This window comes from Streptomyces sp. NPDC030798, assembly GCF_055572275.1.
Genome location: NZ_JBVIDR010000016.1, coordinates 113322 through 169782, shown reverse-complemented (window position 1 = coordinate 169782; position 56461 = coordinate 113322). Strand labels below are relative to the sequence as shown.

Sequence of the window (56461 nt, the reverse complement as noted above, 5' to 3'; positions counted from 1 at the left end):
ATGAAGCAGTCGGACATCGGGCCGTTCGGGGTGCTCACCCTCGTCCTGGTGCTGCTGGCCCAGGTCGCCGCGCTGGCGCGGTGCTACGGCGACTCCTGGACGCGGGGCGCCGCGGCGGCGGTGATCTCGGCGGTCGCGGCCCGCCTCGCGCTCACACTGGCCGCGCGCTCCGGGGTGCCGGCCGCCCGGCCGGAGGGGCTGGGCGCGGCGGTCGCCGGCGTGGTGCCGCTGCCGCGAGCGGTCACGGTCGCCGGCGCCTGCACGGCCGTGGCCGCGGCGCTGGGGGCCTCCCTCGGCCCGTACGGGGCCGGGCGCGCGGCGGCAGCGGTGCTGCTCTCCCTCGCCGGCGCCGAAGTCCTGCTGCGCCGCTGCACCCGCCGCCTCGGCGGCATCACCGGGGACGTCTTCGGCGCCCTCGCGGAGACGGCCGCCACGACCGCCCTCCTCGTCCTGTCGTGCGGCCGCTAGGCTCTGCGCCCGTACCCGGACGGACGGGTTGATCGGGGGGATCTTCCGTGCTGACGCTGCGCCGTGCCGTGGCCTGGTTCATCGACTTCGCCCTGGTGGTCGTGGCGGCCTGGCTGCTCGCCGGCCTCACCTTCCACCGCATCACCGCGCTCGTCACCGACGTGCCGGACCTCGCCACCCGCAGCGGCTTCGACCTGCTGACCTCGCGCGGTGACGTCGTCGACGCCTCGGAGACGCTCGGTCTGTCGCTGTGGGACGAGGCGGTGCTGTGCGTGGAGGAGGCCTTCGGCGCGCTGGTCGTCGCCACGTTCCTCTATCAGTGGGCGACGCTCGCGCTGCTGGGCAGGACCCTCGGCAAGGGGCTGCTCGGCCTGCGGGTCGGCCCGCGCCTGTCCCGCCGCGCCCTGCGCCGGGCCGCCGTCACCACCGTCGCCGACGTCGCCGTGTACGCACTGGCCTGCGTTCTGCTGCTCGAGGGCGAGTTCCTGCTGTCGGTACTGGTGTGGGCGGGCGCGGTGCTGCTGTTCGTCGTCAACGCGCTGCCCGTCCTCCTCCCCGGCCGCCGCTCCCTCGCCGACCGGCTGGCCGGCACCTCGGTCGAGCCGGCACTGCGCCGGCCGGAGCCCGCGCCGTGGGGCGGGGCGCCCCAGGAGTGAACGCCCGTACCGGAAAAGCGGCACGGCAGCCACGAAGCATCGCCCGCGGGCATGAGCGAACGGGCGTACGCGCGTAGTCTCGTCCCGGGTGTTCGCCGACAGGGTGAAGGCCCCGGTGCCACCTACGCCCAGGCGTGGACCTAGGGTCGGCTCTCGGGCCCGGTCGACCCACCCCTCATCGGCCACAGCAACTTCACATCGGAAGCGAGATTTCACCACCGTGACTGCTCTGACTCTCAGCACCGCCGCGACGCCCGGCCTGCGGGCCGACGCGATCGTGATCGGTGTCGCCAAGGGTGCCAAGGGCCCCGTTGTCGCCCCGGGCGCCGAAGCCGTGGACAAGGCGTACGACGGCAGGCTCGCCGGCGTCCTGGAGACCCTCGGCGCCTCGGGTGCCGAGGGCGAGCTGACGAAGCTGCCCGCACCGGCCGGGTTCAAGGCGCCGCTCGTGGTGGCGGTGGGCCTGGGCGCCGAGCCGGACGGGAAGGACGCCGACGCCGGGTACGACGCCGAGGCGCTGCGCAAGGCCGCCGGCGTGGCCGCCCGGGCCCTCGCCGGGTGCCGCAAGGCCGCGTTCGCCCTGCCCGTCGACGGCCCCGGCGCTGTCGGCGCGATCGGCGAGGGCGTGCTGCTCGGCGCCTACTCCTTCGACACCTACAAGGAGTCCGGCAACGGCTCCGCCAAGAACGGCAGGGCGAAGAACGGCAAGGCGCCGCTGGCCGAGGCCGCGCTGCTCGGCGGCAAGCCGCGCGACGCCGCCCACAAGGCCGCCCTCGCCCGCGCCGTCGCCGTCAGCGAGGAGCTCAACCGCGCCCGCGACCTGATCAACACCCCGCCGAACGACCTCACCCCGCAGGCGTTCGCGGCCATCGCGCAGACCGCGGCCAAGGAGCACGGCATCAAGGTGCAGGTGCTCGACGACAAGGCCCTCGTCAAGGGCGGCTACGGCGGCATCCTGGGCGTCGGCAGCGGCTCCGCGGCCACCCCGCGCCTGGTCAAGCTGTCGTACACGCACGCCAAGGCCGACAAGCACCTCGCGCTCGTCGGCAAGGGCATCACCTACGACTCGGGCGGCATCTCCCTGAAGCCGGCCGGCCACAACGAGACGATGAAGTGCGACATGAGCGGTGCCGCCGCCGTGTTCGCCGCCGTCGTCGCCGCCGCCCGGCTGGGCCTGCAGGTCAACGTCACCGGCTGGCTGGCCCTCGCCGAGAACATGCCGTCCGGCTCGGCCGTGCGCCCGGGTGACGTGCTGCGCATGTACAGCGGCAAGACCGTGGAGGTGCTCAACACCGACGCGGAGGGGCGGCTGGTGCTCGCCGACGCGCTGTGGGCGGCCTCGCTGGAGAAGCCGGACGCGATCGTGGACGTCGCCACGCTGACCGGCGCGATGATGCTGGCGCTGGGCAGCCGGACGTTCGGCATCATGGCCAACGACGAGGCGTTCCGCTCCGCGGTGCACGAGGCGGCGGAGGAGGTCGGCGAGCCGGCCTGGCCGATGCCGCTGCCGGAGCACCTGCGCAAGGGGATGGACTCCTCCGTCGCCGACATCGCCAACATGGGTGAGCGGATGGGCGGCGGGCTGGTCGCCGGTCTGTTCCTGCGGGAGTTCGTCGGCGAGGGCATCACCTGGGCGCACCTGGACATCGCCGGCCCGGCATTCAACGAAGGGGGTCCTTTCGGGTACACGCCGAAGGGGGGCACGGGGTCGGCCGTGCGCACGCTGGTCCGCCTGGCGGAGCTGACCGCCTCCGGTGACCTGGGCTGACGTGCGCCCGAGTGCTCGGTCCGTGCCGTAGCACGGCGGCTGCAGGGGCGTGGGGTCGTTCGCGCAGTTCCCCGCGCCCCTCGGCCGGCGCACCCCCGTTCTCACGTGAACGTGGGACGTCTCACACACCGGCCCGGCGTCTCGATCTCCTCCGACAAGTGCAAAGATGGAGCCCGGCAGGACAGGGCCCCCACCGAAGGGCCGAAGCATCAAGCGGCCGGACACCAGCCGCCCGCCGGTCACTGGAGACCGGCGTTAGGCGCACATGCATGGAGGACGTGACGTGGCGAACGACGCCAGCACCGTTTTCGACCTAGTGATCCTCGGCGGTGGTAGCGGTGGTTACGCCGCGGCCCTGCGCGGGGCGCAGCTGGGCCTGGACGTCGCCCTGATCGAGAAGGACAAGGTCGGCGGCACCTGCCTGCACCGGGGTTGCATCCCCACCAAGGCCCTGCTGCACGCGGGCGAGATCGCCGACCAGGCCCGCGAGAGCGAGCAGTTCGGCGTCAAGGCCACCTTCGAGGGCATCGACGTCGCAGCCGTCCACAAGTACAAGGACGGCGTCATCTCCGGCCTGTACAAGGGTCTGCAGGGTCTCATCGCGTCCCGGAAGGTGACGTACATCGAGGGTGAGGGCCGGCTGTCCTCCCCCACCTCCGTCGACGTGAACGGCCGGCGGATCCAGGGGCGCCACGTCCTGCTGGCGACCGGCTCCGTGCCGAAGTCGCTGCCGGGCCTGGAGATCGACGGCAACCGCATCATCTCCTCCGACCACGCCCTCGTCCTGGACCGCGTGCCGCAGTCCGCGATCATCCTCGGCGGCGGCGTCATCGGTGTCGAGTTCGCCTCGGCGTGGAAGTCCTTCGGCTCGGACGTCACCGTCATCGAGGGCCTGAAGCACCTCGTGCCGGTCGAGGACGAGAACTCCTCCAAGCTTCTCGAGCGCGCGTTCCGCAAGCGCGGCATCAAGTTCAACCTGGGCACCTTCTTCCAGAAGGCCGAGTACACCCAGGACGGCGTCAAGGTCACCCTCGCCGACGGCAAGGAGTTCGAGGCCGAGGTCCTGCTCGTCGCCGTCGGCCGCGGCCCGGTCTCCCAGGGCCTGGGCTACGAGGAGGCCGGGGTCGCCATGGACCGCGGCTACGTCCTCGTCGACGAGTACATGCGCACCAACGTCCCGACCATCTCCGCCGTCGGTGACCTCGTCCCGACGCTCCAGCTCGCGCACGTCGGCTTCGCCGAGGGCATCCTGGTGGCGGAGCGTCTGGCCGGTCTGAAGGTCGTTCCGATCGACTACGACGGTGTCCCGCGGGTGACCTACTGCCACCCGGAGGTCGCCTCCGTCGGCATCACCGAGGCCAAGGCCAAGGAGATCTACGGCGCGGACAAGGTCGTCGCTCTGAAGTACAACCTGGCGGGCAACGGCAGGAGCAAGATCCTGAACACCTCGGGCGAGATCAAGCTCGTCCAGGTCAAGGACGGTGCCGTGGTCGGCGTCCACATGGTCGGCGACCGCATGGGTGAGCAGGTCGGCGAGGCCCAGCTGATCTACAACTGGGAGGCGCTGCCGGCCGAGGTCGCCCAGCTCATCCACGCCCACCCGACGCAGAACGAGGCGATGGGCGAGGCGCACCTGGCGCTCGCCGGCAAGCCGCTGCACTCCCACGACTGAGCCTTCGGTCCACGGGCGCGACGACACAGACTTCCGTAATTCGTTAGGAGCAACCGAAACCATGGCGGTTTCCGTAACCCTTCCGGCGCTCGGCGAGAGCGTCACCGAGGGCACTGTCACCCGCTGGCTGAAGGCCGAGGGCGAGCGCGTCGAGGCCGACGAGCCGCTGCTGGAGGTGTCGACCGACAAGGTCGACACCGAGATCCCCTCGCCCGCCGCCGGCGTCCTTGCCTCCATCAAGGTCGCCGAGGACGAGACCGTCGAGGTCGGCGCCGAGCTGGCCGTCATCGACGACGGCTCCGGCGCCCCCGCGGCCGCCCCGGCCCCCGCCGCCGCCGAGGCCCCGGCTCCGGCTCCGGCCGCCGAGCCCGCCCCGGCCGCCCCCTCGACCGAGCAGGCCGCCCCCGCCCCGGCGCCGACCGCCGAGGCCACCGCCGGTGCCTCCGGCGCCCAGGGCACGGACGTGGTCCTGCCCGCGCTCGGTGAATCCGTCACCGAAGGCACCGTCACCCGCTGGCTGAAGTCGGTCGGCGACTCCGTCGAGGCCGACGAGCCGCTGCTCGAGGTCTCCACGGACAAGGTCGACACCGAGATCCCGGCGCCCGCCTCCGGCGTGCTGCTCGAGATCGTGGTGAACGAGGACGAGACCGCCGAGGTCGGCGCCAAGCTCGCCGTCATCGGCGCCCCGGGTGCCGCCCCGGCCGCCGCTCCGGCTCCGGCCGCCCCGGCTCCGGCGCCCGCCGCCGCTGCCCCGGCCCCGGCCGCCCCCGCGGCTCCGGCGGCTCCCGCCCCGGCCCCGCAGGCGCCGACGGCCCCGGCTCCGCAGCAGGTGACCACCCCGGCTCCCGAGCCGGTCCCGGCCGCCCCGGCGCCCGCCCCGGCCCCGGCTCCGGTCACCCCGGCGTCCGCGCCCACCTCGCCGACCGCCATCCAGGCGACCGACGAGGGCGCGTACGTCACCCCGCTGGTGCGCAAGCTCGCCGCCGAGAACGGCGTCGACCTGTCCACCGTCAAGGGCACCGGCGTCGGCGGCCGCATCCGCAAGCAGGACGTCATCGCCGCCGCCGAGGCGGCCAAGGCCGCCGCCGCTCCGGCTCCCGCCGCTGCCGCTCCGGCCGCCGCCCGGAAGGCCCCGGCGCTCGAGGTCTCCCCGCTGCGGGGCCAGACCGTCAAGATGCCGCGCATCCGCAAGGTCATCGGCGACAACATGGTCAAGGCGCTGCACGAGCAGGCGCAGCTGTCCTCGGTGGTCGAGGTCGACGTGACCCGCCTGATGAAGCTGCGCGGCCGGGCGAAGGACTCCTTCGCGGCCCGCGAGGGCGTCAAGCTCTCCCCGATGCCGTTCTTCGTCAAGGCCGCCGCGCAGGCGCTGAAGGCCCACCCGGTCATCAACGCCAAGATCAACGAGGCCGAGGGGACCATCACCTACTTCGACACCGAGAACATCGGTATCGCGGTGGACTCCGAGAAGGGCCTGATGACCCCGGTCATCAAGAACGCCGGTGACCTCAACATCGCGGGCATCGCCAAGGCCACGGCCGACCTGGCCGGCAAGGTCCGGGCCAACAAGATCACCCCGGACGAGCTGTCCGGCGCGACCTTCACCATCTCCAACACCGGGTCGCGCGGCGCGCTGTTCGACACGATCATCGTGCCGCCGGGCCAGGTCGCGATCCTCGGCATCGGTGCCACGGTCAAGCGTCCGGCCGTCATCGAGACCGAGGAGGGCACGGTCATCGGCGTCCGCGACATGACCTACCTGACCCTCTCCTACGACCACCGCCTGGTCGACGGCGCCGACGCGGCCCGCTACCTGACGGCGGTCAAGGCGATCCTGGAGGCCGGCGAGTTCGAGGTCGAGCTCGGTCTCTGACGGGTCGAGGACCCCAACGGTGCAGAGCTGGGCCTGTCATCGCCGGTCAGGCAGTACGGCACCCCGTCCGGAGCGTTTCCGGGCGGGGTGTTCGTGTTTGTCGGCACACGTAGCGTGTAAGCCTCGTCTCACCTGCGCAAAAGCGCCCCCACGCGCCCTACCCGCGGAGCGAACCCGCCGTATTGTCTAAACGTCAGCCCCTCCCGAAGGAGCCCTCAATGACCGCGCCCGTCGTCCACTCGCTGCGCGAACAGATCCGCGAGCACATCGTGGAGGGAATCGTCAGCGGGCGCTGGCAGCCGGGCGAGCGGATCGTGGAGCGGCGGATCGCCACCGAGCTGGAGGTCAGCCAGACCCCGGTCAGGGAAGCGCTGCGCGAGCTGGAGTCGCTGCGCCTGATCGAGTCGGCCCCGAACAAGGGCGTCCGGGTACGGAACCTGACCGCGGCCGATCTGGAGGAGAGCTACCCGGTGCGGGCCGGCCTGGAGGCCATCGCGGCCGAGCTGGCCGCCGACCGCCTCGCCGCCGACTTCTCGGCCCTGGAGCCGCACGTGCTCGCCCTGTACGAGGCCGACCGCAACGCCGACGGCACGGGCCAGGTCCGGCACACGGTCGGCTTCCACCGGGAACTGGTCCGCGCGGCCGACAACTCCGTGCTCCTGCACACCTGGGAGGGCCTCGGCATCGAGGTCTTCACGGCCCTGTCCATCCGCTGGCTGGGCACGGTCCAGCAGTCGTACGCGGAGGAGCACGAGGAGCTGGTGCAGGCCTTCAAGCGCCGAGACCCGCGGATCGCGGAGCTGGTGAAGGCACACGTGCTGGGCTGCGCTCCGCGCCCTTGAGTCAGTAGAGCAGACCCACGCTCACCTGCGAAGACTCCCCTCGGACGCGTCACCCGGTGCCATTGCCGAAGGCACCGCGTGCCGACTTTCTCGTAATCGAGAAGTTTTGCGCCTCAACCCTTTGATCGATCATCGATCAGGGAGTTACAGTCGCCGACGGACCTCTACCGAGATCCGCAGCCCTGTCCTGCCAAAGACCAAGGGCACCCCCGAACCCTTACCGATGAGGGAACCCCCTTCGACTGAGGAAGGCGGCGACATGACCGACCCCAACGCCATCCAGCCGAGCGCGCTCGACCAGCTCCCGGACCGCGATCCGGAGGAGACCGCCGAGTGGCAGGCCTCCCTGGACGCCGTCGCCAGGGAGGCCGGGCCGCACCGCGCCGCATACCTGATGCGCCGCACGCTGGAGCGCGCCGAGGCGGGCGGCATCGCGCTGCCGAAGCTCCTCGAGACCGACTACGTCAACACCATCCCCACCTCCGCCGAGCCGGCCCTGCCCGGCGACCCGGAGATGGAGGCCCGGATCACCGCCTGGAACCGCTGGAACGCGGCCGCGATGGTGACCCGGGGGTCGAAGCACGGCGTCGGCGGCCACATCGCCACCTTCGCCTCCGCGGCCTGGCTGTACGAGACCGGCTTCAACCACTTCTTCAAGGGCAAGGAGGGCGACGGCTCGGGCGACCAGCTCTACATCCAGGGCCACGCCTCCCCCGGCATCTACGCCCGCGCCTTCCTGGACGGCCGTCTGACCGAAGCGCACCTGGACAACTTCCGCCAGGAGGCAGGCGGCAACGGCCTGCCGTCGTACCCGCACCCGCGCCGGCTGCCCTGGCTGTGGGAGTTCCCGACGGTGTCGATGGGCCTCGGCCCGCTCTCCGCCATCTACCAGGCGCGCTTCAACCGCTACCTGACCAGCCGCGGCATCAAGGACGTCTCCGCCTCGCACGTGTGGGCGTTCCTCGGCGACGGCGAGATGGACGAGCCCGAGTCGACGGCGGCTCTCGCGCTCGCCGCGCGGGAGGAGCTGGACAACCTCACCTTCGTCATCAACTGCAACCTGCAGCGCCTCGACGGCCCGGTCCGCGCCAACTTCAAGATCGTGCAGGAGCTGGAGGCCCAGTTCCGCGGCGCCGGCTGGAACGTGATCAAGACGCTGTGGGGCTCCGCCTGGGACGAGCTGTTCGCCCTGGACACCACGGGCGCGCTGGTCCGCCGGCTGCGCGAGGTGCCGGACGCGCAGGTGCAGACGTACCAGACCCGCGACGCCGCCTACATCCGCCAGGACTTCTTCGGCAAGGACCCGGCGCTCGTCGAGATGGCGAAGCTGCTGAGCGACGACAAGATCCTCGAGTGCTTCCACCTCTCGCGCGGCGGCCACGAGGCCGGCAAGGTCTACGCCGCGTACAAGGCCGCCGTCGAGCACAAGGGCGCGCCGACCGTGATCCTGGCCCAGACGGTCAAGGGCCACACCCTCGGCGAGGGCTTCGCGTCGAAGAACGCCAACCACCAGATGAAGAAGCTGACGGTGGACGAGTTCAAGGCGATGCGCGACCTGCTCGGTCTGCCGATCAAGGACAGTGACTTCACCGACGGCGTGGTGCCCTACGGCCACCCGGGCGCCGACTCGCCCGAGGTCCGCTATCTCCAGGAGCGCCGCGCGGCCCTCGGCGGCCCGGCCCCGGCCCGCCGCGTGCACCCGGTCGCGCCGCTGCCCGCGCCCGCCGACAAGGCGTTCGCCGCCTTCGACAAGGGCTCCGGCTCGCAGAACGTGGCCACCACCATGGCCTTCGTCCGTCTGGTCAAGGACCTGGTCCGGGACAAGGAGACCGGCAGGCGCTGGGTGCCGATCGTCCCCGACGAGGCGCGCACCTTCGGCATGGAGAGCCTGTTCCCCTCCCTCGGCATCTACTCGCCCAAGGGCCAGACGTACGAGCCGGTCGACCGCGACCAGCTGATGTACTACAAGGAGGCCAAGAACGGCCAGATCCTCAACGAGGGGATCACCGAGGCCGGTTCGATGGCCGACTTCATCGCCGCGTCCACCGCGTACGCCACGCACGGCGAGGCGATGATCCCCTTCTACATCTTCTACTCGATGTTCGGCTGGCAGCGCACGGCCGACCAGATGTGGCAGCTCGGCGACCAGCTCGGCCGCGGCTTCCTCGTCGGCGCGACGGCCGGCCGCACGACGCTGACCGGCGAGGGCCTGCAGCACGCCGACGGCCACTCCCCCGTCATCGCGGCGACCAACCCGGCGGCGCTGACGTACGACCCGGCGTTCGCGTACGAGATCGCGGTCATCGTCAAGGAGGGCCTGCGCCGCATGTACGGCGAGGCGGCCGAGGGCGAGGACCAGAACGTCTTCTACTACCTCACCGTCTACAACGAGCCGCTGCCGCAGCCGGCCAAGCCGCAGGCTGCCGGCGTCGACGACGGCATCGTCAAGGGCCTCTACCGCTTCAACACGGCGGAGTCGGCGGGGGCGACGGTGCCGGCCAACGCGCCGCGCATCCAGCTGCTGGGCTCCGGTACGGCGATCCACTGGGCGCTGAAGGCGCAGGCGCTGCTCGCGGCGGACTGGGGCGTGGCGGCCGACGTCTGGTCGGCCACCTCCTGGACGGAGCTGCGCCGTGACGCACTGGAGGCCGACGCGGCCCTGCTGCGCGGCGAGGAGCGCGTGCCGTACGTACGCCAGGCGCTGCAGGGCGCCGAGGGCCCGGTGCTGGCCGTCTCCGACTACATGCGCCAGGTCCCCGACCAGATCGCGCAGTGGGTGGAGCAGGACTGGTCCTCCCTGGGCGCCGACGGCTTCGGCCTCTCCGACACCCGTGACGCGGCCCGCCGTCACTTCGGCGTGGACGCGGAGTCGATCGTCGTCGCGGCCCTGGCCCAGCTCGCCAAGCGCGGCGAGGTGAAGGCCGCGGCGGTCAAGGAGGCCCGGGAGAAGTACGGCCTGTAGGCACGCAGACGGTTCGAAGGGGCACGGCGTCCGGCCGTGCCCCTTCGTTGTCAGTGGGCCCCGGCATCATGAAGGCATGCGTGCCGCTCGGCTGATCAAGATGGTGCTTCTGCTGCAGGCCCGGCCCTCCATGACCGCTGCCGAGCTGGCGCGGGAGCTGGAGGTGTCGCAGCGGACGGTGACGCGGGACGCGCAGGCGCTGTCGGAGGCGGGGGTGCCGGTGTACGCCGACCGGGGGCGGGCCGGGGGGTACCGGCTGGTCGGCGGGTACCGGACGCGGCTGACGGGGCTGGCCAGGAGCGAGGCCGAGGCGCTGTTCCTGAGCGGGGTGCCGGGGGCGCTCAGGGAGATGGGGCTTCAGGACGCCGCCGCTGCCGCCCGGCTGAAGGTGTCCGCCGCGCTGCTGCCCTCCCTGCGGGACGCCCCCGACAGCGCCGCCCAGCGGTTCCACCTGGACGCACCGGCCTGGTTCCGGGAGCCGGAGACGCCCGTACTGCTGCCGGTGATCGCCGAGGCCGTGTGGGCCGACCGGTGCGTCACCGCCCGGTACCGGCGCGAGGGCGGGGAGGTCGAGCGGACGCTGGCGCCGTACGGGCTCGTGCTGAAGGCGGGTGTCTGGTACCTGTGCGCGCGGGTGGCGGGCGGCTCCTTCCGGACGTACCGGATCGACCGGTTCACGGCGGTCGAGGCCCTGGAGGACCGCTTCTGCCGGGATGCGGACTTCGACCTGCCCGGCCACTGGGCCGAGCAGGCCGAGCGGTTCGCCCGGTCGATCCTGCGCACCGATGTCGTCGTACGGCTGTCCCCGGACGGCGCGCGCAGGCTGCCGTACGCCGTCGATCCGCTCGCCGCCCGTGAGGCGCTGCACGGCGCGGGCGAGCCGGATGCCGAGGGTTGGGTGACGATGACGCTGCCGGTGGAGTCGGAGGAGGTCGCGCACGCCCAGCTCACGGCGCTCGGCCCGGAGGCCGAGGTGCTGGCGCCGGCGGGACTGCGCACGCGGTTCGCGGCGGACGCCGCCCGCCTGGCCGCGCGCTACGCCTGATAACGATCCGCCGTACTCCGGCGCACTCCGCGTGCGCCCCACCGGCTCAGGCCCGATGCTGGTGCCGTGATGGACGAGACGGAGTTCTGGGAGCTGATCGACGCCACCCGCGAGGCCGCCGGCGGCGACCCGGAGGAGCAGGCCGATCTGCTCGTGGACCGCCTCCTCGCGATGGACCCGGAGCTGGTCCTGGACTTCGCCCGTCACTTCGAGGCCCGCTACAACCGCGCCTACACCTGGGACCTCTGGGGCGCCGCCTGGGTGCTGCTGGACGGCGCGAGCGACGACGCCTTCGACTTCTTCCGCTGCTGGCTGATCGGCCAGGGCCGCGAGGTCTACGAGGGCGCCGTGCACGACCCTGACTCCCTGGCCGACCTCCTCCTGGACTTCGACGAGGAGATCGACGGAGACGGCGAGGAGCTGGGCTACGCGGCCGACGAGGCGTACGAGCAGCTCACCGGCACGGTGGCCCCCGACCTGGGCATCGCCCCGGCCCCCGCCGAGCCGGAGGGCACCCCGGTCGACTTCGAGAACGAGGCCGCGCTGGCCGCGCGGTATCCCCTGCTCTGGGCCCGCTTCAAGGAGTAGGGCAGCAGGGCACGAGCGGGACGGCGGGCCTCAGGCGGCGGTGGTGCGCCGCTGCGGTGTGCGCTCCGCCGGGATGTACGCCTGCGTCTGCTCCGCCGTCACCGCGTGGTGCAGCGGCGCCCTGTTGGCCTGGTCCAGCGCGGACGCGGTGACGGCGGCCGGGCCGAGGACGACCGTGGCGAGGGCGCACACGACCGTCCAGGGGCCGCGCACGGCATCGGCCCAGCCGCCCGTCTTCTTCTTCTTCGTCTCGGTGCTCATCCCGGTTCCCCGCCCTTCCGTCGGTGCCTGCCCCCGACGTTAGGGGGCCCGGCTCGGGAAGCCCGGTGAGCCGGCTACGAGGAACCTGTGAGCCCGGACGGCATGATCGCGGTCAGGAAAATCCCGGCTGGAATTGGCCGACCACGTTCGCGGATTCGGTTCGCTGCTGCGGGAAAACGGTGGTGTGCCGCCCCTGTGAAAGCCGTTCCTCCTCTTCCGCGGCCGCCTTGTCGGCGAGTGCGTCGACCGCCGCGTTGAACCGCTCCATGGACGTGGGGTGATCGGGTCCCAGCACATATTCCTTGAGCGTCCGCCGGTCCGCGGCCATCGGGTCGTGGAACGGCTCGCGCACCGAACTCAATATCTGCGTCAGGCGGGTGCATTCGCGGTCGAGCAGATAGGCGCCGCCCGCCGTGGTGTAGGCGGCGCGGAACTCGTCGTCGGGCAGGTTCTGGGCGTTGGTGAGGACGTACGGCTTGAGGCTGGCCACGAAGTCGGCGACCACGGAGGAGACGTCGCTGATGAGGATGTCCGCCTGGTTGAAGCACTCGTAGAGGGTGGGCAGCCGCTTGAGGATGACGTTGTGCCGGACCGGACCCCGGGTCTCCCAGAAGATCCGGTGCCACTCGGCGTGCAGGTCCTCCCACTCGGCGCTGTCGTCGTGGCCGGGAAGGCGGGCGTCCCGGGTCTGCTGGGTGTAGTCGCCCTCGCCCCGCCCGGACAGTTCGTCGAGGCGGGCCTGGATCTCCTGCAGGCGCGGCCGGGAGGCGGCGACCGCGGCCTCCGCCTCCGCCGCCTGCCGGTGCTCGTTGTCCGCGCGCAGCAGGTCCCGGATGGCCCGGTCGGCGGCGGCCGCCTCCGCCGAGCGCTTGCCGGTGAGGGGGTGCGGCTTGTAGATCACGCGCACGTTCTCGGCGAGCAGCCTCTCGATCAGGGGCACGCCCATCGGGATCAGGGACGTGTGGCAGTCGTCGTCGCTCCAGCCCTCCCAGGTGGGGGCGTACAGGACGACGGGCAGCGGGCCGGGGGTGTGGTCGGCGTGCCGGCGGATCGGGGCGAGCTGCGGGCGGCCCACCTCGACGATGGCGTCGTCGCTGATCGCGTGGCGCACCCGCTGGTAGCGGTCGCGGCCGGCCCGGCCGGCCACCCAGATCTCGTCGTAGACCTTGCTGACGCGGTTGCTGCTGGCGAGCTTGTCGCTGTCGCCGTGGCCGATGAAGACGTGCTTGGCCTCGGCGACGCGCAGCATGTGCACGTTCTTGCCGGCGTTGCCCGGGTAGAGGACGACGCGGACGCCGGACAGGTCGAGTTCGGCCAGGTCGTCGGCCTTGGGGACGCAGACGACGGGGAGCCGGGTGCGGCTGAGGTGCCGGAAGGAGGGCCGCTCGCGCAGGATGATCACCGGGCGCCGGTCGAGCTGCTCGAGCGTCTCGATCCACATGTTGACCTGGTACATGAAGTCGCGGGAGACGGCGGCGAAGCTGAAGTACAGCGCCACCTCGGGGCGGTAGCCGGCCAGCTGCCGGTTGACCTCGGCGATGATCTCGTCCCGGCCGGGGGTGCGGCGGGCGGCGCGGTAGTGGCGCAGCAGCGCGAGCACCGCCCCGGTGGACAGCGCGGCCGTCAGGGCGTAGCCGGTCTTCGCCGGGTACCAGGCGCCGGTGGCGAGCGCCGCGAGCAGCCCGGCGTGGGCGGGCACGTCGAGGTGGAGCAGCTTGCGCAGGAAGCGCCGGTAGAGGTAGCCGGGCGGGCTCTTGGGGATGCCGGCCGCGCTCATGTCGAGGTTGCGCACGGCCACCGGCAGGCCCCGGCGCAGGCTGATGGCACGGTGCAGCGCCGAGTACAGCATGACCATGGCGAAGTGGGCGCTGAAGACGGCCAGGCCGGCCACCAGCACCCCGTCGGGCGCGTCCATCCGCTCGGCCAGGGCGAGCACCATCACCGTGCGGACGGCGAACCGCATGGTGCGGGTGAGCTGCAGCGTGGCCAGCCGGCGGATGAAGCCGGGGGCGCGGGCGTGCAGCGCCTCGTCGGCGAGATAGGTCACCGCCGAGGCGGCCGCGAAGCCCCACAGGTGCGGCACCAGGGCGAGGACGGGCAGCGCCAGGAACCCGGCGCCGAACAGGAACACCAGGAGAAGCTCGGTCTTTCCGCGCACGCGCAGCACGGCGCACAACCAACGGATCGCCATGGACAAGAATTCCCCCCGGAATTGCGTACGGCGGCGGTGAGCGGCGACGCTCCACGTCGCCTTGTTCGCCAGTTCGACGTAAGAAGAGGGTGAAAGGTTGTACACGTGAGCGAAAGATTCACTTCACCTGTGGTTGCGCATCCGTCTCGCGTTACGGAATGAGCAGTTCTGCTTCCGCCGTCCACTTCCGTCGGCTGCTGCGTCGGCTACTCCCGTCGGCCCTGGAGCCGGGCCGCTCTTTCCCGGATGGCCGGCAGCTGTGCGGCCAGGGCAGCGCCGGGGCAGCTCGTCCGGTAGGCGTCGCTGTGACCCGCCACGGCCGGAAGCGTGGTCGGGGTGCCCGCCGCGAAGCGGCTGTTGCCGTTGCTGGAGACCAGGGTCACGCCCGAGCGCGGGTCGACACCGGCCAGGCCCAGCTTCCAGGCGGCCAGCGCGGCGATCGCGTCGGTCATCGCGCGCGGCACGGGGACGCCGGCGGGGAAGCTGCCGAGGGCGGCGATGCCGGCGGTGCGGTGGTTGAAGCCCTGGGTGTGGGCGCCGGTGACGGGCCGGTCGACGCCGCCTGCGCGGCCCTCGTAGATGGTGCCGCAGCGGTCGACGAGGAAGTTGTAGCCGATGTCGTCCCAGCGCTGCAGCCCGGTCTGGCCGCTGTACAGGGCGCGGATGAGGCGCGGGGCGTCGCTGCACGCGTAGTCGTTGGGCGAGTCGGTGTGGTGGACGAAGACGGCCACGACCTGGTCGTCGTAGCGCGGCGGCGGCTGGGTGCGCCGGGCGGTGGCCGGGTCCAGCCAGGCGGAGCGGGGCAGGATGCGCGGCCGGGCGGCCTGGTGGGCCTCCGGGGGGCGCAGCGCGGTCGGGTGGGTGAGCCGGACCGGCACGGGCCGCTCGAGCCCGCGCGTGAACACCGCGAGGGCCATGACGGCGGTGACGACGGGCAGGCAGCCGAGCAGCAGGAGCACGGCGCCGGGGATGCGCGCGGTCCGCTGTGTCCGTGCCCCCCGCGCTCTTCGGAAGACACGCATGATCCCACTGTCGGGCCGACCGGCCGCGCGCGCGATGTGTGCTGTGCCACCCGGTGGAACCATCGTCCTGGTCCGGGACGTTTCCGGGGGTATACGCACACGTGGCCGGTTCGCCGTCCGGTGGCCGCCCGACCGCGTGTGGAACTGATCATCGGGCCCGCTGCGCCCGTATAAGGGGGTCCGAGAGAAAGGCGGCTCAGTGGACCTGCTCGACCTGGTGCTTGTGCTGGTGGTCCTCGCCTACGCGGCGTCCGGATACCGGCGTGGGCTGGTCGCCGGATGTGTGTCGCTGGCCGGGTTCGTGGGCGGCGCCGTCGTCGGCGTGTGGGTGCTGCCCTGGGTGACCGGTCTGGTGACGCGCGGGTCGGCGGAGGCGACCGTTCTGGCGGTGCTGACGGTGCTGGTGCCGGGCATGGTGGGGCACGAGCTGGCGGGCCGGCTGGCGCTGCGGCTGCGGCGCGAGCTGGACCGGGAGGGCCGGGGCCCGCTGCGGGTGGCCGACGGGATAGGGGGTGCGGCGGCCAACTCGGTGGCGGTGCTGATCGTGGCGTGGGTGGCGGCGAGCGTGCTGGGCGCGTCGTCGTCGCAGACGCTGACGACGGCGATCCGGAACTCGGCGCTGCTGGGCGCGGTGCAGGAGACGATGCCGGAGACCACTCCGGTGTGGTTCTCCCGGGCCACGTCGGCGCTGACCGAGGCGGGCTTCCCGCAGGTCTTCAACCCGTTCGAGAACGAGTCGACCGCCCGGGTGGCCCGGCCGTCCGGCGACAGCGTGACGCCGGCCGCGACGAACGCCGCCAAGCTGAGCACGGTGAAGATCGAGGGCGCCATCGGCACCGAGGGCCGCGAGGGCAGCGGCTTCGTCTTCTCCGCCCGGCACGTGATGACGAACGCGCATGTCGTGGCGGGCATCGACCACCCGAGCGTGCAGGTCGGCGGGGTCGGGCGGTCGTACCCGGCGCGGGTGGTGCTCTTCGACCCGGACCGGGACGTGGCGGTGCTGTACGTGCCGGAGCTGCGCGCGCCGGTGCTGCGGTTCGACGCGAGCGCGGTGCGCGGGGACGCGGCGGTGGTCGCGGGCTACCCGCAGGACGGCAGCCTGAACCTGCAGGCGGCGACGGTCGGCAACCGGGTGCAGGCGCGGGGCCAGAACATCTACGGCAACCGCACGGTCACCCGGGACATCTACGCGATCCGCTCCACCGTCCGTCCGGGCAACTCCGGCGGCCCGCTGCTGACCACCGACGGCCGCGTGTACGGCGTGGTCTTCGCCCGCTCCACCTCCGACGCGGAGACGGGGTACGTGCTGACGGCGGACGAGGTGTCCGGGGACGCCGGGCGCGCGGCGAGGGCCACGGCGCCGGTGGACACGGGGCATCTGGTGACGTCGTAGGGCCCGGAACCCGGCGTGCTCACAGGGAGCGCCCCATGAGGACGTCGTCGACGTACCGGCCCTCGAGCAGGAACTCCTCGGGCAGCACGCCCTCGACCACGAACCCCTCGGACGCGTAGAGGGCACGGGCGGGGGCGTTGTGCCCGAGCACCCGCAGGGTGATGCGGCGCGCGCCCTGCTCGCGCGCCCGGGCGATCGCGGCCCGGATCAGCGCCCGCCCCACACCCCGTCCGCGGGCCGCGTCGGCCACGGCCAGGCCCTGGATCTGGCGGACATGGGCGTTGCAGACGAGCGGTGTGGCGGCCACGACGCGGATGTAGCCGGCGAGGCGCCCGTCGACCTCGGCGACGAGGTGGTCCTGCGGCAGGTGGCGCTCGTCGAAGAAGGGCGGGTACGGCGGCGTCGGCGCGGGCATGACCGCGTGCAGCGGGGACCAGGTGGCCCGGTCCAGGAGCGCCAGCTCCTCGGCGTCCTCGGGCCGGGCGGTGCGTATGAGGGGCTGCGGCATGCGGCTCACCCTACGACCCCCGGATCGGGTGCCTCACCGGCGTTTACGCGGAACCTGCGGGTCAGGAGCGCATGCTGGGATCATGGAACGGTCGAGAATCGCGGTGGCCGGCGCGTCCGGTCTCATCGGCAGCGCCCTGGTGCGGTCCCTGACGGCGGACGGGCACGAGGTGGTGCGCCTGGTCCGCCGGGCGCCCCGGGGGGCCGGGGAGGTCCGCTGGGACCCGGAGCGGCAGCAGGTGGACGCGGCCGGGCTGGCCGGCTGCGACGCGGTGGTGAACCTCGCCGGTGCGGGGATCGGAGACCGGCGCTGGACCCCGGAGTACAAGCGGCAGCTGCGGGACAGCCGGGTGCTGGGCACGGCGGCGCTGGCGGAGGCGGTGGCCGCGCTGGACACGCCGCCGCGGGTGTTCCTGAACGGCAGCGCGATCGGCATCTACGGCGACACCGGCGACCGGGTCGTGGACGAGGACGCGCCGCCCGGGGACGGCTTCCTGCCCTCGCTGTGCGTGGAGTGGGAGGAGGCGGCGGCGCCCGTCGAGGAGGCGGGCGTGCGGACGGTGTTCCTGCGCACGGGGCTGGTCGTCGGGAAGGGCGGCGGGGCCTGGGGGCGGCTGTTCCCGCTGTTCCGGGCGGGGCTCGGGGGACGCCTGGGCGACGGGCGGCAGTACTGGTCGTTCATCGCGCTGCACGACGAGGTCGCCGCGATCCGGCATCTCATCGACGACGACACACTGTCCGGGCCGTTCAACCTGACCGCGCCCGAGCCCGTGACGAACCGCGCGGTCACCGAGGCGATGGGGCGGGTGCTGCACCGGCCGGCGCTGTTCGCGGTGCCGGCGCCGGTGCTGCGGGCGGTGCTGGGCGAGATGGCCGGTGATGTGCTGGGCAGCCAGCGGGTGGTGCCGCGGCGGCTGCTTCGGTCGGGGTTCACGTTCGCGTTCCCGGGCATCGAGGATGCGATTCGCGCCGCGGGGTGAGACGGTGACCGGTGGGTGACTTCGTGGGCCGCTGCGGCGCGGCTGGGAGAGTGGCGAACGTCTGTGACCGTATGCGACCTCTATGCGACCGTGCCCTGTCGATGCGCGACTGTTCCTGACCGATCACGGCCCTACCCTCGAGCCGAACTCGGGTATCCCTGGAGCCTGTTGGGGGCATGACGTCTCCACCGGCCGCGCAACCACAGGAGGGGCCTCGTGCTTGAGCCCGCGTACCAGGTGGACGTCGTCATCGTGGGAGCCGGGATCGCCGGACTCTCGGCGGCTCATCGGCTCACCAGCGCAGGAATCGCCACCGCAGTCCTGGAGGCCGCCCCGTACACGGGCGGCCGCATGTCGACCGAGAAGGTCGACGGCTTCCGGCTCGACCGCATCGGACAACTGCTGTCCACGTCGTATCCCGAACTCCGCCTCACCCCGGGGCTCGGCGCGCTCGGCCTGCGCCGGTTCGCGCCCGGCGTGCTGCTGCACCGGGACGGCCGCATGCACCGCGCGGGCGCACCGGCGGCCGGAGGGAGCGCGCGGGGCGCACTGCATGTGGTGCGCGCCCTGGCGAGCGCCCCCAGGGGTCCGGCGTCGTCGCCCGGCCGGACCGGTGCGCCGGTGGGCGGCGCGGTCGACCAGGCGCGGCTCGGGACCGCGCTGGGCCGGATCGCCGCCACGCCCGTCGAGCGTCTGCTGTCCCGACCGGAACTGCCCGCCGCACGGGCTCTCGCGGCGCGCGGAGTGCCGACCCGGACGATCGACGGCTTCCTGCGGCCGCTGCTCGCAGCGCTGCTGTGCGACCCGGAGCTGACCACGTCCAGCCGGTGCGCGGACCTGGCGCTGCACTCCTTCGCGAGCGGTCGGCTGTGCGTGCCGGAGGGGGGCGCGGAGGCGCTGCCGGAGCTGCTGGCCGGCGCGCTGCCGCCCGGGACGGTGCGCACCGGGGTGCGGGTCACGTCCGTGTCCACGACCTCGGTGACCACCTCCGAGCACGGGGTGATCCGCTGCCGTGCGGTGCTGCTGGCGACCGACGCGCGGGCGGCGGCCGAGCTGCTGCCGGGGCTGCGGGTACCGGACTTCCACCCGGTGACCGTGGTCCACCACACCACGGACGAACCGGCGGCGGCGTTCGCGACGGGCACGTCGCTGCTGCTGGACGCGGACCGCGGGGGGCCGGTGGCGCACACCGCGGTGGTCAGCAACGTCGACCCGAGCCGGGCACCGGCCGGGCGGGTGCTGATCTCCTCGACGGTGCTGGGCACGCCGCCCGACGGGGTGGACACCGCCGTGCGCATGCACCTGGCGCGGCTCTACGGCACCTCGACGCGCCGCTGGGAGACCCTCGCGGTCCACCACACGCCCGAGGCCGTCCCCGTCATGCGGGCTCCGCACGACCTGCGCCGCCCGGTACGCCTGCTGGCCGGCCTCTACGTCTGCGGCGACCACCGGGACACCAGCACCGTCCAGGGCGCCCTCCACTCCGCCCACCGCGCCGCCTCGGCCATCCTCACCGACCTGGGCGCGAAGGGCTCCCTGCACACCGCGGACCCGACCCCGACACTGCCGAAGGCGGCATGACCGCCGCCCCGCAGGAGCCGAGGGTCGGAGGGTCACCCGGCACCGCCGGCCGGCGGTGCCGGACCCGGGCCGGCCCCGGCTCGCCCGCGCCCCCGCTCGGCGCCCCTCAGCCCAGCGCGGCGACCCTCTCCCGGTAGCCCCGCACGGGCCCCGCGTCCTTGTACGGCTCCAGGCGCCGCTCGAAGTCCCTGATGTACTCCACGGCGCGCACGGACCGCATCTCGGCGGCCTGCCCGGCGGCCTCCGCGGCCAGCACGCACGCCTGGTCGAGTTCGCCGAGCCCGAGCCGGGCGGTGGCGAGGACGACCCGGCAGAACAGACGGCTGCGTGCGAAGGCGGGCGCGCGCAGCTGCAGGGACCGCTCGGCGTGCTGCGCGGCCGCCCGGAACTGCTGCAGATCCCGGTGGCAGTGCCCGAACTCGTCGGCGAGCTGCGCCTCGTCGAAGAACCGCGCCCAGTACGGCACCTCGTCCCCGGGCCGGGCCGCCTCCAGGGCGCGCTCGGCCCGCACCAGCGCCCCGGTGCACGCCCGCACCTCCCCGAGCACCCCGTGCGCGCGGGCCTCGGCGGCGTGCAGCAACGCCTGCACCACCGGCGGCGCCCCGCTGCCGACCCCCTGCTGGGCGACGCGGGCGAGCTGCACGGCCTCCCTGCCGTGCCCCAGGTAGACGGCCTGCCGGCTCATCGTGACCAGCACGTACGAGCCGTACGCCCGGTCGGCGGCCGCCTGGGCGAGACGCAGCGCCTGCACGAAGTACCGCTGGGCGAGCCCGTGCGCGGCGATGTCGTACGACGTCCAGCCGGCGAGCCGGGTGAGGCCCGCGGCCGCCGCGAACAGGCGGCGGCCGGTCTGCTCGTCGTAGGTGCCGCGCAGCATCGGCTCGCACTCGTGCTCCAGGTACCGCACGAGGGCCTGGCGTGCGTGCCCGCCGCCGTACTGGTCGTCCAGGGTGCGGAACAGTTCGCCGACCGAGCGCAGGGCAGCGATGTCCCCGCCGGTGACCCGGTGCCCGGGCACGCGCTCGGAACCACCGCGCGGGCGGGACGGCGCGGGGACGGCCTCCAGCCGCTCCTTGGCGGTGCCCGCGCGGACCTGCGCGGGCACCCGGGGCGGGCGCTCGCGGGCCACCCGGTCGTCGGCCTTGCCGATCAGCCAGTCCCGGCTCGGCACCACGAGCCCCGCCGGAGTGAAGGCGATCTTGCGCAGCTCGGCGTGGCTGCCGGAGTCCTTGCGCCACAGCCCGCTGACGATGTCGACGGCCTCCTCCGGGGTGGCCGCGAACTCCAGCCCGGCGTACACCGGAGCACACGCCTCCAGGCCGAGGTCCTGCGCGGTCAGCCTGCGCCCGAGCCGGCGCGTGAACACCTCGGCGATGAGGGCGGGCGTCGTGCCCCGGGGCTGCTGCCCGCGCAGCCAGCGGGTGACCGAGGTCTTGTCGTATCTGAGGTCCAGCCCGTGTTCCAGACCGAGCTGGTCGACGCGACGGGCCAGTCCCGCGTTGGAGAACCCCGCTTCTGCGATGAGCGCGGCGAGCTGGCGGTTGGGGGTGCGCTGCGCGGGTCGGTCCGTCATCTGCGGTGCGGTCTCCTGCCTTCCGGTCATCTGAAGTGCCGGTATTGCCTGTGAGCTGCCCTTTTGGCCTCACGAACGGCGCGAATGTAGCGGAGAGTGAGCAGGCGATCGCACCTTTCGCCATGCATTCATCCGATCGTGTGAGGATTGCCCGCAGGGCTGACGTAGGCCGTTCGGACGTACAGTGGCGTGGGCCCGTTACAGGCCTGACACCGGTTCGCTGAGGGAGGCGCTTGCCGTGAGTGAGTTGCGGTTCGTCCGCATGGGGTTCGGTGCGGATGCCGTCGATTACCAGGAGGCGTGGGACGAGCAGCGCCGGGTCCACGCGGCCCGGTTCGCCGACGAGGTCCCCGACACCGTGCTGCTCCTGGAGCACCCCCCGGTGTACACGGCGGGCCGGCGCACCGAGGACAGCGAGCGCCCGCTGGACGGCACCCCGGTCATCGACGTCGACCGCGGCGGCAAGATCACCTGGCACGGCCCCGGCCAGCTGGTGGGCTACCCGATCCAGAAGCTCCCGCGCCCGGTGGACGTGGTCGCGCACGTGCGGCGCCTGGAGGAGGCGCTGATCCGCACCTGCGCGGAGTTCGGCCTGGAGACCACCCGGGTCGAGGGCCGCAGCGGGGTGTGGGTGCTCGGCGACCCTGTCGAGCAGCGGCCGGCGCTCGGCGGGCTGTCCCTGGACTTCGACCCGCGGCTGCAGGACGAGGAGTTCGACCCCCGCCTCAACGGCCCGGAGTACGCCCCCTCCAACGCGGGCCAGCGGCGCGAGGACCGCAAGATCGCCCAGATCGGCATCCGGGTGGCCAAGGGCGTCACCATGCACGGCTTCTCGTTCAACGTGAACCCGGACATGAAGTGGTTCGACCGGATCATCCCGTGCGGCATCCGGGACGCGGGCGTCGCCTCGCTGGCGGGCGAGCTGGGCCGGGACGTCACCATCGACGAGGTGCTGCCGGTCGCCGAGCGGCATCTGCGGGACGTGCTGGAGAACGCGGACCTGAAGCCGCGGGTGATCGAGAAGGCGACCGCCTGACCACCGTCACCTGACCAAGGGAATGCGCCCTGCGACCGCGAGGTTGGCCTCACCGGCAGGGCGCCACAAGCACGGGCGTACGCTGGGTACGCCGAGGAATCGAAGTCACAGGGAGCCGGTCGTGTCCGCAGTCTCACCCGACGGACGCAAGATGCTGCGCCTGGAGGTCCGCAACAGCCAGACCCCCATCGAGCGCAAGCCCGAGTGGATCAAGACCCGGGCGAAAATGGGCCCCGAGTACACGAAGATGCAGAACCTCGTGAAGAGCGAGGGCCTGCACACGGTCTGCCAGGAAGCCGGCTGCCCCAACATCTACGAGTGCTGGGAGGACCGCGAGGCGACCTTCCTCATCGGCGGCGACCAGTGCACCCGGCGCTGCGACTTCTGCCAGATCGACACGGGCAAACCCGAGGCGCTGGACCGCGACGAGCCGCGCCGCGTCGGCGAGTCCGTGGTCACGATGGACCTCAACTACGCCACGATCACCGGCGTCGCCCGCGACGACCTGGAGGACGGCGGCGCCTGGCTGTACGCCGAGACGGTGCGCCAGATCCACGCGCAGACCGCCGGCCGCGAGGCGGGCCGCACCAAGGTCGAGCTGCTCGCCCCCGACTTCAACGCGATCCCGGAGCAGCTGGCCGAGGTCTTCTCCTCGCGCCCCGAGGTCTTCGCGCACAACGTCGAGACCGTGCCCCGGATCTTCAAGCGCATCCGCCCCGGCTTCCGCTACGACCGCTCGCTGAAGGTCATCACGGCCGCCCGTGACTACGGCCTGGTCACCAAGTCGAACCTCATCCTCGGCATGGGCGAGACCCGCGAGGAGGTCAGCGACGCGCTCAAGCAGCTGCACGAGGCAGGCTGCGAACTGGTCACGATCACGCAGTACCTGCGCCCCTCCGTGCGCCACCACCCCGTCGAGCGCTGGGTGAAGCCCCAGGAGTTCGTGGAGCTGAAGGAGGAGGCCGAGCAGATCGGCTTCTCCGGTGTGATGTCCGGCCCGCTGGTGCGCTCCTCGTACCGCGCGGGGCGGCTCTACCGGATGGCCGTGGAGAAGCGCGGCTCCTTCGCCGCCACCCAGGCTGTGTGAATTCGCGCACAAGCGCTTACTGGCCAGTAATGGCCGAGTCGACGCGGTCCCTGCCGTCCTCGCTGATCAGGGCGGACATCGGGGCCGCGTCGGCGTTTCGGACGGCGTATCAAGGGTTCATGGGCGTTTGACCGGTCGGTCACGCCCTGGTAACACCAAACAGTGACTCTGGTATCACGCCCCGTACACCCGATCCGAGGGGGGACCTCGATCATGCAGGCCGCGCCCGTACGCGCCACCGCCATTCCGTCCTTCACCGACGCGCTCCGCGCCGTCGAGTCCCTGCTGATGAGCAGCGGCCAGCGCACCGCCCGCCGCAACGCCTGGACCTCCGTGCTGGAGGACCGCCGCCGCGCCAAGGACCGCGTCGAGGCGCAGCGCGTCCTCGAGCAGGCCGCCGCCCGTTCCTGAGCCCCGTGCGCTCCCGGAACCCCTGAACCTCCTCCCGCGGGCACTGCCGTCGTCGTCACTCCCGGGGGCCACGTAGACTTCGTGGCATGGCGAGGAAGGAAACCGCGGCGGACGCCGCGAACGCAGGGCGACTGAAGCAGATCGCCCTCACGTACAAGATGACCCGCAAGGCCGACAAGAAGATCGGTCTTGTACTCGCGGCCGTCGGCATCGGCACCCTCGGTGTCTTCCTCGCGATCGGCTTTCTGATCGGCCACCCGATCTATCTGGGCATCCTGGGCCTGTTCCTGGGCTTCCTCGCGACGGCGATCGTTTTCGGCCGCCGGGCCGAGCGGGCCGCCTTCGGTCAGATGGAGGGCCAGCCGGGCGCCGCCGCGGCCGTGCTGGACAACGTCGGCCGGGGCTGGACGACGACCCCGGCGGTGGCGATGAACCGCAGCCAGGACGTGGTGCACCGGGCGGTCGGCAAGGCCGGCATCGTGCTGGTCGCCGAGGGCAACCCGAACCGGGTGAAGAGCCTGCTGGCCGCCGAGAAGAAGAAGATGAACCGCATCGTGGCGGACGTGCCGGTGCACGACGTGATCGTGGGCAACGGCGAGGGCCAGGTCGAGCTGAAGAAGCTGCGCACGACCCTGCTGAAGTACCCCCGGGTGCTGACCGGCCCGCAGGTCACCGCCACCAACGACCGGCTGCGCGCGCTGGGCGACCTGATGAGCAACATGCCGCTGCCGAAGGGGCCGATGCCGAAGGGCATGAAGCTGCCCAAGGGCGGCCCGCGCGGCCGCTGACCCCGCCCGTCCACGACGAAGGGGGCGCCCGGATCACTCCGGGCGCCCCCTTCGTCGTGGAGGCGCGCGCTCGTACCGCCGGCGGTACGAGCGACGAGCGCCCCTAGATCCGGACCTCGACGGTCCGCGCCAGCCGGTCGTGCAGTCCCCGGCCGTCCCGGTCCCAGATCAGCGCCGGAATCGCCAGGCACAGCAGGACCGTGCGCAGCAGGGAGCGCATCGGGCTGACCGTGCCGGTCTCCAGGGCCACGACCCGGATGCCGAAGAGGCGCTTGCCCGGGGTGAAGCCGACCGTGCCGACCGTGAGGGCGCTCAGCACGAAGAAGATGAGCAGCGCCCAGTTGCTGGTGGCGGGGCTGTAGCCGTCGGTGATCAGGCCGTATGCGATCAGCACGCACAGAGCCCAGTCCAGGGCCAGCGCCCCGAGCCGCCTGCCGGGCCGGGCGATCGAGTTCGGCCCCTCCTGCGGCAGACCGAGCTGCTCGCCCCTGTATCCGAAGTCGGCACCGGCTTCTTCCATGGCCGCGCGCGGCCCGGACAGCCACGATCCCATTGCTTGCCTGTTGTCCACGGGTCAACGGTACTGCGCCCGAAATCGGGCAGGGCGCCGAGGGGTGGGCGGGGCTACGGTGGAACCGTGACCGGTTAACTTCTGCGAAACAAATGGGTCACGCCCGAGAAATCACCCGTCCCTAGGGTCGAGGGCAGCGTGTGCCACCGCACTGGCCGCACGAACGATCTACCACCCCGGCGGCACGGTCGGGAGTAGGAGGAGCTGGATGTTCCAGAACGCCGACGAGGCCAAGAAGTTCATCGCGGACGAGGACGTCAAGTTCGTCGACGTCCGCTTCTGCGACCTGCCGGGCGTCATGCAGCACTTCACGGTGCCCGTTGAGGCGTTCGACCCGGACGAGGAGCTCGCCTTCGACGGTTCGTCGATCCGCGGCTTCCAGGCCATTCACGAGTCCGACATGGCCCTGCGCGCCGACCTGTCGACGGCCCGCGTGGACCCGTTCCGCCGCGACAAGACCCTCAACATCAACTTCTTCATCCACGACCCGATCACGGGCGAGCAGTACTCCCGCGACCCGCGCAACGTGGCGAAGAAGGCCGAGGCGTACCTCGCCTCCACCGGTATCGCGGACACCGCCTACTTCGGTCCCGAGGCCGAGTTCTACGTCTTCGACAGCGTGCGCTTCGCGACCAGCTCGAACGAGTCCTTCTACCACATCGACTCCGAGGCGGGTGCCTGGAACACCGGCGCCCTGGAGAACAACCGTGGTTACAAGGTCCGCTACAAGGGCGGCTACTTCCCGGTGGCGCCGGTCGACCATTTCGCCGACCTGCGCGCCGAGATCTCCCTGGAGCTGGAGAAGTCCGGCCTGAAGGTCGAGCGCCAGCACCACGAGGTCGGCACCGCGGGCCAGGCCGAGATCAACTACAAGTTCAACACGCTGCTCGCCGCCGCCGACGACCTCCAGCTCTTCAAGTACATCGTGAAGAACGTGGCCTGGCGCAACGGCAAGACCGCGACCTTCATGCCGAAGCCGATCTTCGGTGACAACGGCTCGGGCATGCACGTGCACCAGTCGCTGTGGAGCAACGGCGACCCGCTGTTCTACGACGAGGCCGGCTACGCGGGCCTGTCGGACACCGCCCGCTACTACATCGGCGGCATCCTCAGGCACGCCCCGTCGCTGCTGGCCTTCACCAACCCGACGGTGAACTCGTACCACCGTCTGGTGCCGGGCTTCGAGGCGCCGATCAACCTGGTGTACTCGCAGCGCAACCGCTCCGCGGCCATGCGTATCCCGATCACGGGCTCCAACCCGAAGGCCAAGCGCGTCGAGTTCCGCGCGCCCGACTCCTCCGGCAACCCGTACCTGGCCTTCTCGGCCCTGCTGCTCGCGGGTCTGGACGGCATCAAGAACAAGATCGAGCCGGCCGAGCCGATCGACAAGGACCTCTACGAGCTGGCTCCCGAGGAGCACGCCAACGTGGCCCAGGTCCCGACCTCGCTGAACGCCGTTCTCGACGCGCTCGAGGCCGACCACGAGTTCCTCCTCCAGGGCGACGTCTTCACGTCCGACCTGATCGAGACGTGGATCGACTTCAAGCGCACCAACGAGATCGCCCCGCTGCAGCTGCGTCCGCACCCGCACGAGTTCGAGCTGTACTTCGACGTGTGATCGACGCCGTCGTACGCGCGCCTGCGCTGACGTGCTGAGGGCCGCCACCGGATCGCTCCGGTGGCGGCCCGCGCCCGTCCTACGGCTCCTGTCCTACGGCTCCTGCGACGGGAATGCTCTGGCCCTTCTGACCGCTGTCACGCCACCACGACCACGACAACAGGGATGGTGCCGAAGTTGTTGTGGAAGAAGTCGTTGCGGTCGAAGCAGTTGTTCCCCCAGTTGTTGAAGAAGCAGCCACGGTTGGTCGTGACCTGGCTCGGGGTGGCTGCCGACGCGGTCCCTGCCGTGCCGATCGCGGCTCCGCCGGCCATCAGCACGCCGACGGCGGAGAGTGCGGCGAGACGCCTCGCGCGATGTGCTTTCATGGATCCACCTTCCTTCCATCCCTCGTGCGGCTTGGGGGCACGAGACGGATGGCCCGCGACACTCGGAGTGACGAGTCGGGCGCGGTCGTAGGGTGTGCCGCACGAGTACGAGATGCAGGGGCGGTCGGTCTGGGCACCCCTCGGTGCGGCTCTCACCTTCAGATGCTAGCCGCCCGGCGGCCAGGCAGCATCCTGGGCAACCTTTTGCCCTTCCCAGGCTTCCTATTCTCGGGGGATCATCCTCCTGGCTCTGTCCGACGAGAGAGGTTGAACGGGGATGACTGAACAGGACGACTGGCAGCGCGAGTTCGATCACAGATGGGCGAACTCCGCCGAGCACAAGGAACCCTCCGCACGGGCCCGGATGCTCGCCGCCCGCTGGAGGGAGAACCCGCCGGACCCGGCCCCCTTCCGCGCCGACCCCGGCCCCGCGACCCCCCGCCGCTCGTCCTGGGTCTCCACCGTCGTGGTCCTCGGCTGCGTGGCCGCGGTGATAGTCCTGCTCGGTTACGCCCAGATGCGCTCGCCGTACTGACGGCAACGGGACGTGGGAGACCTGCAGGAGGGAATCCTGGCCGCGCGCCGACTCGCCGAGGGCGCCGCGCTGCCGGACGTACTCGCCACCGGCGACCCGGCGGCCTGGCCGGCACTGGACGAGGGGGTACGGGCCGACCCCTGGTTCGTGCCGTCGTGCACCGGCCCCGCCTGGGACGAAACGGCCGGCGGACGCACGCTGACCGCGCGCCTGCGCGGCCGCAGGCGTTCCCTGACCGCCGTCCTGCGCGGCGACGACCCGCTCACCGAGTCACAGCTCGCGCTCGCCCTGTGCCATCGCGACGGCCGCATCCGCCACTGGGCGCTCGGGCACGTACCCGGGCACCCGGCACTGCTGCCGCTGGTGGTCATCCGGTGTGCCGACTGGGCCGAACCGGTACGCGAGCGGGCCAGGAAGCTGCTCGCCGAGGCCCTGGACGCGGAGGCGGCCATCCGGCTCGCCCCACTGGCCCGGCGCCTCGGCGACCGCCACCGGGGCGACTTCGCTCTCGGCCTGGTCGGCGAGGTGCTGCGGTCGGCACCCGGGGAACGCCTCGCCGCGCTCTTCTCCTCCCCCGATCGGCCGGTACGCCGGTTCGCGTACGGCCTAGCCGTCGAGGCGGGGCGTCTCACCGCCGCCGAGCTGGCCCGCGCGGCCGCCGGGGACGACGACGCCGTCGTACAGACCCGGTGCGCCGAGGCCGCGCTCGCCGCCGTGACGGAGGAGAACGCGGAGGACGTCCTGGAGGCGCTGCTCGGCGCTCGCGGTCCCCGGGCCCGGTCCGCCGGGGTGACCGCGCTGCGGCGGCTCGGGCGGCCGGAGCGGGCCGTCGGGTTCCTGGCGGACCGGTCGGCGCTGGTGCGGGCCTGTGCCCGGTACGTCCTGCGGCAGTACGGCACCGATCCGCTGCCCTGGTACCGGGAGCGGTGCGCCGGCCAGGACGACCCGGACTTGGCTCCTGGCGCCGTCATCGGGCTGGCGGAATGCGGGGCGCGGGCGGACGCCGAGCTGTTGTGGCCGCTGCTGGACCATCCCGTGGCGGGCGTGCGGGCCAAGGCGGTGGCCGGGCTGCGGACGCTGGACGTGACGGACGTCGAGCGGATGCGCCGGCTGCTGGACGATCCGGCGCCCGGGGTCGTCGGCGAGGCCACCCTGGCGCTGCTGCCGTCGGCGGGACTGCTGCCGGAGGCGTGGCTGGCGAGGCGACTGGAGGGCGGCCGGCCGCGGTGGGTACGGGTGTCGGCGTACCGGCTGCTGGACGCGCAGGGTGAGCCGGCCCGGCTGCGGGCGAGCGTCGCACTGCTCGGCGACCCGGACGACCGGATGCGGGTGCGGGCCGAGGCCGTCGTGCGGCGGCGGCTGCGGCAGAGGCCGATCGGCCCGGGCGAGCCGGAGATCGTGGAGCTGCTGGCTCGGGCCAGCTCGCTTCTGGGATGAGGGGCCCCGCGGTGCGCGAAAGCCTTTGCTGGGCCCAGGGCTGCGGGCGGCCTCCCCATGGGGTGCGGGGGGTGCACACTGGACAGCGGGACGAGTGCCTGACTGCGGGGTGATGCAAGATGCAGAGCCGCTTCCGGAGCGATCGGCGGCTGACCGTGCGGATGACGGTCACGATGTTCCTGCTCGGTCTGCTGTACGTCGGCTTCGTGGCCGCGTTGATCGTGCTGCTCAAGTCCTGGTTGCTGGTCGTCGTCCTGGTCGGGGCGATGTTCGTGGCGCAGTTCTGGTTCTCCGACCGGATCGCGATGTTCGCCATGCACGGGCGGGTCGTGGAGCGCGAGGAGTATCCCGAGCTGCACGCGGTGGTGGACCGGCTGTGCGCGATCGCCGACATGCCGAAGCCGGTGGTCGCCGTGTCCACCATGGACATGCCGAACGCGTTCGCGACCGGGCGCAATCCCGACCATGCCGTGATCTGTGTGACCACGGGCCTGCTGCGGCGGCTGGACCCCGCCGAGCTCGAGGGCGTACTCGCGCACGAGCTGTCGCACGTGGCGCACAAGGACGTCGCCGTGATCACGATCGCGTCGTTCCTCGGCGTGATCGCGGGGCTGATCGTACGGTTCGCGTTCTACTCGCAGCTCTTCGGCGGGGGCCGCCGCGACCAGAACACCGCGGCCGTCTTCGCCGCCGTGATGGGCGTCTCCGCGGCCGTGTACGCGATCAGCTTCCTGCTGATCCGGGCGCTGTCCCGGTACCGGGAGCTGGCCGCGGACCGGGCCGCCGCGCTGCTCACCGGCCGGCCCTCGGCGCTGGCCTCCGCGCTCACCAAGGTCTCCGGTGACATCGCCCGGATCCCGACCAAGGACCTGCGCACGGCCCAGGCCTTCAACGCCTTCTACTTCACCCCGGCGACCGGCAAGGAGCCCGGCATCGAGCGGTTCTTCTCCACCCACCCGCCCCTGGAGCAGCGGCTCACGCAGCTCGGCCGGATCTCGGCGGAGCTGGGCGAGGCGGCCACGCCCGGGAAGGCGGGCTGAGGATGGGGCTGCTGGACATCCTGCTCGGCCGTACGAAGCCCGTCGCGCCCGATCTGGACCAGCTCTTCGCGCTGCCCTCGGCCGCCGTGACCCTCCAGGTGGCGGCCGGGTTCACGCCGAGCGGGACCGGCGCGGTGTGCTTCGCGACGGTCGAGGGCGCGGCGTTCGAGCAGACGCACCGGGAGGTCCGGGCACTCCTCGAAGCGGACGCCGACCGCTGGAGGTCCCCCCGCTCGAGCGGAGCCGGGAGCGAAGCCGAAGGCGGGGCAAGCCCGGCGGTGGAGCTCCGGCAGGACGACTACGGCTACTCCTGGCTGGTCTCCCGGCGCACCCCGGACCAGCTGCCCCAGCTGGTCAACGACCTACACGCGGTCAACAGCTCCATGGAGATCAACGGCTTCGGCCCCCAGCTCCTGTGCTCCCTGGCCGCGTTCACCGACGACCGGGGCCGCAGGCTGGCCCTGGTCTACCTCTACAAACGCGGCACCTTCTACCCCTTCGCCCCGCTGCCCGGCGCCGGTGAGCGCCGGGACAGCGCGCTGGAGCTGCAGGTGAAGGCGGCACTGGCGAACGACCTGCGGATCGAGCAGGACCTGGGCCGCTGGTTCCCGGTGTGGGGCGCCCCCGGCCTGTGATCCGGAAAGCGCCCCGCCCTGCTACTTGCTCTTCTCCCGGGCCTGCCGCCGGGCCTCGAAGGGCCGCTCCCGCCGGTACCGGCGCTCCCACTTGGCCTGCCGGTCCCGGCGCTCGCGGTACGCCCGGTACGACTCGGGCAGCGCGCCCGGGCCGCCGGCGGGCGGTGGGCCGGGCGAGCCCCGGCCATAGGTCATGTACAGGTACAACAGCGCACCGGCTGCGAGCCACCAGGTGTGGTTTCCGAATCCGAGAAGCACCAGGACGAGGGTCCCGGCGACGACGATGCCACGCATGACGGACCTCCGTGGGTGGGGTGTGGTGGGTGGGACGATCGGCTCCGCGCCGGTCATCCAGCGTAGGAAGGCCGTCACTCCCCGTGCATCTGGTTTTCCGCGACGGGGTGGTCCGGGGGGCCCGGTTGTCAGTGCCGTCGGCGACCATGGCGGGGCAGGACAGCGGGAGCGGCGACAGGGAGGTTCGGATGGGCGAGGCGCGGCGGTTCGTCGGGGTGGCGGAGCGGCGGGCGCGGCTGGCCGTACGGCATCGGCTCGTGGCGCGGGCGGCGACTCCGGAGGAGGTCGCCGGGTCTCTGGTGGCGTTGCACGGGACGGACCCGGCGACGGTGTTCCTGGCGGTGGCGGCGCGGCTGGCCGATCCGGTGAAAGCGGTGCCGGAGACGGAGCGGGCGCTGTACGAGGACCGGACGCTGGTGCGGATGCACGGCATGCGGCACACCGTGTTCGTGTTCCCGACGGAGCTGACGGCCGTCGTCCACGCCTCCACAGGACTCACCGTGGCCGCCCGGGAGCGCGCCTCACTGCTCAAGGCCATGGCGAGGGCCGGCGCCCCGGACGCCGCCTGGCTCGCGGAGGTCGAGGCGTCCGCGCTGGCCGCGCTGGCCCGGCGCGGGCAGGCCACGGCCGCGGAGCTGACGGCGGACGAGCCGCGGCTGCGCGAACAGTTCGTGTACGCCGCCGGGAAGAGCTACGAGGGCGTCCACACGGTCTCCTCCCGCCTGCTGCGCGTGCTCGGCGTCGAGGGCAAGGTCGTGCGCGGCCGGCCGCTCGGCTCCTGGACGTCCAGCCAGTTCCGCTGGGCGCCGGCGCCGGAGCATCCGGAACTGGAGGCGGCGCCGGCGCAGGCGGAGCTGCTGGGCCGCTGGCTGCGGGTGTGCGGCCCGGCGACGGAGGCGGACCTGAAGTGGTGGACGGGCTGGCGGGTCACCGAGGTCCGGCGGGCCCTGGCGGCGATAGGCGCGCGGGAGGTGGCCCTGGAGGAGGGCCCGGGGTACGTCGCCGACGGTGACGTCGAGCCGGTGGAGGCCGCCGCGGAGCCCTGGGCCGCCCTGTTGCCCGCGCTGGACCCGACGGCCATGGCCTGGCAGCAGCGGGACTGGTATCTGGCGCCGGAGCTGCGCCCGCTGCTCTTCGACCGCAGCGGGAACGTGGGGCCGACGGTGTGGTGGAACGGCCGGGTAGTGGGCGGCTGGGCCCAGCGTGCGGACGGGGAGATCGTCTGGCGGATCACCGACGCCGGGATACGGCGGAAGGCCGAGGCGGCGGTGGCGGCCGAGGCGGAGCGGCTGCGGGGGTGGGTGGGGGCGACCCGGGTGACCCCTCGGTTCCGGACGCCCCTCGAACGGGAGTTGTCCGCGTGAGGTGCCGGGTGCCCCGCGGCGCCCGGCACCCGCGCTCAGCGGTTGCAGGCCCTGTCCGGCGGATCATGCCGGTGAGCGGGGGCCGGCACGCACATCTGCGGCGTTGCCGTCGGTTGCCCACGCTCCGCGTCGACGCCCTCCTCCGCCCTGCGGCTGCACGCACCCGCCCCCGCTCACCGGCGCCGACATGCTGCCGTTGCTCGAAGCCGGCCTGATCCGCCGGACAGGCTCTAGCGCATGAACGCCCGGACCATGTGGCACGTCGTGTCCGACGGCGGGTGCACGCCGATCCGCTCCGCCGTGCTGCGGATCGTCTCGTTGTGCGCCTGGTTCGGCAGGTAGATCCCGGAGTCCAGCAGGGCTATGGCGAGCCGCATGGCCTTCAGGCGGCGGTTGTGCGTGACGTACCACTCGCGCGGCCGGCCGGCCGGCAGCGGGCGCTTGGCCGCCGGGGTGTAGGGCGAGTCGAGCAGGACGGAACGCTTGGCGGTGGACTGGGTCGGCAACGGCTTGGACTTCAGAGCGGCAGCGGGCACGGGCATCCTCCTGTCGCGGTCAGGGCGGCCTCCGGGGCTCCGGTGACTTCCCTCGAACACTGCCTCAAGTCTACTGCCCGGCACTGACAATCAGCAGACCTCGCGGACACCGCTAATCCCCTGGTCATATGCGGGACTTGGCAGCATGTCAGCTCTGATCCAGGAGGGAGTGGAGGGACGGCAGTAATTCGAACAGAGGCGGTGCCGAGTACCGTGTGCGCCATGGAAATCTGGATCAACCCGGCCTGCTCCAAGTGCCGCAGCGCGATCAGCCTCCTCGACGCCGAGGGAGCCGAGTACACCGTCCGCCGCTACCTGGAGGACGTACCGAGCGAGGACGAGATCAGGGCCGTACTGGAGCGGCTCGGGCTCGAGCCGTGGGACATCACCCGCACCCAGGAGGAGGCCGCCAAGGAACTGGGCCTGAAGGAGTGGCCGCGGGACGCGTCCGCGCGGGACCGGTGGATCACCGCGCTCGCCGAGCACCCCAAGCTGATCCAGCGGCCGATCATCACCGCCGACGACGGATCGGCCCTGGTGGCCCGCAGTGAGGACGCCGTCCAGGAGGCGCTCTCCCGCGGCAAGAGCTGAGCACCCCTCACCTTGCCTGTGACGCAGGCCACTTCACTGACTCCTGTAAACCGCTGAGTAACCTCGTTCGGTATCTCGTACATAGCGGCGTACGCTCCCCTACCTCTTCAGGAGGCGCGGATGTCGCGCAGGAGAACACTCAGCACGAAGAAGAAGCTCGCGCTGCTCGTCAGTGCCGCCGCGGTGGCGGGCGGCGGGGCCTTCGCCCTGGCGTCGACCTCGAACGCCGCCCAGCCGCAGAACGCCAAGACGCTGTCCGCCGGGGACTCCACGGTCTGCCAGGGGCTGGCCACGGCCCACGGCAACAACGACAGGTTCATCGCGGACCAGAAGGCGAACCCGGACGCCCAGTCGGCGGCCCGGATCGCCAACCGCGAGGCGGTCATCAAGCAGATCGAGGTCCAGCAGAAGGCGGCCGGTTGCACCGTTGGGGAGTCGGCTCAGGGCTCCCAGGCGGCGCAGGGCGGCCAGGGCGCCCAGCAGGGCGGCAACGCCCAGCAGGGCAAGGGCCAGCAGGATGCCGGCGAGCAGGCCGGGGGTGCTCAGCAGAGCGCCCAGCCGTCGCAGACCGCCGCCGCCGGGGACAACGGCGCCGGAGCGGCCTCGGGCCAGCAGGTCTGCAACGGTTCCACGGTCACGCTCTCCGGTGAGGGCGGTGCCCCGGCCGCGTCCAGCAACCAGTTCCCGGCGGGGACCACCCTGAAGGTCACCAACCTGGACAACAACAAGTCCACGACGGTGAAGGTCACCTCCGTCTCCGGCAGTTGCGTCCTGCTCAACAACGCGGCCTTCGAACAGGTCCGCGAGCCCGGCAAGTTCCTCATCCGCCACGCCCGTATCGAGAAGGTGGGGTGAGGCTCAGCCGGACAGAAAACCGATGAGGCGGCGGCCGAGCCCGGCGGGTGCCGCGTGCGGCAGCGCATGATGCGAGACGTCCGGCAGGACCTCGCACTCCGCACGCGGCAGCACCCGGCCGGCCGCCGCCACCACCTCCCCCGGGTCATGGGTCCTGCTGTTCGCGGCCACGAGCAGCAGGACCGGCACCGCGAGGCCGCGCAGCGCCTCCGGCCCCGGGCGCGGTCCGGTCACCGGCCTGGCGGCGGGAAAACCGGCGGCCGCCTCCTGCAGGCGCAGCCAGTCGGGGTCCAGGGCCGCTCCCCCGCTCTCCCACTGAAGGAAGGCGCGGACCCGGCGGGGTGCGGGCCGCAGCAGCATCGGCAGGGCGTTCAGCAGGTACGCCGCCTTGTACCCGGCGAAGCACTGGGTCGGGTCCAGGAGGAACAGGCGGCGCACCCGGGCGGGCGCCCGCAGGGCGAAGTGCAGCGCGATCCAGGCGCCGTACGAGTGCGCGCCGAGGTCGGCCGAGGGGGCGCCGAGACCGTCGAGCAGCGCCTCCAGCCAGGCCACGAGGTCGGCGACCGTACGGGGGTGACGGTCGGCGGCCGGAACGCTGAAGCCGGGCGCGCCCGGCAGGTCGGCGGCGTAGACCCGGCGGCTGCGGGCGAGGTCGGCCGCCTGGGCGTACCAGGACACGGAGGTCGCTCCGCCCCCGCCCGGCAGCAGGAGCAGCGGGGGCGCGTCGCGCGGGCCGCAGGCGTTGACCCGGGTCGCGCCGAAGGGCGTGGCGACCGTCAGCGCCTCGCGGTCCGCCGGCCATGCCGCCAGCACCTTGTCGTACGCAACCCGGAAGGCGTCGGCGTCGTACCCGCTCGATCGCGCCATGCGGAAGCACCCCCTATTATCTCGCTGAACAAGATACTTGCCCAACGAGATGATACGCACGGAGGCCCGCGTGCCGACCCCGCCCCCGCCCGAACCGCCGGAGCTGGAGACCGTCCATCTGCTGCGCGCCGTCACCGTCGAACTCGGCCTGCACAGCGCCCGGTTCGCGCAGCGCAACGGCATGCATCCGACGGACGTCCGCGCGCTGATCGCGCTCATGGACGCCCGTCGCGCGGGCGAGGAGATGACCGCCGGCCGGCTCGGGACCCTGCTGGGGCTCAACTCGGCCGGGACGACCGCGCTCCTGGACCGGCTGGAGCGGGCCGGGCAGGCCCGGCGGGTGCGCGGGGAAGAGGACCGGCGGCGCGTCGTGATCGAGCTGGAGGAGCACGCGGTCGAGCTGGGCCGGGCCTTCTTCGGGCCGCTCATCGAGCGCTCGGTGGAGCTGCTGCGCGGCTACGACGAGCGGGAGCGGGCCGCGATCCGGGGGTTCCTGGACGGGGTGCGGAAGGCGGCCGCGGGGTCGGCGTGAGCCTGCCGCATACCCCGTCACCCACCGCCTCACAACGTGAGCCGCACCACAGAACGCCCCGGTAACACGGGGTTCACACGCGAGCAATGGCCGGGAAATCGCCTGTTGACAGGCTGCCTCGCAGATCGACGCGGCGCCCCAGTGCCGTAGCGCCGCGGCACCCGCAAGTGCGCCCGACCCACCCCCGAAGGATGTGGCCCCGTGACCTTCAAGGCTGAGTACATCTGGATCGACGGCACCGAGCCGACGGCCAAGCTCCGTTCCAAGACGAAGATCATCACGGGTGCTCCCGCCGGTCTCGACGCGCTGCCGATCTGGGGCTTCGACGGGTCCTCCACCAACCAGGCCGAGGGGCACTCCTCGGACCGCGTGCTCAAGCCGGTCTTCACCTGCCCGGACCCGATCCGCGGCGGCGACGACATCCTCGTGCTGTGCGAGGTCCTCGACATCGACATGACCCCGCACTCGTCCAACACGCGTGCCGCGCTGGCCGAGGTCGCGGAGAAGTTCGCCGCCCAGGAGCCGATCTTCGGCATCGAGCAGGAGTACACCTTCTTCGACGGCGCCCGCCCGCTCGGCTTCCCCGAGGGCGGCTTCCCCGCCCCGCAGGGCGGCTACTACTGCGGCGTCGGCGCCGACGAGATCTTCGGCCGTGAGATCGTCGAGGCCCACCTGGAGAACTGCCTGAAGGCCGGTCTCGGCATCTCCGGCATCAACGCCGAGGTCATGCCGGGCCAGTGGGAGTTCCAGGTCGGCCCGCTCGCCCCGCTGGAGGTCTCCGACCAGCTCTGGGTGGCCCGCTGGCTGCTGTACCGCACCGCCGAGGACTTCGGCGTCTCCGCGACCCTCGACCCCAAGCCGGTCAAGGGCGACTGGAACGGCGCGGGCGCGCACACCAACTTCTCCACCAAGGCGATGCGCGAGGGCTACGACGCGATCATCACCGCGTGCGAGTCGCTCGGTGAGGGCTCCAAGCCGCTGGACCACGTCAAGAACTACGGCGCCGGCATCGACGACCGCCTGACCGGCCTGCACGAGACCGCCCCGTGGAACGAGTACTCCTACGGCGTCTCCGACCGCGGCGCCTCGGTCCGCATCCCGTGGCAGGTCGAGAAGGACGGCAAGGGCTACATCGAGGACCGCCGCCCGAACGCCAACGTCGACCCGTACGTGGTGACCCGCCTGCTGGTGGACACCTGCTGCTCCGCCCTGGAGAAGGCCGGCCAGGTCTGATCCGTCCCGCTTCCGCCTCGGGGGCGCCCGCCGACTCGGCGGGCGCCCCCGAGGCATGCCGGCGCCAGGCCTGCGCCAGGCCTGCGTCATGCCCGCGTCGTGCCGACGAAGCTTCCAGGAAGCGTCCAGGAAGTGAGAGCGGGCTCCTGCGCGGAGCCCATGTCTGCTTCAATGACCCCATGGCCGCCCCTTCGAAGAACACCGCGACAGGTCGTCACGACCTCGAGCCGTTCTGGCCGTCCCGTCAGCACCACGACTACGACCGGGTGTGTTGCCGCGCGAGGAACGCGCGGGCCCTCTAAAGCCGTACACCCCGGCCTTCGGCCAGCGCGAAACGCCGTACGTCCTCCGACGACCCTTCGCGCGAAAGAGCTGACCTGTCATGGCGACCATCCGTTCCCTGTCCACCGCGGCGTCCACCACCGCGGCCACCGCGACCACCGCCACGCTCAACGCCTCCTCCGCCGCCGGCGCACGCAACCACCTGCGCGCAGTGGACCGGGACGAAGTGATCGACGTCGCGCAGTTCCTGCCGCCGGGCGCCACCTGGCTGCCGGCGCCCCAGCACGCCCTGCCCACGCTGCCGGGGCAGCCGCCGATGGTCGGGTACCTCGTGCTCATCCCGGCCGACCGCTCGCCCGTCGCCCCGGCCGAGACCGTCGACGCCGGTGGCGACGCGCTGGTGCGGATCGACCCGGTGCGGCGCACCGCCGCCGTCGACGGCCGGGACCTCGACCTCACCTACCTGGAGTTCGAGCTGCTCGCGCACCTGGTGGCGCACCCGCACCGGGTGCACACCCGCGACCAGCTCGTCACCACGGTGTGGGGCTACGGCCACGTCGGTGACGGCCGCACCGTCGACGTCCACATCGCCCGGCTGCGCCGCAAGCTGGGCGAGGGGCACCGCCAGGCGATCCAGACGGTGCGCCGGGTGGGCTACAAGTACACGCCGCCGGCCGCGCGTTGACGGCGGCTGTCTGCCCTGGGCAGACAGCCCTTCCCTGTCGCCTCGAGGACCGGGCACGCTCCCCCCATGAGACTTCTGGTGCTGGGTGGTACGGAGTTCGTGGGTCGGGCCGTCGTGGAGGCCGCGCTGGGGCGCGGCTGGGAGGTGACCGTCTTCCACCGGGGACGGCACGAACCGCCCGTCGGGGTGCGGTCGCTGCACGGCGACCGCACCGCTCCCGACGGCCTCGCCGCCCTCGCGCGGGACGGCGGAAGCTGGGACGCGGTGGTCGACACCTGGTCGGCCGAGCCGCGCGCGGTGCGGGCGGCGGCACAGCTGCTGCGCGGCCGGGCCGGGCGGTACGCGTACATCTCCAGCCGCTCGGTGTACCGCTGGCCGTGGCCCTCGCTGGGCGGGCCGGCGGAGAACGGGCCGCTGGTCGAGGGTGCCGCCGCCGACGCCGGGCCGACCGACTACGAGCGGGACAAGCGGGGCGGCGAGCTGGCCGCCGTCGAGGCCTTCGGCACGGACGGCTCGCTGCTGGTCCGGGCGGGGCTGATCCTCGGCCCGCACGAGAACGTCGGCCGGCTGCCCTGGTGGCTGACCCGCATCGCTCGCGGCGGCCGGGTCCTGGCGCCGGGGCCGCACGACCTCGCGCTGCAGTACGTCGACGCGCGGGACCTCGCCGCATGGCTGGTCGGGGCGGTGGAGCAGGGGCTGAGCGGCCCGTACGACCTGGTGAGCCCGCCCGGCCACACCACCATGGGCGAGCTGCTCGAGGCCTGCGTCCGGGTCACCGGCGCCGCCGCCGAGCTGTGCTGGACCGACCCCCAGGTGATCCTGGACGCCGGGGTCGAGCCGTGGACCGAGCTGCCGGTGTGGGTGCCGCCGGGCGGCGAGATGTACGACGCGGCCCACCGGGGGGACGTGTCGCGCGCCGTGTCCACGGGGCTGGTGTGCCGGCCGGTCGGCGAGACCGTCGCGGACACCTGGCGGTGGCTGACGGCGATCGGCGGCACGCCCCCGCAGCGCCCCGGCCGGCACACTCCGCGCCTGGACGCCGAGACGGAGGCGAAGGTGCTCGCTGCCCGGCGGTGACGGAACGGGGCATCGCCGAGCACACCGCCGGCATCCGGCCAAACCCGGTCCCCGGATGCCGGACGGCGACAATCGCCGCGTTGCCCCCAGGCGCCGCCGCGAGCCGGCTCGCACGCCAACTTCCGCTGGTCACAGGGTATTTGACCGCCGACGCAAGGGCTTTCCTCTGATGAATTCGTGAGACGGCTGAACACCCCTGGGACGGCATCCGTATGGAAGGACGCCGCTTCACTCCTGTCGGGCGCCTCGATGCTGCCCCGCAAGGAAGTCAGAGGAGTTCCATGGGACGCAACACACGTAAACGCCGCACGCCGCTGGCCACCAAGGCCATAGCCGCATCGGCGGCCCTAGCGCTCGGTGGGGGCGGGCTGATCTGGGCGAACTTCTACGCCTCGGCGCACGAGTCGAACAACCAGTCGTGGGGAGGCAACCAGACCAAGGCCGCGACGGCCCAGGTCGCGACGATCTCCTGCCCGGACGTCCAGCAGAAGCTGACGAACGTGCCGAACGCGGCCCGCCAGGGTGTGGCGCAGGAGCTGGCGAACCTGGACAAGCAGATCACCGAGGCCTACAGCCGCCTCGCCTCCACCCGGCAGGCGCAGGCGGGGGACCCGAACTTCGTCCAGAACGCGATCGTCGGCCCCCTCAAGGACAAGCGAACCGCCACGATCGACCGGATCAGGATCGACATCCAGCGGGTCGGCGGTTCCTTCGACAACGCACTCAAGCAGCTCGCCGCCTGCACGACGCAGACCGCCAACCAGACCACCGCCGGGGGGAACGGCGGTGGCCAGCAGAACAGCGGTGGTCAGCAGCAGAACAGCGGTGGTCAGCAGCAGAACGGTGGCCAGCAGCAGGGCAACGCGGGGCAGAACATCGGCGGTCAGGCCGGCAACGGCCCGGTCGCGGCCGACTTCGTGGACATCACGAAGGTCGCGCCGAACGTCCAGGGCAAGCCGCGCCAGCTGAGGAACGCCTCCACGGGCTCGTTCACCACGCGCTGCGGTGTCAACGCCAACAAGAACCACAACACGGACAACGTGATCGTGGCTCCCGGCGTCAACAACGGCGCGCACCACCTGCACGACTACGTCGGCAACCAGAAGGTCAACGCCTTCTCCAGCAACCAGACGTTCCTGCAGGGCGGCACGAGCTGCCAGAACAAGAACGACCTGTCCGCGTACTACTGGCCGGTCGTCCGTGTCCAGGACGGCTCGCAGGACTTCGACCAGAACAAGGACGGCGGCGGCAAGGAAGGCAACGTCGGCAAGATCCTGACCCCCGTCCAGGCTCAGATCAAGTACGTCGGCAGCCCGGCCAGCAAGGTCGTCGCGATGCCGCAGTTCCTGCGCATCATCACCGGTGACGCCAAGACCACCACCAACGGTCTGGCGAACGCCAACGCGCACTGGAGCTGCACCGGTTTCGAGAACAAGGTCCAGCTGACCGAGCAGTACCCGATCTGCCCGCAGGGCAGCAAGGTGGTGCGCACGTTCGCCTTCCAGAGCTGCTGGGACGGCAAGAACGTCGACAGCGCCAACCACCGCACCCACGTGGCGTTCGCCGACCCGGCGAGCGGGGTCTGCCCGAACGGCTTCCAGGCCATTCCGCAGCTGACGATGCGGCTGGTGTACAACATCACCCCGCCGACCATCCAGAACGGCCAGGTGAAGAACGCCTACGCCGTGGACGGCTTCCCGGAGCAGCTGCACAAGGCGTCCACCGACCACGACGACTTCATCAGCGTCACCACCGGTGGTCTGGCCAACAAGATCGCGAGCTGCATCAACCGCGGTCAGAACTGCGCCTGACGAGCGCCCGACACGACGGCGGGCGGTGGGAGTTCCCACCGCCCGCCGTCGTCGTTCGCGCGCCGGCTCAGCCGCTGTGCGCGTGGTGGTCGGTGCCGATCTCCACGTCGCCGCCGAGGGTGCCGCGCAGTGCGGTGACCACCCCGTCGTCGCCGACCGCGACCCACTTGCGGCCCACGAGGTAGTAACCGCCGTAGTCCTTGGCGTCGTTGATCCACTCGCGCTGGCCGCGGTCGGTGGCGAAGGTGGCGAGGACGAACTTGCCGTGGGTGTTCTTGCAGATGGCCTGGCGCAGTTCGTCGGCGTCGGTCTGGATGTTCGGCTTGCACTTCACCTCGGCGGCCAGGCTCTCCAGACTTCCGGTGGCGGTGGGCGGCACCGCCTCGGTGTCCGAGCCGGCGCCGCAGCCGCCCAGAGCCAGTACGGCTGTGGCAGCCAGCAGCAGTCGCGTCGCCTTCATCTGTTCCTCCGGTCCTGGTGGGCCAAGCATGCCTCAGCTCCTTCGGATACGGCTGCGGGGCGCGGTGCGCTCAAACTCGCTGGGCGGGTGGGCACAGATGTGCCAGGGTGGCCCGGTGAACCGAGACTGGGAAGACCGTGTGGCCGCCGCCTGGGCCACCTTCGACGACTATCCTGAGGAGCGCGCGGACGAGTTCCGCGCCCTGATCGACGCGCTCGTGGCCGAGCTGCCGGAGGACAGCCCGCTGGGCCCGTTCGAGCAGGCCTGCGCCTGGGACTCCACCGGGCACTCGGACCGGGCGGCGCCGCTCTACCGGGAGGCGCTGGCGCGCGGGCTGCAGGGCTACCGCGGGCGCCGGGCCCGGATCCAGCTCGCCAGCTCGCTGCGCAACATCGGGCAGGCCGAGGAGGGCGTCAAGCTCCTCACCCCCGAACTCGACGGCCCTTCCGACGAGTTGGACGACGCGGTACGGGCCTGTCTCGCGCTGTGCCTGTCCAGTCTGGGCCGTGACCGCGAGGGGCTGTCCCTGGTGCTCGGCGCCCTGGCCCCCCATCTGCCGCGCTACCAGCGCTCCATGGCGAACTACGCACGCGCCCTGGTCGAGCCGGAGGACTGAGCAGGAGCACCGGTCACCCGCTTGGCGGTGACAAATCAACGGCTCGCTCGTTCTCCCGGACGTGCAGTCACAGGATGTAGCCCAGCGCCACGCACCCGCCCCCGCCGACCCGGGCGTCGGTCTCGAACAGGCCGAGGCCGCCCTCGTCGAGCACTATCCCCGGCTGGTCCGGCTGGCCTACCTGGTCCTGCCACCGGGCCTCGGCCGCAGCCGCCGGGTGCTGACGGCCCACGCCCTCGTCCAGCGGGCCCTGCCCCGGGGCCGCACCCGGCCCGCCGCGATCCCGGCCCAGTCCACGGGCCGGGACGGCGACGCCGGGTACGCCTTCGTCCGTTCGCGCGTCCTGCGGTCGGCCCTGGAGGCGGCCCGCCCCCGCAAGGTGCTGCCCCGGCTGGCCCAGTTTCCCCCGCTGCTGCCCCAGGTGTGGGGACTGCGGCTCTTCCCGCGTTCCGGCGGCGCCGACGAACTGGCCCTGGACCAGCGGCTGTCGGCCCTGTCCGCTCCGGCCCGCGCCGCGTACGTGCTGCGCGGCCTGGAGGGGCTGGCCGACCCCGAGGTGCACCGGATCCTGGAGTCCGCCGGGGTCGGCACCCCCGAGTCCGCGCTGGCCGAGGCCAACGGGGTGCCCGCGCAGGATGCGCTGCTCTCCTCCCCCGAGTTCGACCCCTGCTCGCTGCAGGCCCGGCCCACCGACCTGATGCGGCGCCGCCAGCACACCAAGGCCGCGCTCGCCGCGGCGGCCGCCCTCGCGGTGTGCGGGGCGCTGGTGGCGCTGCCGGGCGGCGGCTGGGGCCCCGACGGCGCCGCCGCGCCCGTCTACGCTCAGAACCCGGCCGCCGAGGCCGCCCTCGACCCGGCCCAGCTCGTCCGGGTCGTCCCGAACGCCTGGGAGTCCGCCGCTCGCGCCGACTTCTCCGTCTGGCCGGCGCGCGGCCCGCTCACCCGGGACAAGGCCCTGCTGCGCCGTGCCCTCGCCGTCTGGGCCCGCCCCGGGGAGACGGTCCGGGTCTCGGCGACCCCCGGCACCCCGACCGGCGGCCCGTCCGGCCCGCCCCAACTGCTGTACGCGGGCCAGGTGGACGACGCGCGGGTGGTGGTCCTCTACGACGGCCTGCGCATCGTCCGTTACGCCGAGCCCGAGGACGGCACCTCCGGGGCCGCCCTCGACTTCGCCCGCGTCGACGGCGCCACCGGAGCCGAGGCGGGCGCGCTGGTCCTCGGCCGGGCCGACGGCAACGTCCGCTATCTGACCGCCCCCTGGGTGAAGAGGGCCGCCGCGCGGGACCTGATGAAACCGGGCGCCGCGCCGACCCCGCTCACCCTCACCGACGGCGTCACCACCCCGCTGGCCAGCCCCGCCCTGCAGCCCGGCAGCTGCACCTCGTGGAACGTGCTCCAGCTGACCGACGCCACCGGCACCCGGCTGGCCACCGACCTCGGCGAGCTGGTCCCGGCCCATCTGACCGCCGGGCGCCCGGGCGCCACCGGTGAGGCGTCCACCCCCGCGGGGCTGCAGGCCTGGGCGCCGTTCGCCTGCTCGCTGGCCATGGAGCGCTCGGCGGGGGTGCGCACCGTCAACGCCTGGGCCTTCGCCCAGCAGCAGCTCCCGGAGGCGGGTGGAATCGGCCAGTGGGCGTGCACCAGGGCGGAGACCTGGCGCGGTGACGGCACGGCCGCGCTGGCCCAGTTCCGCACGCCCGGCGGGCCCGTCGGTGCGGTGGTCGCCAAGGGCACGGACGCCAGGTCCTGCGGTCCTCGCGATCCGCATGTGCTGGCCGGCGTGCTGTGGAAGTCCGGGACCGGCACCTGGTACCTGCTGGCCGCGGGCAGCCCGGACACCGCATCGATCCACGCGAGCGGAGGCGTCACGGCGGCGGGCCAGGGGCCGCTGCTGGCCACGAAGGCCCGGCAGGGCGTACAGGCCACGCTGAAGGGGACGTTGGCGGACGGGCGCACGATCAGCGGACTGCACTGAGGGTGCGGGCCGGCGGGCGCTCGTCGCGGAACCGCCGACGGCCGGATCCGATCGGTAAGGTGTTCGTATGAGTACCGGGGTTCGCCGCAGGATGGGCGTCGAGGAGCGACGGCAGCAGCTGATCGGTGTCGCCCTGGACCTGTTCAGCCGGCGTTCGCCCGACGACGTCTCCATCGACGAGATAGCGACGGCGGCGGGCATCTCGCGCCCGCTGGTCTACCACTACTTCCCCGGGAAAGTCAGCCTGTACGAAGCCGCCTTGAAGCGCGCGGCGGAGGATCTCGCGGGCCGGTTCGCGGAGCCGCACGAGGGGCCGGTCGGCGCCCGGCTGCTGCGCGTGATGCGCCGCTTCTTCGACTTCGTCGACGAACACGGCCCCGGCTTCTCGGCGCTGATGCGCGGCGGCCCGGCCGTGGGCTCCTCGGCCACCAACGCCCTCATCGACTCCGTACGGCAGGCCGCGTACGACCAGATCCTCGCGCACCTGGGCGTCACCGAGGCGCCCCCGCGGCTGGACCTGGTCGTGCGGAGCTGGATCTCGCTCGCCGAGTCGACGGCGCTGCTCTGGCTGGACGGCCGGCGTGTACCGCGCGCCGAACTGGAGCTCCAGCTCGTCCACGACTTCGCCGCGCTCGCCGCCGTCAGCGCCGCCTACGACGACGAGATGGCCCTGCTGCTGCGCACGATGGTCAAGGACGAGCCGGCCGACGGCCCCTTCGCGGAGCTCGTCGGCCGGCTGATCTCCCTGGGTTCCTGAGCGCCCCTACCGCACGAACTTGCGGTACGAGGCGTCCAGGTCCCGGATCTCGGCGGAGGCGTGCAGGGTGACCCCGTCCTGTGCCGCCACGTGCTTGCGCAGCACGTCCAGCACGGCCTCGGTGAGCCGCGCCTTCGTCTCGTCGCTGCGGCCGGCGAGGAGCCCGATGGTCACGTGGACGACGACGTGACGGTCGTCCGTCAGCCCCTCGTACCCGAACCCGGTGTGCGCCTTGCGGAACAGCGTCTTGCAGGCCTCCGGCTCGGCCGCCGCGATCTCGACGACCGCCTCGTGCAGGTCCCGCACGAAGGCGTCCGAGACGACCTCCACCTCGTGCGAGTGGTCGACGGTGATCTGCGGCATGAGCACTCCTGTTCTACGGCGACGGCCCGACCCTACGTGTCCGACCGGCTGAACACCGCCACGGTCCGCGCCGGGACCGTGAACGTGCCCGAGCCGGCCGCGTAGGAGGAGGTCTTCACCACCGGGTCGGCGCCGGACGCCTGCACCGGATGCAGCCGGTAGTGCGTCCCGGCGAGGGCGCCGATGCGCTGCTCCTGCTCCTTCGGGGTCGCGTTGAAGACGACGACCAGCCCGCCGAGGGTCATGGTGATCACGCCCGGCGTCTCGTCCTTGCCCGACAGCGGGAACGCCAGCCGGTCCTGCACCTGCGCCGCCGTACCCAGCGAGAACGCCTTCTCGGTCGTACGGATGCGCAGCAGGTCCCGGTAGGCGGCGGAGGCCCCGGTGATCTGCGGGCAGCCCACCTCGACGCTCGTCAGCAGCGGCCGGGCGTAGTCCCACTTGGACCGGTTGTCGGCGGCCGGGGGCAGCCCGCGCCCGAAGCCGTTGCCGTCGGCGCAGTTCCAGTGGATGGCGTTGAACCAGTCGCCGCTGTCGAAGGAGTTGCGGTCCAGCGACTTCGAGCGCAGCAGGTCGGTGCCCGCCTGGGACAGGGACGGCCCCTGGGAGAGGGCGGCCGTGGCCATGGCCAGGACCTGCATCCGGGCCCGGTCGGCGGCCGGGGTGTCCTTCGGGAGCTTGTACGTCAGCGCGTCGAACAGCGACTCGTTGTCGTGGGCGTCCACGTAGGCGAGGGCGTCGCCGGGGGCGTCCGCGTACCCGGCGGGCTGACCGCCGTAGTCGATCTCGGCGCCGGTGACCTCCTTGCCGTCGGTGTCGGTGAAGCGGTACTTGGCGAGGTTGCCGGTCAGGCCGACCTTGATCAGGTCCTGGTAGTGCAGCAGCCGGGCCTTCTGCTCGGCCGGGGTGCCGTTCGCGGTGGACGAGTTCGGGTCGGTGTACAGCCCGGACGCGAAGCCCTGGACGCCGGGGTCGGCGTCGAAGGGGCTGCCGCCGCGCACGGCGTCACGGGCCCGGTCGGAGAAGGTGGCGATGCCGGTGCCGGCCATGTTCTTCTGCGTGGCCTGCACGAACCGGGCGTCGTTCGCGACCTCGCCGAAGTTCCAGCCCTCGCCGTACAGGATGATCTTCTTGCCGTCGACGCCGTCCTTCTTCGGGGTCAGCGCGTCGAGGGCCTTGCGGACCGCGAGGATGTTGGCCTTCGGGTGGTGGCCCATGAGGTCGAAGCGGAACCCGTCGACCTTGTACTCCTTCGCCCAGGTGACGATCGAGTCCACGACCAGCTTGCCCATCATCGCGTTCTCCGGCGCGGTGTTGGCGCAGCAGGTGCTGTTGGCCACCGAGCCGTCGGCGAGCAGCCGCTGGTAGTAGCCGGGCACGATCTTGTCGAGGACGGAGGTGTCCGCCTGGCCACTGGCCGCCGTGTGGTTGTAGACGACGTCCATGACGACCCGGAGCCCGTCGTGGTTGAGCGCCTGCACCATCTTGCGGAACTGGACGGTGCGGGCGGTGCCGTCCGGGTCGGTGGCGTAGGAGCCCTCGGGGACCGTGTAGTGGTACGGGTCGTAGCCCCAGTTGTAGGCGTCCTTCGCGGCGGTCTTCGCGACGCACTCCTGCTGCTGGTCGGAGTCGGCCGGGTAGGAGGCCAGGTCGCAACCGGGGGTGGCCTGGTCGGCCTTCCGCTCGGGGATGGTGGCGATGTCGAAGGCCGGCAGCAGGTGCACGTACGACGTGCCGGACCTGGCCAGCGCGCGCAGGTGCTTCGAACCGTCGCTGTTCTTGTCGGTGAAGGCCAGGTAGGTGCCCTGGTCCTTCGCCGGGACCGTCCTGTCGGCGACGGAGAAGTCCCGGATGTGCAGCTCCTGGATCTGCGCGTCCTTCAGCGGCACGGCCTTGGGCTTGTGCAGGGTGGTCCAGCCGCCCGGGGCGAGGGCCTTGTCGTTCAGGTCGACGACGAGGCTGCGCCCGGAGTTCGCGGTGAGCGCGACCGAGTACGGATCGGTGACCTTGTTGGTGACCATCTTGCGGACGCTCGGCGCCCACACCTTCACCACGTACCGGTAGGGCTTGCCCTTCCAGGACGCGGGTCCGGTGACGGACCAGACGCCGGTGGCGGTGTCGTGGTGCATGGCCTTGCGGGAGCCGTCCAGCTCCAGCGAGACGCTCCGGGCCGTCGGCGCCCACACGGACAGGGTCGGCCTGCCGTCGTGGAACGTCGGTCCCAGGTGCGCCTTCGTCGCGCCGGGGTACAGGTCGTCCAGCACGCCCGCGATCTGCACGCCGGTCGCGGCCAGCACGGCGCCGTTGGCGGCCCGCTGCGAGGCGACCAGCTGGCCCTTGAGCGCCGTGCGCACCCGGTCCCGGTCGCGCGGGTCGACGGACCAGGCGGTGTAGTCCTTCAGGTGCGGGAACCTGGCCTTCTGGGCGTCGGTGAGCGTGGTCTTCGTCAGGCGCAGCCAGCGCTCGTCGTCGCTGGTCAGGGTCCCGTCCTTGACGGCGATCGAGCCGTCGTGGGAGTACAGCAGCTGGGTGGAGGCGGCGCCGTCGACGCCGTCCCAGGCGACGGTGTCGCGGTCGATCCAGATGGCCTTGGAGGTGGCCAGGTCGAGCGCGGCGGCGCTGCCCGCCGGCTGCGGCAGCAGGTACTTCTCCTGACCGTTCACCAGCCACACCTCGTGACCGTTGGTCTTGAGGTCGAGGGACTGGTCGGCGGGCAGGTCCTTCTCGTCGCCCTTGTGGATGATGTAGCTGAGGCTGGTGGCACCCTCGGTGAGCGGCACCTCGAAGACCGCGCCATAGGCATCAGTCTTCACCGGCTTCAGCGGGTTCGACCAGTCGGTGGGGTTCGCGGCACCCGTCCAGACGTGCAGACCCCAGCCGTCGTAGTTCCCGTCGGCGCGGTGGTAGTGGAGGACGGCCTTGGTCGTGTCCTGGGCGGGATGGTCGGGCCGCTGGGTGAGGACGTCCGTCCTGCCCTGCTCGACCCACACCTCCCCCGTCCTGGTGACGTCGATGCTCCGGTCGGCGGAGACGTCCTTGTTGCCGTCCTTGTCGATGACCAGGAAGCCGACGGTGGAGGCGCCGGGCTTGAGCTTGACCCAGGCGAAGGCGCCGTAGGCGTCGCGGCCGGTGAAGGGGTGGCTGGCGGGCCAGTTCGTGGCCTCGCCGTCGGCGATGTCGCCCCAGGCGTACAGGCCCCAGTCGGCGTAGTCGCCGTCGGTGCGCTTGTAGTGGACGATCGCGTAGTCCCGGGAGGAGGCCGTGGGGACCTCGGGCGCGGGCGGGGTGCCGGTGGTGCTGCTCGCCGTGGCGCTCGCGGTGTGCCCGGCCGGGTCGACGACGACGGCCTTGTAGCGCAGGGCGGTCCCGGCGGGCACGTCGGTGCCGATGGTCTGGGTGACCTTGTAGGGAGCGTGGTCGGCGGAGCCGAGGACCTTCCACGTGCCGTTGCCGACCTGGGCGGCGAAGACGACGCGGTTGAGCTGTCCGCCGTCGACGTCGGCGGAGACCTCGACGGTCCCGGTGGCGCCGGTGGCCGGGGCCTTCAGGGTGAGGGACGGCCGGGTGGCGGGCCGGGCGAGGGTGCCGGTGGCCCGGTAGACGACGGCGGTGCCGGCCGGGACGGTGACGGTGAGCCTGCGGTCGCCGTCGGTCGTGAGGGTGTCCTTGGTGCCGTGGATGCCGCGGTACGTCATGTTCGCCGAGCCGGTCGCGAAGTCGGCCGTCTTCGTCTCGTCGGCGTTGTTGAGGGCGACGACGTACTCCTGCCCGGTTTTCGCGTCCGTGCGGGTGAAGGCGTAGACGCCGGCGCCGTCGGCCGCGTAACGCTCGGTCTGGACGCCGTCGGTCAGGGCCGGGTTGGCCTTGCGGAGCCTGGAGAGAGCGGCGATCTCGCGGTAGAGGGGTGCGCTCGTGTCGTAGGAGTCGCTCGCGTGGGTGCGGTCGGTGCCGATCTCGTCGTCGTCGAGGTAGTCGGCGACCTTGGAGGCGAACATGGTCTGGCGGGCGTCCTTGTCACCGCCGGCTCCGGTGAAGCCCTGCTCGTCGCCGTAGTAGACGACCGGGTTGCCGCGGCTGAGGAACATCAGCTCGTTGGCGAGTTCGTCCTTCTTCAGGATCTCCGCGTCGGTCGCCTTCGGGTTGTCCTGCTTCAGGAAGTACCCGATGCGGCCCATGTCGTGGTTGCCGAGGAAGGTGACCTGCTCGTAGGCGTTGGCCTTGTCGGTCGTGTACTTGTAGTCGTCGCCGAAGACGCTCGCCAGCCGCTGCGCGCTGCCGCCCTGGGAGGCGTAGGCGCGGGCCGCGTCCTGGAAGGGGAAGTCGAGGGTGGCGTCCAGGCGGCCCTGGGTGACGTACGGGGAGGTGATCGAGGTGTCGGCGGAGTAGACCTCGCCGAACATGAAGAAGTTCTTCCGGCCGTGCGCCGCCGCGTAGGCGTCGAGCGCGGTCGCCCACTGGGTCCAGAACGGCATGTCGACGTGCTTGACGGTGTCGATCCGGAAGCCGTCGACGGCGAAGTCCTTCACCCACCGCTCGTAGATCTTCTCCATGCCGTGCACGACCTCGGGACGCTCGGTCCACAGGTCGTCGAGCCCGGAGAAGTCGCCGTAGGTGGTGGACTCGCCGGCGTAGGTGGAGTCGCCCCGGTTGTGGTACATCGTCGGGTCGTTGAGCCACGACGGCACCTTGCTCCGGCTCGTGACCTTCGGCGTGTACGGGAAGGAGGCGGCGTCCACGGCCGGGAACTTCCTGGTGCCGTCCGCGTGGTCGGCGTCGTCGAAGGGCCTGCCGTCCTCGGTCAGGTAGGGGAAGGCGCCCTTGGAGAGGTAGTCGTACGCCTTCTCCTGGTAGTCGACGACGTCGGCGGTGTGGTTGGTGATGACGTCGAAGAACACCTTCATGCCCTTGGCGTGCGCCTTGGAGATGAGGGTCTTGAGATCCTTGTTGGTGCCGAAGTGCGGGTCGACCTGGGTGAAGTCGGTGATCCAGTACCCGTGGTAGCCGGCGGAGGCGTTCGCGCCGGTGCCCTGGACCGGGCGGTTCTTGAAGATCGGGGCCATCCAGATGGCGGTGGTGCCGAGGCCCTTGATGTAGTCGAGCTTCCTGGTCAGGCCCTTGAGGTCGCCGCCCTGGTAGAAGCCCTTGTCGGTGGGGTCGTACCCGGTGCTCAGGCGGGAGCCGGTGAGGCCGCCCCTGTCGTTGGACCGGTCCCCGTTGGCGAAACGATCCGGCATGACGAAGTAGAACTGCTCGCGCGTGTCGTCGTGCCGGGCGGGCTGGGCGGCGAGCTTGGCGTCCGAGGGCGGCGCGGGCGGCGTGGCGGCCTCGGCGGCCAGTGGCTGGATCAGCGCGGCGAGGAGGGCGACGGCGGTGACGGCCGCTGCCCTCCCGACGTGGGCGGTACGGCGCCTGCGCGGCGCCGGCCATCTCGGTATCACAGGCGGGAACTCCTTGCGACTGCGGCTCATTCGGGTCCGACCCCGCGCGACCGTACCGCCCACGAAAGGGTTGCAGCAAGACTTGTGAAACCCGGAGAAAGAAGTTTCACGCAGCGTCAGCAGGCGTGCTCAGCAGCTCGACTTGCCGGCGTAGAGGGCCAGAGCCGTGTTGGACCCCAGGGTCGCGGTGAACTGGCCACCGGAGTTGACGGTCACCGTCGTGTTGTTCTGCACGTTGCAGTACGTGCCGGCGGGCAGCGAGGTCTGGAACGTCCTGGTCAGGCTGCCGCTCTCGTGGTTGATCGCCACGTAGCCCTTGCTGCCCCGGCCGAAGGCGATGGCGTTGTTGCCGTCGTCCCACCAGTTCGTCACCGACTGGCCGCGGGTGGCGTTGCGGAAGGCGACCATCGAGATGATCTCGGGCCACTTGTGCTGGCACTTCCAGCCGTCCTGCCAGCACGCGTCGACCCGACCGCCGTTGGGCGGCCCGGCGTCCGCGTCGGACCACTCGTAGCCGGAGTTGATGTCCGGGGCGCCGTAGGGCCAGGCCAGCATGAAGACGTTGGCCAGGGTGTAGTCGGCGCCGCTCTTGTAGTTGAGCGTGGAGCCGTTGCGCTCGGTGTCGTGGTTGTCGACGAAGACCCCGGCCACCGAGCTGCTCAGATAGCCCCAGCCCTCGCCGTAGTTGTTCAGGTACGCCAGCTTTTCGCTGGTGAAGACCCGCTTGAGGTCGTAGGCGTAGCGGAACTCCTGGACGTCTCCGTTGCCGGTGTACTCGGAGGGCTGGACGGCCTCGTTCGCACCGTAGATGACCTCCTGCTTCCAGTAGACGGAAGGGTTGGTCAGGCGGCTCTTGATGTTGGCGAGGTCGTCGGCGGGGATGTGCTTGGCCGCGTCGATGCGGAAGCCGTCGACGCCGAGCGACAGCAGGTCGTTCATGTAGCCGGCGATGGTCTTGCGGACGTACTCCTCGCCGGTGTCCAGGTCGGCGAGGCCCACCAGTTCGCAGTGCTGGACGTTCCAGCGGTCCTGGTAGTTGGTGACCTGGGACATGCAGTCGTCGAAGTCGTAGACCGAGTACAGGCCCGGGTAGTCGTACTTCGTGTACGACGAGCCGCCGGTGCCGGTGCCGCTGCCCGCCGCCATGTGGTTGACGACGGTGTCGACCACGACCTTCACGCCCGCCGCGTGGCAGGTGTTCACCATGCTCTGGAAGGCTGTGCGGTCGCCGAGCCGGCCGGCGATCCTGTAGCTGACGGGCTGGTACGAGGTCCACCACTGCGACCCCTGTATGTGCTCGGCGGGTGGGGAGACCTGCACGTAGCCGTAGCCGGCGGGGCCGAGGGTGGTGGTGCACTCGCGGGCCACCGAGGCGTAGTTCCACTCGAACAGGACCGCGGTGACGTCCTTGGTGCCGGGCGGGGAGGCCTCGGCGGTCGTCGGGTTCATGCCAATGAGAGCGGCGGCCGTGAGGAGGGCCGCCATGGGGAGTGATCTGCGTGCCATGTGGGGTTCCTTCGTCATTGAAGGCTGAGGAAGGCCGCTGAAGACGCTTGCTGCAAGATTGCGGCAAACTTGCGGTGACGCAGATGTTAAGCGCCCGCTGCCCCGAAAGGCAGCGGGCGCGTGTGAAGTTGATGCAAGAAATTTCAGACGGGCCCTCAGCCGGCCGCCGACCACCACACCGTGGTGTCGGCCGGCACCTTGGCCTCGCCGTCCGCCTCGGTCACCTCACCGCTCGCGAGCAGGACGCGGCCGTACGCCGGGACCGTCACGGACTCGCCGCCGGTGTTGGCGACGCACACGAACTCCCCGCGCCGGAAGGCCAGCACGCCCTCGGGCGCGCGCAGCCACTCCACCGCGTCGCCCGCGCCGAGGTCGGGCCGGGAGCGGCGCACGCGCAGCGCCGACCGGTACAGCTCGAGCGTCGAGCCGGGCACCCCGGTCTGCGCCTCCACGCTCAGCTCGCCCCAGCTCGCCGGCTGCGGCAACCAGCTGCCGCCGCTGCCGAAGCCGTACGACGAGCCCGTGCGGGTCCACGGGATCGGCACCCGGCAGCCGTCGCGGAAGCCGTCCTGACCGGCGCCGCGGAAGTACGCCGGGTCCTGGCGCACCTCGTCGGGCAGGTCGACCACGTCCGGCAGGCCCAGTTCCTCGCCCTGGTAGACATACGCCGAACCGGGCAGGGCCAGCATGAGCAGGGTGGCCGCGCGGGCCCGGCGCAGGCCCAGCTCGCGGTCGCCGGCCGTGCGGATCTGGGTGCCGAGGCCGGGCGGGTTGGCGAAGCGGGTCGCGTGCCGGGTGACGTCGTGGTTGGACAGCACCCACGTGGCGGGGGCGCCGACCGGGCGCATCGCCTCCAGGGTGCGGTCGATGACCGTGCGCAGCTCGTCCGCGTCCCACTCCGTGCCCAGGTACTGGAAGTTGAACGCCTGGTGGAGCTCGTCCGGGCGGACGTAGTTGGCGGTGCGCTCGACGGTCGGGGTCCAGGCCTCGGCGACGAAGATCCGCTCACCGGCGTACTCGTCGAGGATCGTGCGCCACTGGCGGTAGATCGCGTGCACGCCGTCCTGGTCGAAGAACGGCATGACATCGTTGCCCAGCAGCTTGAGCTGGTCGTGGGCGCCGAGGTCGGGCAGGCCGGCGGCCTTCACCAGGCCGTGGGCGACGTCGATGCGGAAGCCGTCGACGCCCATGTCCAGCCAGAAGCGCAGGATCGAGCGGAACTCGTCGCCGACCGCCGGGTGCTCCCAGTTGAAGTCGGGCTGCTCGGGGGCGAAGAGGTGCAGGTACCACTCGCCGGGCGTGCCGTCGGGTTCGGTGACCCGCGTCCAGGCGGGGCCGCCGAAGATGGACTCCCAGTCGTTGGGCGGCAGTTCGCCCTTCTTCCCCTTGCCGGGGCGGAAGTGGTAGCGGTCGCGCAGCGGGGATCCGGGGCCCTCGGCGAGCGCCCGCTTGAACCACTCGTGCTGGTCGGAGGAGTGGTTGGGCACGAGGTCGACGATGATCCGCAGCCCGAGTCCGTGGGCGTCGCGGATGAGCGCGTCGGCGTCCAGCAGGTTGCCGAACATCGGGTCGACCGCGCGGTAGTCGGCGACGTCGTAGCCGGCGTCGGCCTGCGGGGAGGCGTAGAAGGGGCTGAGCCACACGGCGTCCACGCCGAGGTCGCGCAGGTACGGCAGGCGGGAGCGTACGCCCTCCAGGTCGCCCATGCCGTCGCCGTTGCTGTCGGCGAAGCTGCGGGGATAGACCTGGTAGATGACCGCGTCCCGCCACCAGTCGCGGCGGGCGGCGACGGTGGCGACGGCGGAGTGGTCGGCCGGGGCTGCAGGGTGCTGCTGGCTCATGGCGTCCTTGATACGTAACTGGGTTCGGGTCATGTTGTGGGTGCGACGGCGTGTGCCGGCCGGGGACGGAGAATGCGGGGCGGCCGCGGTGACGGCGGGGTCGGATGGGCACCGCGGCCGCCCGGTCCTCGGGGTGGTCAGCCCTTGGTGCCGCCGGCGGTGAGGCCGGTGACGAGGTTCTTCTGCACGAGGTAGAAGAAGACCGAGACGGGTATCGCGATCAGGACCGCGGCGGCCGCCATCAGGTTGCGCTGGGCGTCGTGTTCGCTGACGAAGGTCTGCAGGCCGACGGCGAAGGTGTACTTGTCGTCGCTCAGCATGAACGTCGAGGCGAAGGCGACCTCGCCGAAGGCGGTGAGGAAGGCGTAGAACGCGGCCACCGCGAGACCCGGCTTGGCGAGCGGCAGGATCAGCCGCAGGAAGGTGCCGAACGGGGTGAGCCCGTCGACGCGGCCGGCCTCGTCGATCTCGAACGGGATGGTGTCGAAGTAGCCCTTCAGCAGCCACGCGCAGTAGGGCACGATCGTGGTGCTGTTGATCAGGATCAGGCCGAGGTAGGTGTCGATGAGTCCCAGGTCCGACATGATCTGGTACATCGGCACGATGAGCACGGCGATCGGGAACATCTGCGTGAGCAGCAGCAGCCACATGAACTTGCGGTAGCCGGGGAAGCGCATGCGGGAGACCGCGTAGCCGGTGGTGGCGGCGATCAGCACGCCGATGACCGTGGTGCCCGCGACGACGACGAGGGTGCTCTTCAGCCAGTCGAAGAAGCTGGTGTGCTCGAGGACGAAGGAGTAGTTGTCCAGCGTCATCGTGTGCCAGATCTGCCCGGGGTGCAGATAGTCGTCCTTGTCCGGGCCGAGGGACAGGTAGATCAGCCAGCCGACCGGGAAGAAGGCGATGAGACTCGCGGTGATCAGCGCGCCGTGGGAGAGGAGGGTCGCGACGGGCCCGCGCTCGCCGCGGCGGCGGATCCGGCGGCGCGGCGCGTCGGCGGAGGGCTGCTCGGTCACGGCGGCGGAGGTCGGAACGGTGGTCGTGCTCATGTCGGGCTCCTGCCTCAGATCGCGAGCTGCGGCTCGTTGCGGTTCAGCCAGCGGCGGTAGACGGAGGTGAAGACGATCAGGATGGCCAGCAGCAGGATGCCGTACGTGGCCGACTGGGCGAAGTCACGCGGCTGCTGTCCGAAGCCCAGGTAGTAGGCCCAGGTGACGAGGATCTGGGCGTCGGGGGCGGTGTTGCCGAACAGCAGGAAGATGATGGCGAACTGGTTGAAGGTCCAGATGATGCCGAGCAGGACCACGGTGGAGCTGACGGACCTGAGGCCCGGCAGGGTGACGTAGCGGAAGCGCTGCCAGGGGCTCGCGCCGTCCATCTCGGCCGCCTCGTACAGCGAGGCGTCGATGGACTGCAGGCCGCCGAGCAGCGAGAGCATCATGAACGGCACACCGCACCAGGTGTTGACCATGATCGCGGCGAAGCGCTGCCAGAAGGTGTCCTCCAGCCACTGCGGCTGGGGCAGGTGCAGTGCGTGCAGGCCGGCGTTGATGATGCCGCCGTCGGCGAGCATGAACCGCCAGCCGAAGACGGTGACGAAGGTGGGCACGGCCCAGGGCAGCACCAGGATCAGCCGGTACAGGGTGCGGCCGCGGAACCTGCCGTTGAGCAGCAGCGCGAGGCCCAGACCGATGCTGTAGTGCAGGGCGACGCACAGCGCCGTCCAGACGATCGTCCAGATGAGGTGCGACCAGAAGCGGTCGTACGACAGCGGGCCGAACAGCACGTCCTTGTAGTTGTCCAGGCCGATGAACTTGTAGGTGGCGTCGATGTGGTTGACGCCGATGGTGCGGGCGCTGTTGAGGCTGTTGGCGTCGGTGAGCGTGAGGTAGAAGCCGTAGACCAGCGGATAGAACACCAGCACGCCCAGCACCAGGGCGACCGGCGTGATCATCGCGTACGCGTACCAGTACTTCTGGTAGCCGTTCCTCAGGCGCTGCCCCAGCCCGGGCCGAGGCGCGCGGTCACCGCGGCGCTTGCCGGTCGCGCGGTCGATGGCGACTGTCATGGTTCGACACCTTCGATTGGTTCAGAAAGGGGGCTCGGGAGGGACAGGCCGGTGGCCGCCGGATCCTTCCCCCCTTGAGAGAGGATCCGGCGGCCACGCGGGGCTCACTTGCTGAAGTCGGGCACCAGCTTGGCGATGGCCAGCTCGGCGTTGCTCAGGCCCTTGTCCAGCGACTCCTTGCCGCCGGCGACCTTGGGCAGCTCGGTGTCGAGCGGACCCCACAGGGAGCTGTACTCGGGCAGGGCCGGGCGAGGCTGGGCGGCGGACAGGACGCCCTGGTAGCCGGCGATGCCGGGGTCGGCCTTGACCTGGGCGGTGTAGGCGTCACCGCGGGTGGGCAGGGTGGAGTTCTTCAGGGCGATGGTCTCCTGGGACTTCGCCGAGGTCATGAACTTCACGAAC

The 56461-nt window shown here is 71.9% G+C and carries 50 protein-coding genes (2 of these 50 only partly in view); 32 read left to right on the top strand and 18 right to left on the bottom strand.

What is annotated here, in order from left to right:
* The 9 genes from ACZ404_RS31265 to ACZ404_RS31225 form a co-directional block, all read left to right on the top strand.
* A protein-coding gene (locus ACZ404_RS31265; RefSeq protein ID WP_468445771.1) for an adenosylcobinamide-GDP ribazoletransferase crosses the window boundary here: on the top strand, nucleotides 1–468 show its 3' portion. It extends 312 nt beyond the left edge of the window; 468 of the gene's 780 nt are visible here — the last part of the coding sequence; its start codon lies beyond the left edge, outside the window; it ends in the stop codon at nucleotides 466–468.
* A 47-nt stretch (nucleotides 469–515) separates the two neighbouring features.
* The gene (locus ACZ404_RS31260) at nucleotides 516–1124 is read left to right on the top strand and encodes an RDD family protein (protein ID WP_468445717.1); all 609 of its coding nucleotides are present in this window, start codon (nucleotides 516–518) and stop codon (nucleotides 1122–1124) included.
* A 220-nt stretch (nucleotides 1125–1344) separates the two neighbouring features.
* The gene (locus ACZ404_RS31255; protein ID WP_468445715.1) at nucleotides 1345–2892 is read left to right on the top strand and encodes a leucyl aminopeptidase; all 1548 of its coding nucleotides are present in this window, start codon (nucleotides 1345–1347) and stop codon (nucleotides 2890–2892) included.
* A 283-nt stretch (nucleotides 2893–3175) separates the two neighbouring features.
* Nucleotides 3176–4564 (top strand): dihydrolipoyl dehydrogenase, encoded by a 1389-nt coding sequence (lpdA, locus tag ACZ404_RS31250; RefSeq protein ID WP_468445713.1) that lies wholly within the window; start codon nucleotides 3176–3178, stop codon nucleotides 4562–4564.
* 61 nt (nucleotides 4565–4625) lie between these two features.
* Nucleotides 4626–6437, top strand: coding sequence for a 2-oxoglutarate dehydrogenase, E2 component, dihydrolipoamide succinyltransferase (gene sucB / locus ACZ404_RS31245; RefSeq protein WP_468445711.1), 1812 nt, complete (start codon nucleotides 4626–4628; stop codon nucleotides 6435–6437).
* A gap of 218 nt (nucleotides 6438–6655) precedes the next feature.
* Nucleotides 6656–7279 (top strand): GntR family transcriptional regulator, encoded by a 624-nt coding sequence (locus ACZ404_RS31240; protein WP_468445709.1) that lies wholly within the window; start codon nucleotides 6656–6658, stop codon nucleotides 7277–7279.
* Nucleotides 7280–7538: 259 nt separating this feature from the next.
* The gene (gene aceE, locus ACZ404_RS31235) at nucleotides 7539–10241 is read left to right on the top strand and encodes a pyruvate dehydrogenase (acetyl-transferring), homodimeric type (RefSeq protein WP_468445707.1); all 2703 of its coding nucleotides are present in this window, start codon (nucleotides 7539–7541) and stop codon (nucleotides 10239–10241) included.
* 76 nt (nucleotides 10242–10317) lie between these two features.
* On the top strand, nucleotides 10318–11286 hold the full coding sequence (locus ACZ404_RS31230; protein ID WP_468445705.1) for a helix-turn-helix transcriptional regulator: 969 nt from the start codon (nucleotides 10318–10320) through the stop codon (nucleotides 11284–11286).
* 69 nt (nucleotides 11287–11355) lie between these two features.
* Entirely contained in the window at nucleotides 11356–11874 is a 519-nt protein-coding gene (locus tag ACZ404_RS31225; RefSeq protein WP_468445769.1) for a DUF4240 domain-containing protein, read from the top strand.
* 30 nt (nucleotides 11875–11904) lie between these two features.
* Here the strand turns inward: ACZ404_RS31225 and ACZ404_RS31220 are convergent, their stop codons facing one another.
* The 3 genes from ACZ404_RS31220 to ACZ404_RS31210 all read right to left on the bottom strand — a co-directional run bounded on the left by ACZ404_RS31220 (nucleotide 11905) and on the right by ACZ404_RS31210 (nucleotide 15348).
* Entirely contained in the window at nucleotides 11905–12135 is a 231-nt protein-coding gene (locus tag ACZ404_RS31220; RefSeq protein WP_468445703.1) for a hypothetical protein, read from the bottom strand.
* A 112-nt stretch (nucleotides 12136–12247) separates the two neighbouring features.
* Nucleotides 12248–14326: a hypothetical protein gene (locus ACZ404_RS31215; RefSeq protein WP_468445701.1), complete on the bottom strand. Its 2079-nt coding sequence runs from the start codon at nucleotides 14324–14326 to the stop codon at nucleotides 12248–12250.
* A 206-nt stretch (nucleotides 14327–14532) separates the two neighbouring features.
* The gene (locus tag ACZ404_RS31210) at nucleotides 14533–15348 is read right to left on the bottom strand and encodes a peptidoglycan recognition protein family protein (protein WP_468445699.1); all 816 of its coding nucleotides are present in this window, start codon (nucleotides 15346–15348) and stop codon (nucleotides 14533–14535) included.
* Between the two features lie 199 nt (nucleotides 15349–15547).
* Between ACZ404_RS31210 and ACZ404_RS31205 the strand changes: the two genes are divergently transcribed.
* Complete coding sequence (locus ACZ404_RS31205; protein WP_468445697.1) at nucleotides 15548–16741, top strand: MarP family serine protease; 1194 nt, start codon at nucleotides 15548–15550, stop codon at nucleotides 16739–16741.
* A 19-nt stretch (nucleotides 16742–16760) separates the two neighbouring features.
* Here ACZ404_RS31205 and ACZ404_RS31200 read toward each other — a convergent pair whose 3' ends face one another.
* Nucleotides 16761–17249 (bottom strand): GNAT family N-acetyltransferase, encoded by a 489-nt coding sequence (locus tag ACZ404_RS31200; RefSeq protein ID WP_468445695.1) that lies wholly within the window; start codon nucleotides 17247–17249, stop codon nucleotides 16761–16763.
* Between the two features lie 82 nt (nucleotides 17250–17331).
* Between ACZ404_RS31200 and ACZ404_RS31195 the strand changes: the two genes are divergently transcribed.
* Both ACZ404_RS31195 and ACZ404_RS31190 read left to right on the top strand, forming a co-directional pair.
* Entirely contained in the window at nucleotides 17332–18228 is an 897-nt protein-coding gene (locus tag ACZ404_RS31195; protein ID WP_468445693.1) for a TIGR01777 family oxidoreductase, read from the top strand.
* A 216-nt stretch (nucleotides 18229–18444) separates the two neighbouring features.
* Nucleotides 18445–19809, top strand: a complete 1365-nt coding sequence (locus tag ACZ404_RS31190; protein WP_468445691.1) for an NAD(P)/FAD-dependent oxidoreductase — start codon at nucleotides 18445–18447, stop codon at nucleotides 19807–19809.
* Nucleotides 19810–19915: 106 nt separating this feature from the next.
* Here the strand turns inward: ACZ404_RS31190 and ACZ404_RS31185 are convergent, their stop codons facing one another.
* Complete coding sequence (locus ACZ404_RS31185) at nucleotides 19916–21382, bottom strand: regulator (RefSeq protein WP_468445689.1); 1467 nt, start codon at nucleotides 21380–21382, stop codon at nucleotides 19916–19918.
* A 238-nt stretch (nucleotides 21383–21620) separates the two neighbouring features.
* Between ACZ404_RS31185 and lipB the strand changes: the two genes are divergently transcribed.
* The 4 genes from lipB (at nucleotide 21621) to ACZ404_RS31165 (ending at nucleotide 24704) form a co-directional block, all read left to right on the top strand.
* Nucleotides 21621–22418 carry a lipoyl(octanoyl) transferase LipB gene (gene lipB, locus ACZ404_RS31180; RefSeq protein WP_468445687.1) on the top strand — a complete coding sequence of 266 codons (798 nt, stop codon included), beginning with the start codon at nucleotides 21621–21623 and terminating at the stop codon, nucleotides 22416–22418.
* Between the two features lie 121 nt (nucleotides 22419–22539).
* Entirely contained in the window at nucleotides 22540–23505 is a 966-nt protein-coding gene (lipA, locus tag ACZ404_RS31175) for a lipoyl synthase (RefSeq protein ID WP_468445685.1), read from the top strand.
* A gap of 213 nt (nucleotides 23506–23718) precedes the next feature.
* Nucleotides 23719–23916, top strand: a complete 198-nt coding sequence (locus ACZ404_RS31170) for an SCO2195 family GlnR-regulated protein (RefSeq protein ID WP_468445683.1) — start codon at nucleotides 23719–23721, stop codon at nucleotides 23914–23916.
* Nucleotides 23917–24002: 86 nt separating this feature from the next.
* Nucleotides 24003–24704: a DUF4191 domain-containing protein gene (locus ACZ404_RS31165; RefSeq protein ID WP_468445681.1), complete on the top strand. Its 702-nt coding sequence runs from the start codon at nucleotides 24003–24005 to the stop codon at nucleotides 24702–24704.
* Nucleotides 24705–24807: 103 nt separating this feature from the next.
* On the opposite strand, the gene ACZ404_RS31160 is transcribed toward ACZ404_RS31165, so the two are convergent.
* Nucleotides 24808–25275, bottom strand: coding sequence for an RDD family protein (locus tag ACZ404_RS31160; RefSeq protein WP_468445679.1), 468 nt, complete (start codon nucleotides 25273–25275; stop codon nucleotides 24808–24810).
* A 208-nt stretch (nucleotides 25276–25483) separates the two neighbouring features.
* Between ACZ404_RS31160 and glnA the strand changes: the two genes are divergently transcribed.
* Nucleotides 25484–26893: a type I glutamate--ammonia ligase gene (gene glnA / locus ACZ404_RS31155; RefSeq protein WP_468445677.1), complete on the top strand. Its 1410-nt coding sequence runs from the start codon at nucleotides 25484–25486 to the stop codon at nucleotides 26891–26893.
* Nucleotides 26894–27030: 137 nt separating this feature from the next.
* Here the strand turns inward: glnA and ACZ404_RS31150 are convergent, their stop codons facing one another.
* Complete coding sequence (locus ACZ404_RS31150) at nucleotides 27031–27261, bottom strand: hypothetical protein (RefSeq protein ID WP_468445675.1); 231 nt, start codon at nucleotides 27259–27261, stop codon at nucleotides 27031–27033.
* 277 nt (nucleotides 27262–27538) lie between these two features.
* Here ACZ404_RS31150 and ACZ404_RS31145 point away from each other — a divergent pair, with 277 nt between their 5' ends.
* The 4 genes from ACZ404_RS31145 to pspAB all read left to right on the top strand — a co-directional run bounded on the left by ACZ404_RS31145 (nucleotide 27539) and on the right by pspAB (nucleotide 30908).
* Complete coding sequence (locus ACZ404_RS31145; protein WP_468445673.1) at nucleotides 27539–27796, top strand: SCO2583/SCO2584 N-terminal domain-containing protein; 258 nt, start codon at nucleotides 27539–27541, stop codon at nucleotides 27794–27796.
* 21 nt (nucleotides 27797–27817) lie between these two features.
* Nucleotides 27818–29233 (top strand): hypothetical protein, encoded by a 1416-nt coding sequence (locus tag ACZ404_RS31140; RefSeq protein WP_468445767.1) that lies wholly within the window; start codon nucleotides 27818–27820, stop codon nucleotides 29231–29233.
* Between the two features lie 119 nt (nucleotides 29234–29352).
* On the top strand, nucleotides 29353–30273 hold the full coding sequence (gene htpX / locus ACZ404_RS31135) for a zinc metalloprotease HtpX (RefSeq protein WP_468445671.1): 921 nt from the start codon (nucleotides 29353–29355) through the stop codon (nucleotides 30271–30273).
* A 2-nt stretch (nucleotides 30274–30275) separates the two neighbouring features.
* Nucleotides 30276–30908, top strand: coding sequence for a PspA-associated protein PspAB (gene pspAB / locus ACZ404_RS31130; protein WP_468445669.1), 633 nt, complete (start codon nucleotides 30276–30278; stop codon nucleotides 30906–30908).
* Between the two features lie 21 nt (nucleotides 30909–30929).
* Here pspAB and ACZ404_RS31125 read toward each other — a convergent pair whose 3' ends face one another.
* On the bottom strand, nucleotides 30930–31202 hold the full coding sequence (locus ACZ404_RS31125; RefSeq protein WP_468445667.1) for a hypothetical protein: 273 nt from the start codon (nucleotides 31200–31202) through the stop codon (nucleotides 30930–30932).
* Between the two features lie 188 nt (nucleotides 31203–31390).
* On the opposite strand from ACZ404_RS31125, the gene ACZ404_RS31120 reads away from it, so the two are divergent.
* Nucleotides 31391–32566, top strand: a complete 1176-nt coding sequence (locus ACZ404_RS31120; RefSeq protein WP_468445665.1) for a winged helix DNA-binding domain-containing protein — start codon at nucleotides 31391–31393, stop codon at nucleotides 32564–32566.
* A 230-nt stretch (nucleotides 32567–32796) separates the two neighbouring features.
* Here ACZ404_RS31120 and ACZ404_RS31115 read toward each other — a convergent pair whose 3' ends face one another.
* Entirely contained in the window at nucleotides 32797–33102 is a 306-nt protein-coding gene (locus tag ACZ404_RS31115; protein ID WP_468445663.1) for a hypothetical protein, read from the bottom strand.
* A gap of 222 nt (nucleotides 33103–33324) precedes the next feature.
* Here ACZ404_RS31115 and ACZ404_RS31110 point away from each other — a divergent pair, with 222 nt between their 5' ends.
* Nucleotides 33325–33693: an arsenate reductase family protein gene (locus ACZ404_RS31110; RefSeq protein ID WP_468445661.1), complete on the top strand. Its 369-nt coding sequence runs from the start codon at nucleotides 33325–33327 to the stop codon at nucleotides 33691–33693.
* 120 nt (nucleotides 33694–33813) lie between these two features.
* A complete protein-coding gene (locus tag ACZ404_RS31105; protein WP_468445659.1) occupies nucleotides 33814–34548 on the top strand; it encodes a hypothetical protein in 735 nt (244 codons plus the stop codon).
* Between the two features lie 3 nt (nucleotides 34549–34551).
* Here ACZ404_RS31105 and ACZ404_RS31100 read toward each other — a convergent pair whose 3' ends face one another.
* Nucleotides 34552–35415, bottom strand: a complete 864-nt coding sequence (locus ACZ404_RS31100; RefSeq protein ID WP_468445657.1) for an alpha/beta fold hydrolase — start codon at nucleotides 35413–35415, stop codon at nucleotides 34552–34554.
* A gap of 49 nt (nucleotides 35416–35464) precedes the next feature.
* Here ACZ404_RS31100 and ACZ404_RS31095 point away from each other — a divergent pair, with 49 nt between their 5' ends.
* The 5 genes from ACZ404_RS31095 (at nucleotide 35465) to ACZ404_RS31075 (ending at nucleotide 41035) form a co-directional block, all read left to right on the top strand.
* Nucleotides 35465–35947 (top strand): MarR family winged helix-turn-helix transcriptional regulator, encoded by a 483-nt coding sequence (locus ACZ404_RS31095; protein WP_468445655.1) that lies wholly within the window; start codon nucleotides 35465–35467, stop codon nucleotides 35945–35947.
* A gap of 201 nt (nucleotides 35948–36148) precedes the next feature.
* A complete protein-coding gene (gene glnII, locus ACZ404_RS31090) occupies nucleotides 36149–37180 on the top strand; it encodes a glutamine synthetase (RefSeq protein WP_468445653.1) in 1032 nt (343 codons plus the stop codon).
* Nucleotides 37181–37562: 382 nt separating this feature from the next.
* A complete protein-coding gene (locus tag ACZ404_RS31085; RefSeq protein WP_468445651.1) occupies nucleotides 37563–38147 on the top strand; it encodes a winged helix-turn-helix domain-containing protein in 585 nt (194 codons plus the stop codon).
* A 66-nt stretch (nucleotides 38148–38213) separates the two neighbouring features.
* Nucleotides 38214–39224 carry an NAD-dependent epimerase/dehydratase family protein gene (locus tag ACZ404_RS31080; protein ID WP_468445649.1) on the top strand — a complete coding sequence of 337 codons (1011 nt, stop codon included), beginning with the start codon at nucleotides 38214–38216 and terminating at the stop codon, nucleotides 39222–39224.
* A gap of 281 nt (nucleotides 39225–39505) precedes the next feature.
* Nucleotides 39506–41035 carry a DUF1996 domain-containing protein gene (locus ACZ404_RS31075; RefSeq protein ID WP_468445647.1) on the top strand — a complete coding sequence of 510 codons (1530 nt, stop codon included), beginning with the start codon at nucleotides 39506–39508 and terminating at the stop codon, nucleotides 41033–41035.
* Nucleotides 41036–41102: 67 nt separating this feature from the next.
* Here ACZ404_RS31075 and ACZ404_RS31070 read toward each other — a convergent pair whose 3' ends face one another.
* Nucleotides 41103–41495, bottom strand: a complete 393-nt coding sequence (locus ACZ404_RS31070) for a hypothetical protein (RefSeq protein WP_468445765.1) — start codon at nucleotides 41493–41495, stop codon at nucleotides 41103–41105.
* A gap of 97 nt (nucleotides 41496–41592) precedes the next feature.
* Here ACZ404_RS31070 and ACZ404_RS31065 point away from each other — a divergent pair, with 97 nt between their 5' ends.
* The 3 genes from ACZ404_RS31065 (at nucleotide 41593) to ACZ404_RS31055 (ending at nucleotide 44843) form a co-directional block, all read left to right on the top strand.
* Entirely contained in the window at nucleotides 41593–42111 is a 519-nt protein-coding gene (locus ACZ404_RS31065) for a tetratricopeptide repeat protein (RefSeq protein ID WP_468445763.1), read from the top strand.
* Between the two features lie 61 nt (nucleotides 42112–42172).
* The gene (locus ACZ404_RS31060) at nucleotides 42173–44086 is read left to right on the top strand and encodes a hypothetical protein (RefSeq protein WP_468445645.1); all 1914 of its coding nucleotides are present in this window, start codon (nucleotides 42173–42175) and stop codon (nucleotides 44084–44086) included.
* Nucleotides 44087–44153: 67 nt separating this feature from the next.
* On the top strand, nucleotides 44154–44843 hold the full coding sequence (locus ACZ404_RS31055) for a TetR/AcrR family transcriptional regulator (protein WP_468445643.1): 690 nt from the start codon (nucleotides 44154–44156) through the stop codon (nucleotides 44841–44843).
* Between the two features lie 6 nt (nucleotides 44844–44849).
* On the opposite strand, the gene ACZ404_RS31050 is transcribed toward ACZ404_RS31055, so the two are convergent.
* The 7 genes from ACZ404_RS31050 to ACZ404_RS31020 form a co-directional block, all read right to left on the bottom strand.
* Nucleotides 44850–45206, bottom strand: coding sequence for a 5-carboxymethyl-2-hydroxymuconate Delta-isomerase (locus ACZ404_RS31050; protein WP_468445641.1), 357 nt, complete (start codon nucleotides 45204–45206; stop codon nucleotides 44850–44852).
* Nucleotides 45207–45238: 32 nt separating this feature from the next.
* A complete protein-coding gene (pulA, locus tag ACZ404_RS31045; protein WP_468445639.1) occupies nucleotides 45239–50644 on the bottom strand; it encodes a pullulanase-type alpha-1,6-glucosidase in 5406 nt (1801 codons plus the stop codon).
* A 129-nt stretch (nucleotides 50645–50773) separates the two neighbouring features.
* Nucleotides 50774–52150, bottom strand: a complete 1377-nt coding sequence (locus tag ACZ404_RS31040; RefSeq protein WP_468445637.1) for an alpha-amylase — start codon at nucleotides 52148–52150, stop codon at nucleotides 50774–50776.
* Nucleotides 52151–52305: 155 nt separating this feature from the next.
* Nucleotides 52306–53991 carry a glycoside hydrolase family 13 protein gene (locus tag ACZ404_RS31035; protein ID WP_468445635.1) on the bottom strand — a complete coding sequence of 562 codons (1686 nt, stop codon included), beginning with the start codon at nucleotides 53989–53991 and terminating at the stop codon, nucleotides 52306–52308.
* Between the two features lie 137 nt (nucleotides 53992–54128).
* On the bottom strand, nucleotides 54129–55040 hold the full coding sequence (locus ACZ404_RS31030) for a sugar ABC transporter permease (RefSeq protein WP_468445633.1): 912 nt from the start codon (nucleotides 55038–55040) through the stop codon (nucleotides 54129–54131).
* A 14-nt stretch (nucleotides 55041–55054) separates the two neighbouring features.
* Nucleotides 55055–56059, bottom strand: a complete 1005-nt coding sequence (locus tag ACZ404_RS31025) for a carbohydrate ABC transporter permease (RefSeq protein ID WP_468445631.1) — start codon at nucleotides 56057–56059, stop codon at nucleotides 55055–55057.
* A 104-nt stretch (nucleotides 56060–56163) separates the two neighbouring features.
* Nucleotides 56164–56461, bottom strand: partial view of an extracellular solute-binding protein gene (locus ACZ404_RS31020; protein ID WP_468445629.1) — the 3' end only. 974 nt of this gene lie beyond the right edge of the window; the window shows 298 of its 1272 coding nt (coding positions 975–1272); the start codon falls outside the window, past its right edge — the gene reads right to left on this strand; the stop codon is at nucleotides 56164–56166.

Coding starts and splice junctions, on each gene's coding strand:
- sucB (WP_468445711.1), top strand. CDS start 4,626: ATGGCGGTTTCCGTAACCCTTCCGGCGCTCGGCGAGAGCGTCACCGAG.
- ACZ404_RS31240 (WP_468445709.1), top strand. CDS start 6,656: ATGACCGCGCCCGTCGTCCACTCGCTGCGCGAACAGATCCGCGAGCAC.
- aceE (WP_468445707.1), top strand. CDS start 7,539: ATGACCGACCCCAACGCCATCCAGCCGAGCGCGCTCGACCAGCTCCCG.
- ACZ404_RS31230 (WP_468445705.1), top strand. CDS start 10,318: ATGCGTGCCGCTCGGCTGATCAAGATGGTGCTTCTGCTGCAGGCCCGG.
- ACZ404_RS31225 (WP_468445769.1), top strand. CDS start 11,356: ATGGACGAGACGGAGTTCTGGGAGCTGATCGACGCCACCCGCGAGGCC.
- ACZ404_RS31220 (WP_468445703.1), bottom strand. CDS start 12,135: ATGAGCACCGAGACGAAGAAGAAGAAGACGGGCGGCTGGGCCGATGCC.
- ACZ404_RS31215 (WP_468445701.1), bottom strand. CDS start 14,326: ATGGCGATCCGTTGGTTGTGCGCCGTGCTGCGCGTGCGCGGAAAGACC.
- ACZ404_RS31210 (WP_468445699.1), bottom strand. CDS start 15,348: ATGCGTGTCTTCCGAAGAGCGCGGGGGGCACGGACACAGCGGACCGCG.
- ACZ404_RS31200 (WP_468445695.1), bottom strand. CDS start 17,249: ATGCCGCAGCCCCTCATACGCACCGCCCGGCCCGAGGACGCCGAGGAG.
- ACZ404_RS31195 (WP_468445693.1), top strand. CDS start 17,332: ATGGAACGGTCGAGAATCGCGGTGGCCGGCGCGTCCGGTCTCATCGGC.
- ACZ404_RS31185 (WP_468445689.1), bottom strand. CDS start 21,382: ATGACGGACCGACCCGCGCAGCGCACCCCCAACCGCCAGCTCGCCGCG.
- ACZ404_RS31170 (WP_468445683.1), top strand. CDS start 23,719: ATGCAGGCCGCGCCCGTACGCGCCACCGCCATTCCGTCCTTCACCGAC.
- ACZ404_RS31165 (WP_468445681.1), top strand. CDS start 24,003: ATGGCGAGGAAGGAAACCGCGGCGGACGCCGCGAACGCAGGGCGACTG.
- glnA (WP_468445677.1), top strand. CDS start 25,484: ATGTTCCAGAACGCCGACGAGGCCAAGAAGTTCATCGCGGACGAGGAC.
- ACZ404_RS31150 (WP_468445675.1), bottom strand. CDS start 27,261: ATGAAAGCACATCGCGCGAGGCGTCTCGCCGCACTCTCCGCCGTCGGC.
- ACZ404_RS31145 (WP_468445673.1), top strand. CDS start 27,539: ATGACTGAACAGGACGACTGGCAGCGCGAGTTCGATCACAGATGGGCG.
- htpX (WP_468445671.1), top strand. CDS start 29,353: ATGCAGAGCCGCTTCCGGAGCGATCGGCGGCTGACCGTGCGGATGACG.
- pspAB (WP_468445669.1), top strand. CDS start 30,276: ATGGGGCTGCTGGACATCCTGCTCGGCCGTACGAAGCCCGTCGCGCCC.
- ACZ404_RS31125 (WP_468445667.1), bottom strand. CDS start 31,202: ATGCGTGGCATCGTCGTCGCCGGGACCCTCGTCCTGGTGCTTCTCGGA.
- ACZ404_RS31120 (WP_468445665.1), top strand. CDS start 31,391: ATGGGCGAGGCGCGGCGGTTCGTCGGGGTGGCGGAGCGGCGGGCGCGG.
- ACZ404_RS31110 (WP_468445661.1), top strand. CDS start 33,325: ATGGAAATCTGGATCAACCCGGCCTGCTCCAAGTGCCGCAGCGCGATC.
- ACZ404_RS31105 (WP_468445659.1), top strand. CDS start 33,814: ATGTCGCGCAGGAGAACACTCAGCACGAAGAAGAAGCTCGCGCTGCTC.
- ACZ404_RS31100 (WP_468445657.1), bottom strand. CDS start 35,415: ATGGCGCGATCGAGCGGGTACGACGCCGACGCCTTCCGGGTTGCGTAC.
- ACZ404_RS31095 (WP_468445655.1), top strand. CDS start 35,465: ATGATACGCACGGAGGCCCGCGTGCCGACCCCGCCCCCGCCCGAACCG.
- ACZ404_RS31085 (WP_468445651.1), top strand. CDS start 37,563: ATGGCGACCATCCGTTCCCTGTCCACCGCGGCGTCCACCACCGCGGCC.
- ACZ404_RS31080 (WP_468445649.1), top strand. CDS start 38,214: ATGAGACTTCTGGTGCTGGGTGGTACGGAGTTCGTGGGTCGGGCCGTC.
- ACZ404_RS31075 (WP_468445647.1), top strand. CDS start 39,506: ATGGGACGCAACACACGTAAACGCCGCACGCCGCTGGCCACCAAGGCC.
- ACZ404_RS31070 (WP_468445765.1), bottom strand. CDS start 41,495: ATGAAGGCGACGCGACTGCTGCTGGCTGCCACAGCCGTACTGGCTCTG.
- ACZ404_RS31065 (WP_468445763.1), top strand. CDS start 41,593: ATGTGCCAGGGTGGCCCGGTGAACCGAGACTGGGAAGACCGTGTGGCC.
- ACZ404_RS31055 (WP_468445643.1), top strand. CDS start 44,154: ATGAGTACCGGGGTTCGCCGCAGGATGGGCGTCGAGGAGCGACGGCAG.
- ACZ404_RS31050 (WP_468445641.1), bottom strand. CDS start 45,206: ATGCCGCAGATCACCGTCGACCACTCGCACGAGGTGGAGGTCGTCTCG.
- ACZ404_RS31040 (WP_468445637.1), bottom strand. CDS start 52,150: ATGGCACGCAGATCACTCCCCATGGCGGCCCTCCTCACGGCCGCCGCT.
- ACZ404_RS31035 (WP_468445635.1), bottom strand. CDS start 53,991: ATGAGCCAGCAGCACCCTGCAGCCCCGGCCGACCACTCCGCCGTCGCC.
- ACZ404_RS31030 (WP_468445633.1), bottom strand. CDS start 55,040: ATGAGCACGACCACCGTTCCGACCTCCGCCGCCGTGACCGAGCAGCCC.
- ACZ404_RS31025 (WP_468445631.1), bottom strand. CDS start 56,059: ATGACAGTCGCCATCGACCGCGCGACCGGCAAGCGCCGCGGTGACCGC.